This is a genomic window from Sphingomonas tabacisoli (assembly GCF_042678385.1).
GTDB lineage: Bacteria > Pseudomonadota > Alphaproteobacteria > Sphingomonadales > Sphingomonadaceae > Sphingomonas_B > Sphingomonas_B tabacisoli.
On sequence record NZ_JBHUDY010000001.1, the window covers coordinates 215,453 to 271,020 of the forward strand.

Sequence of the window (55,568 nt, forward strand, 5' to 3'; positions counted from 1 at the left end):
CGCGCACGGTGCGCGTTACCGCCTGAGCTTTTGCTCCGAGCGAAAATCGGGCCGGCTGTCGCAAGACCGCCGGCCCTTTTTCATACGCGCTCGGCGTTCGCGACGACGTCGGCCGCGCGCAGGGCGGCGAGGATGCGCATCAGGTGGTGGAGGTCGTGCACTTCGATATCGACCTCGAAGGTGTGGAAGGCGCCGTCGCGATTGCCGAGCTTCAGGTTCAGGATGTTCGCCTTGTGGGCGCCGAAGATGCCGCTCATCACCGCGAGCGAGCCGGGCTCGTTGCGGACCACCACGCGAAGCCGCGCGGTGCCGCCATCGGACCTGTCGCCCCAGGCGAGGTCGATCCAGTCGGCATCGACGCCGTCGGCGAGATTGGGGCAATCGATCGTGTGGACCTGAATTGCTTCGTCCGGCCGGCGGAGGCCGACGATGCGGTCGCCGGGGACCGGGTGGCAGCATGAGGCGAGGTCGAAAGCGACGCCGGGGGTCAGGCCCTTGATCGAGATCGCCTCGCGCTGACCGGGCGCTTTGGCGTCGACGTCGCCGCCGGCAGAGCCCGGCATCAGCGCTTCCATCAGCGCCGCGTCGCTGACCGAGCCGCGGGCGACCGCGGCCATCAGGCTCGGCTCATCCGCGATCTTTAGCCGCTGGAGCGCGTTCTTCAGCGCGTCGGGCGCCAGCTGGGCGGGCAGGCGCTGGACGATCTCGTCATAGAGCTTCTTGCCGAGCGCGACCATTTCGTCGCGTTCCTTGTGGCGGACATAACGGCGGATAGCGGCGCGCGCCTTGCCGGTCGTCACGAAATTCAGCCACCCGGGTTGCGGCTCCTGCGCTTTCGACTTCAGGATCTGGACCTGATCGCCATTCTCGATCGGGGTGCGCAAGGGAACGACCCGGCCGTTGACCTTGGCGCCGACGGTCTGGTCGCCAAGGTCGGTATGGACCGCATAGGCGAAGTCGACCGGCGTCGCGCCCTTGGGGAGCTGGATGAGTTCGCCCTTGGGCGTGAAGGCGAAGATGCGGTCCTGGTACATCGCCATCCGCGTATGCTCGAGCAGCTCTTCCGGGCTCTCGGCGGTGTCGAGGATTTCGATCAGGTCCCTGATCCAGCGCACCTGGGTGTCGGGCGAGCCGGCCGCCTGCTTGTAGGCCCAGTGCGCGGCAAGGCCGAACTCGGCCTGGGCGTGCATGTCCTTGGAACGGATCTGGATTTCGATCCGCATGTTCTCGGCATGGATCACCGAGGTGTGGAGCGAGCGATAGCCGTTGCGCTTGGGCGTCGAGATGTAATCCTTGAACCGCCCCGGCACCATCGGCCAGCGGGCGTGGATCACGCCCAGCGCCTTGTAGCAATCCTGCGTCGACGGGACGATCGCTCGGAACGCCATCACGTCGGACAATTGCTCGAAGCTGATGTGGCGCTCCGCCATCTTGCGCCAGATCGAATAGGGGTGCTTTTCGCGCCCCAGCACTTCGCTCTCGATGCCGTTGCGCGAGAGGAGAAGCTTCAGCCCTGAGGCGATGCGCGCGATGCGGTCGCCGCCGCCTTCGTGAAGCTGTTCGAGGCGCTTGGTGATCGACTCGTACGCTTCCGGCTCGAGCTGCCGAAAGGCGAGCGTCTGCATCTCGGTCATGAACTCGTACATGCCGATGCGCTCGGCGAGCGGGGCGTAGATATCCATCGTTTCGCGGGCGATCCGCCTTCGCTTCGCTTCGTCCTTGATGAAATGGAGCGTGCGCATGTTGTGCAGCCGGTCGGCGAGCTTCACCAGCAGCACGCGGATGTCGTCCGACATCGCCAGCAGGAATTTGCGCAGATTCTCCGCGGCGCGCTGGCTTTCGGTGTGCGCTTCGATCTTCGAAAGCTTGGTGACGCCGTCGACCAGCCGTGCGACGTTCGCCCCGAACTTCGCCTCGATCTCCTCGTGCGTCGCGACCGTGTCCTCGATCGTGTCATGGAGAATGGCCGTCGCGATCGTCTCGTCGTCGAGATGGAGATCGGTCAGGATGCCGGCGACCTCGATCGGGTGGCTGTAATAGGGATCGCCCGATGCGCGCTTCTGGGTGCCATGCGCCTGCATCGAAAATACGTAGGCGCGGTTGATCAGCGCCTCATCCGCGTCCGGATCGTAACTCTTGACCCGCTCGACCAGTTCATACTGCCTCAGCACCGGAACAAGATCGGGGAGCGGGTGCGGCAACGCAACATTTTTCGGGCAAAAAACAACCGCCGGAGCCTTTCGGCCCCGGCGGAGGTGTGCGGACTGAGAGGGGAGGTGTCCGCGGGTCTGGTTAGCGGCGGGCAAGCTTGGTCGTGTCGGCCTTGGCGTTGCACTTGGCGAGCGCTTCGCCGTCCAGCGCCTGGTCGCCGGCGCGGAAGGCGGTGACCGGACCCAGTTCACGCGCGATGCTGGCGCAGACGATCGCCGGGCGGCTGTTGCCCTTGGGCGCCGCGCAGACCGCGCCGTCGCAGCTCACCGGAATTTCGTGGACGACAGTCTTGGTCGCCGCCGGCTGCGCGAGCGTCAGGCTGTAGAAGCTGTTACTGGGTTGGGCGACGGCCGCGGAGCCAAGCAGCGCCAGCGAGCCGACCAGCGAAAGCAGAAAAGCAGCAATCCGTACCATGTTCCGTCCCTTTTCGATTTCAGTTGCGAATCGCTACCTACTCGATTAGGTTTTAGGTTGCAACTGAAAACTGAATTTATTTTTGCCGCTTTATGAACGTCGCTGCTTGCGGTAGGTTTTTCAGGGTCGGGAAGAGGAACTGATGGGCATTAGAGAACCGCTCGCGGAGATCGCGGCAGAGTGCAGCCTGCCCAAGGCGCTGGAAGCGATGGGCGAACGCTGGTCCTTCCTGATCTTGCGGGCGGCGTTCAACGGCCTCAAGCATTTCGAGGAAATCCAGTCGAACCTGGGCATTGCGCGCAACATCCTGGCGAACCGGCTTGGCCGGCTGGTCGATACCGGCGTTCTGTCGCGCGAGCCCTGTCCCGAAGATCGGCGCAAGATCGAATATCGGCTGACCGAAAAGGGCCTCGACCTGCTGCCGACGATGATCGCGCTCAGGCAATGGGGCGAGAAGTGGGAGACGGGGTGCCCCTCGAACCCGGTCCTCGTCGATCAGCGCGACCTGCTACCGATCGGGCCTATCCGCGTCTATTCGCATGACGGCCGGCCGCTCGCGTGGGAAGACCTTGCCTTCCGGTATCGCGAGGAACTGGATCACAGCCGCGCCGCCGAATAGCTCAGGCGAGCGCCCACTCCTCGCGCACCGTTTCGTCGTCTTCGCCAGCCGCGCGCGCGGTGCGTTCCTTCTCCAGAACATCGCGATCGAGTTTGCCGAGCGCCCAGATCGCGGCGCCCCGGACGAGCGGGTTGGGATCGTCGAGATGCGGCCGCGCCGCCGCGATCAGCTTTGGCATGCCGCTGTTGCCGGCGGCGATCAGGCAGTTGCGGATCATGCGGTCGCGGCCGATCCGCTTGATCGGCGAGCCGGCGAAGAGCTGGCGGAAGCTTGGATCGTCCAGTGCGAGGAGATCGGCGAGCATCGGCGCGGTGAGCTCGGCGCGCGGCGCGAAGGCCAGATTCGCGGCGGCGGCGTTCGCGAACTTGTTCCAGGGGCAGACGGCGAGGCAATCGTCGCAGCCATAGATGCGATTGCCGATGCCGGCGCGTAGCTCGCGCGGGATCGCGCCTTTGTGCTCGATCGTCAGATAGGAAATGCAGCGTCGGGCATCGAGGCGGAACGGCGCCGGGAAGGCGTCGGTGGGGCAGGCGCGCTGGCAGGCGTCGCAGCTTCCGCAGCGTTCCCGGCCGGCGGGGTCGGGATCGAGATCGAGCGTGGTGAAGATCGCGCCGAGGAACAGCCAGCTTCCGTGCTCGCGGCTGACGAGATTGGTGTGCTTGCCTTGCCAGCCGAGGCCCGCGGCTTCGGCGAGCGGCTTTTCCATCACCGGTGCGGTGTCGACGAACACTTTCAAGTCCCCGCCGGTCCGCGCGACGATCCAGCGGGCGAGTTCCTTCAGCTTGCGTTTGACGAGGTCGTGATAGTCGGCGCCTTGCGCATAGACCGAGATGCGGCCGGCTTCCGGCTCGTCGGCCAGGCGCATCGGATCGCCGGCGGGCGCATAGCTGATGCCGAGCGCAATCACCGACCGCACATCCGGCCAGAGCCCGGAAGGCGATGCGCGCTGGTCGGCGCGCCCTTCCATCCAGATCATGTCGCCATGCGCGCCGTCCGCCAGCCAGGCGCGCAGCCGCTGGCCCGATCGCGGCGCCGCGTCGGCGCGCGCGATCCCGCAAGCGGCGAAGCCAATCGCTGCCGCCTGGGCTTTCAGGTCGGAAAGGAAGGTGTCGGGCGCCATTGTTGCGGCGCAATATAAGCGGTTTCCGGCGAACCGACATGCCGATCAGCGTGTCTTTTTTGCAACGCATCAACAGATTGTTACAATCGCGTCAGCGGACCCATTGAGAGTCACAGAGCCGCAACATATCGAGCCGACAGGGCGCGGGCGACGGCTGGATTCGGTCGAGAGCGGGCACCAGCCCACGATGGGGAAAGCAATGCGAAATCATCTATTTATCGGCGCGGCCATCGCCGCGCTCGTTGCTCCTGCTGCCGTTCAGGCGCAGGAGACCACTGCCACGATCCGCGGCACCGTGACCAACGGCGGCTCGCCGGTCGCGGGCGCGACCGTCACTGCGGTGCACGTGCCCTCGGGCACGCGCGCCTCAACCACGACCGATGCCACTGGCGCGTTCACGCTGCCGGGTCTGCGCGTCGGCGGTCCGTTCACCGTCAGCGTCAACGGCAATCAGGCGCAGATCACCGACATCAACACCGTGATCGGCACGCCGTTCGACTTGCCGATCGACATCGCCGAGCTGGGCGCCGCTTCCCAGGGCCAGGACATCGTCGTGACGGCGTCGTCCGTCGCCCGCGCGGGCAACGTGAGCCAAGGCCCGGCGACGGTGCTGACCGCGACCCAGATCCAGACGATCGCGACGATCAACCGCGACATCCGCGACTTGTCCGTCCGCGACCCGTTCGCGCGCCTCGACGACACCCCGTCGGGCGGCCGCGCGGTTTCGTTCGCCGGCCAGAACGCGCGCTATAACCGCTTCACCGTGGACGGCGTGCCGATCACCGACAATTTCGGCCTCAATCCGGACGCATTGCCGACCCGCCGCTCGCCGATTCCGCTGGACGCGATCGGTCAGTTCCAGGCCCGCGTCGCGCCGTATGACGTGCGCGAAGGCAATTTCCAGGGCGGCGTCATCAACGCCATCCTGAAGTCGGGCACCAACAGCTTCCACGGCACCGGCTTCTATTCGTACAACGACCAGAACCTGACCGGCGACCAGACCAAGTCGCTCCATGTCACGCTGCCGAAGTTCAAGAGCGAGAATTATGGCGCCGAGCTGTCCGGCCCGATCATCAAGGACAAGCTGTTCTTTATGATCGCCGGCGAGCGCGTTCGCGCGGGCACGCCGATCCCGGAAGGTCCGACCGACAACAATGCCGGCGCACCGATCCCGGGCCTGACGCAGGCAACCGTCGACCAGATCCGCGCGATCGCCAAGTCGAAGTTCAACTATGAAACCGGCGGCGTGCTCAACAACTCGGACGACAAGGACGATCGCCTCGTCGCCCGTATCGACGCCAACCTGTCGGATACGCAGCGCCTGGCGCTGACCTATTCGTACACGAAGGACTCGATCAAGTTTAACCAGAACAGCTTCCAGACCCCGCCGCCGGGCCTGGGCCTCGAGTCGAACGGCTATATCTCGTCGAACCGTCTGCACTTCGGCGTGGTCACGCTGAACTCCGACTGGTCGGACGATTTCTCGACCGAAGCGCGCGTGTTCTACAAGGACTATAAGCGCGGTCAGGACCCGATCCTGGGTCGCGGCTTCGCGCAGGTCCGCGTCTGCACGGCGGCGACCTCGGATCGCCAGGCGGCCGGCGGCACCGGCACGACCGAATCGACGAGCTGCCCGTCGGGCGTTCCGATCGTCAGCTTCGGTCCTGATATTTCGCGTCAGACCAACGCGCTCAACAGCAACACGTTCGGCGCGCTGCTTCAGGGCCGGCTGAAGGCGGAGGACCACGACATCCGCTTCTTCACCGAATTCCAGACGACCAGCATCTTCAACGCGTTCCTGCAGCGCAGCGCCGGCGAATATTATTTCGACTCTATCGCCGACCTGATGGCCGGCAACGCCCAGCGCTTCCAGTACGGCAATGCCGTCCCGTCGCTGGACCCGAACCAGGCTGCGGCGAAGTTCAACTATCAGCTCTACACGTTCGGCATCCAGGACAACTGGCGCGTGACCGACACGTTCAACGTCGTGATGGGCTATCGTTACGACCTGTACGGCGGTTCGCCTAATCCGACGCTCAACCCGAACTTCGTCAACCGCTATGGCTTCGTGAACAACGCCTATGTGTCGGGCCGCGGTCTGTTGCAGCCGCGTTTGGGCTTCGACTGGAAGCCGACCAGCCGCATCGCGGTTCGCGGCGGCGCCGGCGTGTTCGGTGGCGGCACGCCCGACGTCTATGTGTCGAACAGCTTCTCGAACACCGGCATCCTGACCAACTCGATCGACGTGCGTCAGGCGAACAACGGCACCTTCACCGGTACCGGCGTGAATGCCACCAACGGTGCGGCGATCCTGCAGAACGTGAACCCGGCGGCGATCCCGACCGCCGCGAACACGCTGCTCGCGGCCGGCACGGTGTCGACGACCTCGACCACCAATGCGCTCGATCCGCACTTCAAGCTGCCGTCTCAGCTCCGTGCGACGCTCTCCGGCGACTATACGGCCGACCTCGGCCCGCTCGGCGACGAATGGCGGTTCGGCGTGGACTTCTTCTACTCGAAGGTCCGCAACCAGGTGTTCTTCACGGACATCCGTTCGGTGCGGAGCGGCCTGCTGACGCCGGACGGCCGTCCGCGCTACGTGCCGGTTACCCGCAACGCCAACGGTACGATCAACTTTGCCGACACCGGCACCGACATCCTGCTGACCAACACCAGCAAGGGCCGGAGCTATGTCGCGGTCGCCCGGTTCGACAAGAGCTGGGATTTCGGCCTGAACATCTATGGCAGCTTCACCTATCAGGACATCAAGGACCAGACGCCGGCGACTTCGTCGACGGCCGGTTCCAACTACCTGAACGGCGCGTTCTTCGACCCGAACCGGGCGCAGTATGCGACATCGAACGATCAGGTGAAGTACCAGTTCAAGTACGGCATCACCTTCGATCACGCGTTCTTCGGCGACTACAAGACCCGGATCGCGCTGTTCGGCCAGACCCGTATCGGTCACCCGTACAGCTACACTTTCCTCGATCCGTCGGGCGGGCGCAGCATCGTGTTCGGCACCACCGGCGCCGGCACCAGCGGCACCAGCGGCACGCGCTATCTGCTGTACGTGCCGACCGGGACGAACGATCCGCTGGTCAGCTATGACTCGGCGGCGACGCAAACCGCGCTCGACAACCTGATCAACTCGTCGGGTCTGAAGGGCTTCCGGGGCAAGGTGGCACCGCGCAATGCCTTCACCTCGAAGTGGTTCACGAAGATCGACCTGCACCTCGAGCAGGAAATCCCGACCTTCCTGGGCGGCTCGCGCATCTCGCTGTTCGCGGACATCGAGAACCTGGGCAACCTGATCAACCACAACTGGGGCCAGATCCAGGAGTTCGCCTTCCCGTACACCGTGCCGGTGGTGCGCGTGGCGTGTCTGAAGGCGCCGGTTGCAACGGGCACTGCTCCGGGGGCTGCGGCGGCTGCGAACGCCGGCGATGCCTGCGCTCAGTATCGCTACTCGAACTTCACCACCCCGACGGCGACCGTCTATTCGAAGCAGTCGCTCTACGCGATCCGCGTCGGCGCCCGGTTCACCTTCTAAGAGCCGGGTCCGCAGGGACCGAAGAAATGCCGCCGTCCGGAGTGATCCGGGCGGCGGTTTTCTTTTGGAACGGCAGCGGTTAGAGCGGCAGCAATGGCGACCCTGGGTTTCACCGCCAAGCCGTTCTTCGACGACAAGAACCGGGCTTTCTGGAACCTGCAGACTGCCGGCTGGGCAGCCTATTTCCTGCTGCGCACGCTGTCCGGATTCGCCAACGGGCTGACGCTCGCTTTCCTGGTGCCCGTCGCCGTTTCCACCGCCACCGGTTATTCGCTGACTTTGGTGCTGGGCGCGCTCTATCGCGAGTTGATCCGCAAGAAGCCGCTGGTGACCTGGCTCGGATCGATCGGCGGCATGTTCGTCGCGGCGGGCATCTACTCATTGATCGATGCCTGGATCTTCAACACGATCCAACGGCCGGGCGAATGGTTTCAGGTCAGCCTGTTCCTCGGCACGATCTTCCTGGACTTCGTGGTGATCGGGGCGTGGTCCGCGCTCTACTACGCGATCAACTATTTTCTGCTGGTCGACGAGCAGGCCGACCAGCTCCGGGCGCTGGAGAGCCAGGCGTCGTCCGCGCAGCTCGCGATGCTGCGCTACCAGCTCAACCCGCATTTCCTGTTCAACACGCTCAATTCGATCTCGACACTGGTGCTGCTGAAGCAGACCGAGCGCGCCAATGCGATGCTATCGCGCCTGTCGTCGTTTTTGCGCTACACGCTGGTCAACGAGCCGCTCGGCCAGGTGACGATCGAGCAGGAGATCGAGACGCTGAAACTGTATCTCGACATCGAGAAGATGCGCTTCGAGGAACGGCTGCGGCCGATCTTCGAAGTCGATCCGATCGTGCTGAAGGCGCGGCTGCCGTCGCTGCTGCTGCAGCCGCTGGTCGAGAACGCAATCAAATACGCCGTGACGCCGCAGGAAGAGGGGGCCGACATCATCATCAGCGCACGGCTGGCGGTGGATCGGCTGCGGATACTTGTCGCGGACACCGGGCCGGGGTTGAACGAGAAGCGTCCCGGTCCCATTCAATCCACAGGCGTCGGTCTGGCGAACATTCGGGACAGGCTGGCGCAGGCCTATGGCCAGGACCATGAGTTCGACGCGAGAGCGCGTGCGGGGGGCGGGTTCGAGGTTCTCATCGAAATTCCGTACCAAACCGAGGAACAACCAAGGGAAGCCGCATGACCATCAGAACGATCCTCGTCGACGACGAGCCGCTGGCGATTCAAGGTCTCCAGCTCCGGCTCGAACCGCATGAGGATGTCGAGATCGTCGACACCTGCTCGAACGGGCGCGAAGCGATCCGCTCGATCAAGACCAACAAGCCCGATCTCGTCTTTCTCGACATCCAGATGCCGGGCTTCGACGGCTTTTCCGTCGTCCAGGGGCTGATGGAAGTCGAGCCGCCTTTGTTCGTGTTCGTGACCGCCTATTCGGATCACGCGATCCGCGCGTTCGAGGCGCAGGCGGTCGATTACCTGATGAAGCCGGTCGAGGAAGACCGGCTGGCGGCGACGCTCGATCGGGTCCGCCAGCGGCTTGCGGAGAAACGCGGCGCGGAGGAGACCGACCGCCTGCGCGAAGTGCTCGCCGAAGTGGCGCCCGAGGCGGCGGCCGAAATCAGCGATGGCGGCGAGGCGCCCTCGGCCAGCCGCTTCGAGAAGATGATCAACATCAAGGATCGGGGCCAGATCTTCCGTGTCGATGTCGACACGATCGAGCGGATCGACGCGGCCGGCGATTACATGTGCATCTATACCGCCGACAACACGCTGATCCTGCGCGAGACGATGAAGGACCTGGAAAAGCGGCTCGATCCGCGCCGTTTCCAGCGCGTCCACCGCTCGACGATCGTCAACCTCGACCTGGTCAAGCAAGTGAAGCCGCACACTAACGGCGAATGCTTCCTGGTGCTCGATTCAGGCGCGCAGGTGAAAGTCAGCCGCAGCTACCGCGACGTGGTCGCGCGCTTCGTGCACTGATCGGGCAAAAGGGGGGAGGCATGAACCAGGCGGAGAAAGCAAAGGCCTTCGGGGCGCTGCACGTGCCGGGCAGGCCGGTGATCCTGTTCAACGCCTGGGACGCGGGCTCCGCCAAGGCGGTCGCCGACGCGGGCGCTAAGGCGATCGCCACCGGAAGCTGGTCGGTCGCGGCGGCGCATGGGTTCTTCGATGCGGAAGGGTTGCCGCTCGATCTCGCGCTCGCCAACGCGGCGCGCATCGCGCGGGCAGTGGACCTGCCGGTGACGCTGGATTTTGAGGGCGGCTATGCGGTCGAGACGGCGCAGGTGGCGGCCAATTTTCGTGCCGTGCTGGCAACGGGCGTGATCGGCTGCAACTTCGAGGACCAGATCGTCGGCGGCGAGGGGCTTCACCCGATCAAGGTGCAGGCCGGGCGGATCGAGGCGCTGCGGCGCGAAGCCGAACGCGCGGACGTGCCCGCCTTCATCAATGCGCGCACCGACATTTTCCTGAAGGCCAAGCCCGAGGCGCATGACCGCGCCGCCGTGGACGCCGCGATCGAACGCGCCCGCGCCTATGCCGATGCGGGGGCAAGCGGGTTCTTCGTGCCGGGCCTGATGAACGAAAGCCTGATCGCGCGCGTCTGCGAAGCCTCCCCGTTGCCGGTCAACGCGATGATGTTCGCGGGCATGCCGTCGATCAAGCGGCTGGCGGAGCTCGGCATCGGGCGCATCAGCTATGGTCCCGGGCCGTACCGCCAGGCGATGGCGGCGGTGACCGAGGCCGCGCGGGCGGCGTTTTCTTAAGTCCCCCTCCCTTCCAAGGGAGGGGTTAGGGGTGGGTAGCGAGCAAAGCGAGCGCTAAACTCCGAGTTTTGATCGGCCTTCGCCGACACCCACCCCCAGCCCCTCCCTTGGAAGGGAGGGGGAGTTCCTAAGCCGCCTTCCCCGGCACGAATTTCAGCGCGACGCCGTTCATGCAGTGGCGCTTGCCGGTCGGCTTGGGGCCGTCGTCGAAGATGTGGCCGAGATGGCCGCCGCAGCGCTTGCAATGCTCTTCGACGCGCTCGAAGCCGAGCTTGGTGTCCCTGGACGTCGCCGTCGCGCCGGGGAGAGCGACCCAGAAGCTCGGCCAGCCGGTGCCGCTGTCGTATTTTGCCTTGGACGAAAAGACGGGCAGGTCGCAGCCCGCACAGGCAAAAATGCCGGCACGATGCTCCTTGAGCAGCGGGCTGGTGCCGGGCGTTTCGGTCGCTTCCTCGCGGAGCACCGCGAATTGGTCGGCGCTCAACCGCTTCTTCCACTGTGCGGTGGTCAGCCGCCACTTCGGGTCGCCCGCCGGGGCGGCAGCGCCGGCGGGAAAGCCGAGCCAAGCCGTGCCCACCACCGCGGCGGCACCGGAAAACAGCAGCATGCGACGATCGATCATTGTCCTAGGCCCTCGCTATTCGCACCAAGATACGGACGCGCGACCCGACCGGTTTCAGTATTTTACGATCCGCACCGGCATTTTGCGATAGCCGTGAACGAAGCAGGCGCGCACGCGCACCGGCTCTTCCATCACCTCGACGCGCATCCTGCGCTTCGCCATTTCCTCGAGCAACACCTGGATCTGCAGCTCGGCGAGACGCGCGCCGACGCAGCGGTGGATGCCGTAACCGAAGGCGAGGTGCCGACGCGCATTCTCGCGATCGACGATCAGCTTGTCGGCGTTCGGGAACACGCTCTCGTCGCGGTTGGCGGAGATGTACCAGAGCGCGAGCTTGTCGCCAGCCTTGATCTGCTGGCCTTCCAGCTCGGTATCCTGCGTGGCGGTGCGGCGCATATGCGCGAGCGGGGTCTGCCAGCGGATGATTTCCTGCACCGCGTTCGGGATCAGGCCGGGATTCTGTTCGAGCTTGGTCCGCTCATCGGCGAACTGGTTGAGGCCGTAGATCGCGCCGGACATCGAGTTACGGGTGGTGTCGTTGCCGCCGACGATCAGCAGGATCAGGTTCCCGATGAATTCGTGATCGTCCATGTTCGACATGGCTTCGGAATGGATCATCATCGAGATGAGGTCGGGCGTCGGCTCCTTGTCCACCTTCGCGTCCCAGAGCTTCCTGAAGTAGGTCATGCACTCGAACATGTGGCCGAGCCGTTCCTGCCGGCTGGCCTCGTCATGGACGAGCTCGATATCGCCGGCCCAATCGGACCAGAAGGTCAGCTTCCGCCGGTCTTCCCACGGGAAGTCGAACAGGATCGCCAGCATCTGGGTGGTGAGTTCGATCGACACGCGGTCGACCCAGTCGAACGTCTCGCCCCAGGGCAGCTCATCTAGAATCTCGACCGTGCGGCGGCGGACGTCCTCGCCCATGCGCGCGATTTCGCTGGGGCCGAAGGCCGGCGCGACCGTGCGGCGCTGGCCGGTGTGCACCGGCCGGTCGCGGGCGATGAACATCGGCATTTTGTAATCGTCTTCGAACCGGTCGGCCAAAGTGATGCCGCCTGCTTCGGACGAGAAAATCTCCGGCAGCGCCTCGACATGGACGATCGGCTTGTAGGATGAGACCGACCAATAGGGGCCGAACGCTGAGTCCTTGCAGTAATGGACCGGCGCTTCTGCGCGGAGCCGGCGGAACGGCTCCTGCCACTTGTCCTCGACATAGAGGTCGGCGCGGCTGACATCCAACGGGTCGGTGAACTCCTCCGGCCGGGGCTGCGCGAGAGTCGCCATCATCCGTCTCCTGAATCGGCTCTGTTTGATGCGGAGAGTGCCATTGGCCGGCCCCGAGGGAAAGAGGGTTTTCACATGCAACTGATTGCCCGGGAACAGGGGGCGAGCACCGGTGTTGTCGCAAGAGAGAAACGAAAGGTCGCGCAAATGAAACGCCTTACCTTTGCCGCGCTCGCCACCGCCGCCTTGTTGGCGGGTTGCGCGACGCCGACGCCCTATCAACCGCTCGGCGCACCGACGGGCGTGCGCGGCGGCTTCTCCGAGCAACGGATCGAGCAGAACCGGTTCCGCGTCATGTTCTCGGGCAACCAGTTCACGTCGCGCCAGCGGGTGGAGAACTATCTGCTCTACCGCGCCGCCGAGCTGACCGTGCAGCAGGGCTATGACGGTTTTACGATGGTCGACCGGAATACCGACCGCGAGACCAGCGTGCAGACGACGCCGCGGCCGTTCGGGGCCGGCCCCTGGGGCTATTGGGGGCCGAGCTGGCGCTACTATGGGGGCCGCTTCGGCTGGCGGTCCTGGGATCCGTGGGGCTACGACCCGTTCTGGGCGGACAGTCTCGACGTGACCACGATCGACCGGTTCGAAGCCTCGGCCGAGATCGTCATGTTCAAGGGGACCCCGCGCAACGCACGCGATTTCGACGCGCGCGAAGTGATGCGGAATTTGGGGCCCACGATCGAGCCGCCACCGCCGCCGCGTTAATCGGTATCCCGCTCCTTCACCGCTTCCAGGAGGCGTTTGACCTCCTGGCTGCGGCCGCGGGGAAGGACGAGGACGTGCCTGCCGGTCGCGACCACGATGAGGTCGGAGACGCCTAAGGTCGCGATGGTCGGGCCGTCGCTGCGGACCAGGCAATTGGAGGTGTCGAGCGCGACCACATCGCCGAGCGCGACCGTGCCGTCTTCGTCGTGCGGGCCGAGCGCGTGCACGGCGTCCCAACTGCCCACATCCGACCAGTCCATCGAGACTGGAACAATGGCGACGCGGTCCGCCTTTTCCATCACGGCATAGTCGATCGAGTCCGAAGGGCTGTCGGCGAAACGCCGGGCGTCGGGAAGAATGCGGGCGCCGTCGCGACGAGCGGTCTGAACTGCTTCTTTGACCGGACTGAGGATCTCAGGCGCGTGCTTCGCCAATGCGTCGAGATAAGCGCCGGCGCGGAACATGAAGATGCCGCCGTTCCAGGCATAGCCGCCGTCGCGGAGCATCCGCTGAGCCTCGACCAGCGGCGGCTTTTCCACGAAACGCTCGACCTGGTGCACGCCGTCGGAAAGCGGCTCGCCGAGCTTGATATAGCCGAAGCCGGTCTCGGGATGTTCGGGCTCGATCCCGAAGGTGACCAGCCAGCCGTCGCGGGCGAGCGGCGCCGCCCGAAGCACGGCGTCGAGGAAAGCGTTCACGCGCCAGATGGTGTGATCGCTGGGCATGACAAGCAGCAGCGCGTCGGGCGCGGCCGCGAGCGCCGCGAGCGCGATCGCAGGCGCGGTATTGCGGCCGGCCGGCTCCAAGACCAGCGCGCCGGGCGCACAATCGACATCGGCAAGCTGCGCCTCGATGGCTTCGGCATGGGCGAGGTTGGCGACCACGATCGGCGGCGCGAAGCGGGTGTGGTCGCGGGTGCGGAGCGCCGTTTCCTGTAGCATGGAGCGGTCGCTGCCGATGCTGAGTAATTGCTTCGGCCTTTCGGGGAGCGACAGCGGCCACAAACGCGTGCCGGAGCCGCCGGAGAGAATGACTGGTGTGATCAGATCGGACATGGCGCGGTTTCTAGCGCGTCGGGAGCGATTGGAAAGGCGCGCAGTTCGCCGCTATGCGCAGCGGAATGAGCGACGACATCGCCCGCATCGCCGCCGCGTTGGAGCGGATCGCGCCGCCGCCGCCGAAATCCGCCGATCCGCGCACGGCGCCTGCCTATCTGTGGCGCGGCGCCGGGCTGGTCGAGGCGCATCACTTTGCGCCGCTGCCGCTCGACTTGCTGACCGGGATCGACGCGCAGAAGGCCGTGCTGCTCGACAATGCCAGACGGCTGGCGCGCGGGCATGCGGCGCACGACGTGCTGCTGTGGGGCGCCAAGGGCACGGGCAAGTCGGCTTCGGTCAAATCCGTGGTTGGCACGGTGCGCGGCGAGGGACTGGACCTGGCGCTGGTCGATGTCGCGGCCGACCGCCTGGAAACGCTGCCGGCGCTGTTCGCGCAGGTGGAGGGCGCAGGCCGCGCCTTCATCCTGTTCATCGACGATATCGGCTTCGAGGCGGGCGGACCCGAGACGCGGGCGCTGCGCTCGCTGCTGGAAGGCGGCGCGGAGGCACGGCCGGCCAATGCGCGGCTGCACGTCACGTCCAATCGCCGCCACATCGTTGCGCGCGACATCGCCGAGCAGGACAGTGCGATCAATCCGCGCGACGTGGTCGACGACCGGCTAGCGCTCGCGGATCGCTTTGGCCTGACGCTCGGTTTCCATGCGATGGATCAGGACACGTACCTGGCGATCGTCCAGCGCTATGCCGATGTGCATGGGCTGGCTTTCGATCCAGCGGACGCGGTGCAATGGGCGACCCAACGCGGCGCGCGCTCCGGCCGGGTCGCCTGGCATTATGTGACGGAGCTGGCGGGGAGGGCGGGGCGGAGGCTCTAATTCCCCTTCCGCTTGCGGGAGGGGTTAGGGGAGGGAATGTCATCGCCCTCCGATTTGTCAGGACAAGCCCTCCCCCAGCCCCTCCCGCGAGCGGGAGGGGAGAGGCTTACGCCTTCACCATTTCCTTCTGCGCTTCGAAGGCGTCGCCCATTTCCTTGCGTTCGGAGGTGTCGAAATCTTCCTTCACTTGGGCAAAGATCTCGTCCTCTTCCTCCTTGATGTGGTGTTCCAGGATTTCCATCATCACTTTGGCTTCGGCCGACCATTCGGGCGACATCGGGTCGGCGCCGGCCTTCAGCTTGGCTAGCAAAGTGTCGGCGAGCATGTGCTCGGTATAGCCTTCGTGCCCGGCTTCCTCCTCTTCCTCTTCGCCGGTCGCGATCAGGGCGTCATAGACCACTTTTTCCTCGGCCTTTGAGTGCTTGGTGAGCAGCTCGGCGAACTGGGTGAACAACCGCCTCCGCTCCTCGCCATCCTCGCTCTTGTTCACCGCCTTGATCAGCTTTTTCAGCTCCATGTGATCGGTGTGCAGCGCCTTCGTGATTTCCATGCCTGTCCTCCTCGTTCTTGGAGCAGAACGACCGACACCGGGCGCGGTTGCCTGTCGTTCGTCGAACGGGGCTGGTGAGGCGCGGGCGCGGCGCTAAACGGGCGGCCAAACACATCAAAGGGATGACGATGGATCGCCGCACTTTTCTCACCACTTCGGGCATTGCCGCAGCCGGCATCGCCTTGGTTCCGGCCGAGTTGTTCGCGCAAGCCGGCGACGCCGCGCTGAACGCGCTGTTCGAGCGCATCTTCCAGGAAGCGGTGGCGGACTCGCCGGAGCTCGCCACGTCGCTGGGTCTCGACAAGGGGCCGCTTGCAGCGTTGAAAGGCAAGCTCTCGCCTGCCACGGCCGCGGAGCGCGACCGGCAGGCGCGGCGTATCCAGGGCGCGCTGGCCCAGCTCGACAAGATCGACCGCGCGACCCTGTCGCCGAGCGCGCAGCTCAATCTCGACGTGGTGCGCTATTCGTTGAACACGCAGCTTGTCGCGCCTGTGAAGTTCGGCATCGATTCGACGCAGCGGCCCTATCCGATCTTTCAGCAGGGTGGCGCCTATTTCAGCACGCCCGATTTCCTGAACACCGCGCACACGATCCGCACGGTCGAGGATTGCGAAGCCTATCTATCGCGCCTCGAAGCGTTCGCGCGCGTGCTCGACGAGGAAAGCGAGGACCAGCGGGCGCAGGCTGCGCGCGGCTTCCTGGCCCCGGGCTGGTCGCTCGATCTGACGCTCGTCCAGATGATGAAGCTGCGCGGGCAGCCCGCCGAGCAGTCGACGATGGTGCAGTCGCTGGTGACCCGCGCCAAGGCGGCGAACATCGCCGGCGACTGGCAGCGCCGTGCGGCTGCGATCGTCTCGGGCAAGGTCTATCCGGCGCTCGACCGGCAGATCACGCTGATCAAACAGCTCCGCCCGACCACCAAGCCTGGCGACGGCGCATGGCGGCTGCCGCAAGGCGATGCGATCTATGCCGCCGCGCTCCGTCAGGCGACGACCACCGACATGCCGCCCGAGCAGGTGCACCAGATGGGGCTCGATCAGGTCGCTGACATCAGCGCGCAGCTCGACAAGATCCTACAGGCGCAGGGCTATACCAAGGGCAGCGTCGGCGCGCGGCTGGCGCAGCTCAACGTCGCACCGGACCAGCTCTACCCGAACACGGACGAAGGCCGCGCGGCGCTGATCGCCAGCCTGAACGCGGGCGTGAAGGACATGTACACGCGGCTGCCGCGCGCGTTCGCGACGCTGCCCGGCCAGCCGCTCGAGATCCGGCGCGTGCCACCGGAGATTCAGGACGGCGCGTCAAACGGCTATTACAACCGCGCGGCATTGGACGGCTCGCGGCCGGCGATCTACTTCATCAACCTGAAGGACGTCGGCGACTGGCCGAAATACTCGCTGCCCGCGCTCACCTATCACGAAGGCGTGCCGGGCCATCACCTGCAGATCAGCATCGCGCAGGAATCCAAGGATATCCCGACGCTTCGCAAGCTCGGCTTCTTCTCGGCCTATTCGGAAGGCTGGGCGTTGTATGCCGAGCAGCTCGCCAATGAGCTCGACGCCTACAAGACGCCGCTGGAGCGCGCTGGTTATCTCCAGTCCTTCCTGTTCCGCGCGGCGCGGCTGGTGGTCGACACCGGCATCCATACGAAGCGCTGGAGCCGCGAGCAGGCGACCGACTATATGGTCCAGACCACCGGCTTCGCGCGGCCGCGATCGCAGCGCGAAGTGGAGCGCTATTGCACCCAGATGGGCCAGGCGTGCAGTTACAAGGTCGGCCACATGGCGTGGACCCGCGCGCGCGAGGAAGCGCAGAAAACGCTGGGGCCGAAGTTCGACATCAAGCACTTCCACGAAGTGCTGAAGGAAGGCGCGATGCCGCTGACGATCTTGGAACAGCGCATTCGGGAGCGGACGAAGGGGATGGTTTGAGTTGTTCTCCCCTCCCGCTTGCGGGAGGGGCCGGGGGAGGGCTTGTCCTAAAGCAATGGCGCAGGTGGGAACATTCCCTCCCCTAACCCCTCCCGCAAGCGGGAGGGGGACTAGGATGCCAGTGCTTCCACCATTTCCGCCAGTTCCAGCCAGCGGTGTTCGGCGGCGTCCTTTTCGGCGCGGGCCTTTTCGATCTGCGCGGTGAGTGTGGCGAAGCGGTTCGGGTCGCTTGTGTAGAGATCGGGATCGGCGAGCGCCGCTTCGTCGCGGGCGATCGCGGCTTCGATTTCCTCGATGCGCTTCGGCAGCAGGTCGTAGTCGCGCTGATCCTTGTAGGAGAGTTTCCTGTTCCCCTCCCGCTCGCGGGAGGGGTTTGGGGTGGGGACGGCTTGTTTGGCTCCGCGTTTTTCACCTTTCCCACCCCCAGCCCCTCCCGCACGCGGGAGGGGGGAGCGCTTGCGCTCCCAATCCGCATAGCCGCCGGCGATGATGTCGACCTTGCCGCTGCCGTCGAGGCCGAGCGTGACGGTCACCGTGCGGTCGAGGAAGTCGCGGTCGTGGCTGACGATCAGCACCGTGCCTTCGTAATCGGCGATGACTTCCTGCAGCAGGTCGAGCGTCTCGAGGTCGAGATCGTTGGTCGGCTCGTCGAGCACCAGCAGGTTGGAGCGTCGCGCGAATTCGCGGGCGAGCAGCAGGCGCGACCGCTCGCCGCCGGACAGCGTGCCGACCCGTGCGTCGGCCAGGCCCGGATCGAACAGGAATTCCTTGAGGTAACCCTGGATGTGCTTCTTGGCGCCGCGCACCTCGATCCAGTCGCCGCCGTCCGCGAGCACGTCGCGGACGCGCTTTTCGGGCGCGAGGAGGCTCCGCTGCTGGTCGATGATGACGCCGTCGAGCGTCTTGGCGAGCGTGACGCTGCCCTCGTCGGGCGCCAGCTCGCCGGTCAGCAGTTTCAGCAGCGTCGTCTTGCCGGCGCCGTTCGCGCCGACGATGCCGATCCGGTCGCCGCGCTGAATGCGCAGGCTGAAGTCCTTGATGATCGTGCGGTCGCCATAGCGCTTGGTGACGTGCTCGGCGGTGATGACCGACTTGGTGCGGACGTCGTCCGCCTGGATGCCGAGCTTGGCCGCGCCGGCGGGACCCAGCATCGCCGCGCGCTGGGCGCGCATCTGGTTGAGCTTTTCTAGCCGGCCCTGGTTGCGTCGCCGCCGGGCCGTCACGCCGCGCTGCAGCCAGTGCAGTTCCAGCTTCAGCTTCGCGTCGAGCTTTTCCGCTGCGCGCGCTTCCTCGGCATAGATTTTCTCCTGCCACGCCTCGAAGCCGCCGAAGCCGACCTCCGCACGGCGGAGGCTGCCGCGGTCGAGCCAAAGCGTCGAACGGGTCAGGCGCGTCAGGAACGTGCGGTCGTGGCTGATGACCACGAACGCGCCGGTGTAGCGGTTGAGCCAATTCTCCAGCCATTCGATCGCGGCAAGGTCGAGGTGGTTGGTCGGCTCGTCGAGCAGCAGCACGTCGGGGTTCTGCGCGAGGGCGCGTGCAATCGCCGCGCGGCGTCGTTCGCCGCCGGACGCGGTGGTGGCGGGACGCGACAGATCGAGCCCGATCTGGTCGGCGATCGCTTCCACCTCGTGCACCGCCGGCGCGTCGGCGCCGGAGACCGCGAAATCCCTGAGCGTCGCGAATCCTTCGAGCTTCGGCTCCTGCTCCAGCAGCACGACGTTGGTGCCGGGCACGATCGTCCGCCGCCCTTCGTCCGCCTCGATGCGATCGGCGAGCAGCTTCAACAGCGTGGTCTTGCCAGCCCCGTTGCGGCCGATCAGCGCGAGCCGATCGCGCTCGCCGATATAGATGTCGAGATTGCGGAACAGCCAGCCCGAGCCTTGCACGAGGCCCAGGTCTTCATAAGCGAGAACGGGTGCGGACATGGCGGCCAGATAGGGGGCTTCGTTCGCGGCGTCACCCTGAACGGTCCTTAACCTGAACATTCATGGGCTATTCAAAGCGCCTCCCCTAGGCGCTATGCCCATGATCTTGATGACGCGTATCGTTTCTGTCGCCCTGATGGCGCTTGCGTTGGCCGCGCCGGCTTCGGCGCAGCGGCGCGGCGATCAGTATCAGGCGTACCAGGCGCGCCAGTCGGGCCGCGTGCTTTCGTTGCGTGAGATCGAGGACCGTGTCCTCCCGCAGATGCGCGGCTCTACCTATCTGGGGCCGGAATATGATGGCGGCGTTTACCGGCTGAAGTTCATGCGCGGCGGCGCGGTCACGTGGGTCGATGTCGATGCAAGGACCGGTTCCGTTATCGGCCGTTCGGGCTTTTGAGGGGATTTGAATGCGCGTTTTGATCGTCGAAGACGAACCCAATCTTGGCGCCCAGCTTCGCAAGACGCTGGAAGGGGCCGGCTATGCCGTCGATCTCGCGACCGATGGCGAGGACGGCCACTTCCTGGGTGCGAGCGAGACTTATGACGCGGTCGTGCTCGATCTGGGGCTTCCCGAGATCGACGGCCTGACCGTGCTCGATCGCTGGCGGAAGGAAGGGCGGGTGATGCCCGTGCTGGTGCTGACCGCGCGGGATAGCTGGTCGGACAAGGTCGCGGGCCTCGACGCCGGCGCTGACGATTATCTCGCCAAGCCGTTCCAGTCCGAAGAGCTGATCGCGCGGTTGCGCGCGCTGATCCGCCGCGCCTCGGGCAATGCCAGTTCCGAGCTGATCGCGGGCGACGTTCGCCTCGACACGCGCTCGGGCAAGGTCACGCTCGCCGGCGAGCCGGTGAAGCTGACCGCGCAGGAGTACAAGCTGCTCAGCTACCTGATGCACCACAAGGGCAAGGTGGTGAGCCGGACCGAGCTGATCGAACATATTTACGATCAGGATTTCGACCGCGATTCGAACACGATCGAAGTGTTCGTGACGCGCATCCGCAAGAAGCTCGGCCAGGACGTGATCACCACCATTCGCGGCCTCGGCTACAGCCTCGAAGATCCTAACGCGGCTTGAGCCCTATGAGTCCGGTTTGGGCTGAGCTTGTCGAAGCCCTCCCTTTCTTTCGTTCGACGGGCAAAGAGAAGGGAGGCCTTCGACAAGCTCAGGCCGAACGGGGAGGGCGGACAATTTGAGCGAAGCCGACACCGCCAAACCCAAGAAACGCTCCACCGGCTCGCTCAGCCGGCGGATGATCCTGATTGCCGGGGCGTGGATCACGCTGCTGCTGCTGGGCGGCGGGCTGGCGCTCGACCGCGTGCTGTCGAATGCCGTCACGCGCAATTTCGACGATTCGCTGAACTATGTGCTGACCGCGATGGTCGCCTCGGCCGAAATCGGCCCGGGCGGCGAAGTGCTTCTCAACCGCCCGCTTGGGGACCAGCGGTTCCTCGAGCCGAACTCCGGCCTTTATTACCAGATCAGCGGGCCCGATTTCGAACCGTTCCGCTCGCGCTCGCTCTGGGACCGCTCGCTGCAGGTCAAGCAGAAGCACAAGGACGTCGAGGTCCACACCTACGACAGCAAGGAATTCGGGGACGAGCCGCTGCGCGTCCTGGAGCGCGACGTCATCCTGCCCGGCTCGCCGGTGCGCTGGCGTTTCCAGGTGGCGCAGAGCCGCGAGGCGCTGGACAGCCAGATCACCATTCTGCGCCGGACGCTGGTCCGCAGCTTCGCGTTGCTCGGGATTGGCCTGATCGCGCTTGCCGCGCTGCAGACCTATTACGGGCTGCTTCCCTTGCGGAAAGTGCGCAAGGCGATCGCGCGCATGCGTTCCGGGGTCGCCACGCGCGTCGACGAGCCGCTGCCGAACGAGCTCGCGCCGATGGTCGACGAGCTGAACGCGCTGATCGAGCATAACGAGACCCAGGCCGAGGAAGCGCGGCGGCACGCGGGCAACCTCGCCCACGCGCTGAAGACGCCGCTGACCGTCATCATGAATGCGGCGACGGCCAATGCCGAAGACTTGCCCGACACCGTCTGCCGCGAGGCGACGACGATGCGGCGGCAGGTCGATCACCATCTTGCCCGCGCCCGCGCCGTCGGCCGGCGTGGACATGCGCACAGCCGTGCGGAAGTGTGGCCGAGCCTGGAAGCGGTGGAGCGGGCAGTCGGCCGGCTCTATCCCGACGTGCGCATCGACATTGCCGGGCCGAAGGACCTGTCCGTGCGCGTCGAACGGCAGGACCTGGACGAATTGCTCGGCAACCTTATCGAGAATGCGGCCAAATATGGCGGCGGCAGCGTGTTCGTGACCGTGATGGGAGAGGCAGGCGCGGTCGAGTTCCTGATCGAGGACGACGGTACCGGCATTCCCGAAGAGCAGCGCCAGCACATATTTGACCGTGGTGCGCGGCTCGACACGTCGAAGCCCGGCACCGGGCTCGGCCTCGCGATCGTGCGCGACGTCGCCGAAATCTATGGCGGCACGGTCTCGCTGGAAGAGAGCGAAGACCTGGGCGGACTGCTCGTCCGGCTGCGTTTGCCGGCGGCGGTGGACTGACCGGTCCAGCGCTGATCGACAAACGGCAGACACGCGCCGACGAGTGTCGGCCCTTCGCATTGCGGTGCGGCTCTAAACCGTTAACCTCTCACATCTTTTTTGCGAGTCGGGGACTGTACACATGAAATCACGCATTCTGCTCGGCGCAGCAGCGCTGGCGCTGTCCGCTAGCGCGGCGTTCGCGGCGGGCAAGCCGCAGCTCGGCGACTTCGGCTATGACGCGACCGGCATGAACAAGGCGGTCGCGCCGGGCGACGACTTCTACAAATTCGCCAACGGCAAATGGGACGAAGCGACCGCCATCCCGTCGGACCGCTCGAGCTGGGGCGGCTTCGCGATCCTGCGCAACCTGTCCGACGAGCGCACCCGCGCAGTGATCGAACAGGCCGCGGCGAGCAAGGGCGCGCCGGGCAGCAACGGCCAGAAGGTCGGCGACATGTACGCGAGCTTCATGGACGAAGCGACGATCGAGGCGAAGGGCCTGGCGCCGGTCAAACCGCAACTCGACGCAATCGCGGCCTTGAAATCGCCCGCGGAGCTGGCCGCCTGGATGGGCGATGCCAACCGCAGCGGCGTCACCGTTCCGATCGGCGTGCAGGTCGAGCAGGATCTGAAGGACAACACGCAATACGCGATCTATGTCGGCCAGGGCGGGCTCGGGCTGCCGGACCGCGACTATTATCTCGACGACAGCAACCCGAAATTCGTCGAGGCGCGCGCCAAGTACAAGGCGCATGTCGCGGCGATGCTGAGGCTTGCCGGGATCGCCGATGCCGACGCCAGGGCACAGCGCATCTTCGATCTCGAGACCAAGATCGCGAAGACGCATTGGACCCGCGCCCAATCGCGGCAGATCGAGAAGCTGTACAATCCTGTCGCCACGGCCGAGCTGGCCACCAAAATGCCGGGCCTGGACTGGGCGCCGTACCTGAAGGCGGCGGGCGTGACCCAGGCGCAGGTCATCGTCGCGCAGCCGAGCGCGGTGACGGGCACGGCGGCGCTGATCGCGTCCGAGCCGCTCGCGGTGTGGAAGGATTATCTGACCTATCACGCGCTTTCGAACGCGGCGCCGGTGCTGCCCAAGGCGTTCGTCGCCGAGGACTTCGCGTTCAAGGGCACGGCGCTTGCCGGCACGCCCGAGCTGAAGGCGCGCTGGAAGCGCGGCGTCGACATGGTCAACGGCGGCATGGGCGAGGCCGTCGGCCAGCTCTACGTCGCCAAATATTTCCCGCCCGAGGCGAAGGCCAAAGCCGACCAGCTCGTCAAGAACCTGATCGCGGCAATGGACCTGCGCCTGCAGAAGCTCGAATGGATGGCGCCCGAGACCAAGGCGCAGGCGCGGCTGAAGCTCGCCGCGTTCACGCCGAAGATCGGCTATCCGGACAAGTGGCGCGATTATTCGAAGCTGGAGATCCGCGCCGGCGACGCGTTCGGCAATGCCGACCGGGCCACGCGTTTCGAATACCAGCGCAACCTCGACAAGATCGGCAAGGCGGTCGATCGCGGCGAGTGGGGCATGACGCCGATGACGGTCAACGCCTACGCCAACCCGCTGATGAACGAAGTGGTGTTCCCGGCCGCGATTCTGCAGCCGCCCTTCTTCGATCCCAACGCCGACGACGCGGTGAATTATGGCGGCATCGGCGCCGTGATCGGGCACGAGCTCAGCCACCATTTCGACGATCAGGGCCGCAAGTTCGACAAGACCGGCAAGCTCGCCGACTGGTGGACCGCCGAGGACGCGACGCGCTTCAAGGCCTATACCGACCGCGTCGTCGCCCAATATGGTGGCTATGAGCCGCTGCCGGGCAAGCATGTGAACGGCGAGCTGACGCTTGGCGAGAACATGGCCGATCTGGCCGGCCTCAACGTCGCCTATGACGCCTACAAGATCTCGCTGGCGGGCAAGCCGGCGCCGGTGATCGACGGCTTCACCGGCGACCAGCGCTTCTTCCTCGGCTACGCGCAAATCTATCGCGCAAAGTATCGCGAGCCGATCCTGCTCCAGCTTCTGACCACCGACCCGCACACGCCGGGCAATTGGCGGCCTTATGTCGTCCGCAATCTCGACGCCTGGTACGCGGCGTTCGATGTAAAGCCGGGGAGCAAATATTATCTGGCGCCGGATCAGCGCATCAAGGTTTGGTGAGCCGGGATGCAAGCCCCTCTCGTTCAGGGGAGGGGAAAGGGGGTGGGGCGAGCGTCTGCTCGCCCAAAAGACTCTTGTGAGGATGGACAGCCCCACCCCAACCCCTCCCCGGAAGGGGAGGGGCGGGTAGTTCACGCCGCCATCGCCTTGTCGTCGATCTCGCGGGCGCGGAGTGCTGCGGGGCGGCTCATGATGCGGGCGAGATAGGCGTCGAAGCCGGCGCGTTTCTCGATCGTGCCGAACTGCGTGCCCCAGCCGATCTGAGAGCCGAGATAGACATCCACCGCGCTGAACCGGTTGCCAAGCACATAGTCATTTTGCGTGACCAGCTTTTCCAGCACGTCGGCCACGGTCGCATGCGTACCATAGCCGGCCATGGCCTGGCGATCGGCGGGAACCTCCGCATTCACCGCCTTGACCAGCGCCGCCGTCTCGACCGGTCCGGCGGCGAAGAACATCCATCGATAAAAGGCGCCGCGTTCCGGGCTTCCGGGCAGGGGCGACAATCCCTTGTCCGGAAACGCATCGGCCAGATAAGTGCAGATCGCCGCGCATTCGGTGACCACGACATCGCCATGCTTGATCGCGGGCACCTTGCCCATCGGGTTGATCGCCAGATAGTCGGACGCCTTCATTGACGAAGCATAGTCGAGCAACACCGTCTCATAGGGCTGGCCGACTTCCTCCAGCATCCAGCGCACGATCCGGCCCCGCGACATGGGGTGCGTGTAGAAGGTCAGTTGGTCCGCCATTCGATCCTCCCTGAGTCGATTCGCCAGCGGAACATAGCAGGAACGAAGGGGCGGGCCAACTCGCCTCCTATTTGGCGCGATACCGGTCGAACCAGGCCAGGATCGCCGACGCCTTGGCCGCCGATTGCGAGGGCCGCGCCGCGATCGTGCCGTGGCCCGCGCCCGGCACTTTCACGAACGCGGTGGGCACGCCGCGCAGCTGCAGCGCCGCATAATATTGCTCGGCCTCGCTGTCGGGCGTGCGGTAATCCTCCGAGCCGACCACGACGAGCGTCGGCGTTTTCACATTGCCGACCAGCGAGAGAGGCGAGCGCGCCCAGAAGGACTGGTAGTCCTCCCACGGGTAGGAGCCGAACCAGTAGCGCGAGAAATAGGCCGGATTGTCGGCGGTGAGCGCGAAGCTCGCCCAGTCGATCACCGGCTTCTGCGTCGCGGCCGCCTTGAATCGGTCGGTCTTGCCGACGATCCATGCCGTCAGCACGCCGCCGCCCGAGCCGCCGGTCACGAACAGATTGTTCGGATCGACCGTGCCGCCGGCGATGGCGGCATCGACCGCGGCCATCAGGTCGCCATAGTCGTCGCCCGGATATTTGTGGTGGATAAGGTTCGCGAACTCCTCGCCATAGGAGGTCGAGCCGCGCGGGTTGACGTAGAGCACAGCATAGCCGGCGGTGGCGTAGAGCTGATCGTCGGTCGAAAAATGCGGGCCATAGGCGGAGAACGGGCCGCCATGGATTTCGAGGATCATCGGATATTTGCCGCCGGGCGCGGGGTTGGGCGGCGTCATCAGCCAGGCGTCGACCTTGCGGCCGTCCGGCGCGGTCACCGAGAGCGGCGCGACGCCGGCGAGGGTCTTGGCGCCGAGCCAATCCTCGTTGAGCCGCGTCAGCTTGCGCTCGCCGCCGCGCCAGAGGGCGACATCGGGCGGGCGCTGCGCGGTGCCGGCGGTATAGGCCACCGTGCCGTCGTTCGACACGCTGAACGCGCCGCCGGTATAGGGCCGGTCGATCTCGGAGCCGGCAAGGTCGCTGGCGAGCGGGGTCACGCGGCCGTCGAGTCCGACGCGCGCCAGCTTGGTGAGGCCGACATCGTCATACTGGACGATCAGCGCATTGTTGCCGGCCCAGCGCGCGCTCCCGATGCTGCGGTCGAGGGCGCCGGTCAGGATGCGCGCGTTGCGGCCGTCGGCGTCCATCACCGAGAGGCGGGCATTCTGGTAGCCGAGCCGTTTGTCCTCGAAGCCGATATAGGCGATGTGGCGTCCATCGGGCGACACGACCGCGCCGCGATCCGGCCCGCGCCTATCGGTGAGCGCCGTCACCGCGCCGGTGTCGACGTTCAACGCATAGACTTCGCTGTCGAGCGGCTCGCGCTCCCAATCGGCGCGGCGGTTGGTGCTGAAATAGAGCGTCCTGCCGTCCGGCGACCAGCTCAGCGGGCCGCCATCGTCGATCTGGCCGAATGTGAGCTGGCGCGGCGCGCCGCCGTCCGACGAGACGACGAAGATGTGGTCGAAGCCGGTCTTGTTATAGCCGCCTTCGTCGGTCCGGTACTGGACCGAGGTGATGACTTCGAGCGGCGGCGCCCATTGCGCGCCTTCGGGCTTCTGGCCCGGCGCTTGCCCAAGCTTCGGCGCTTCGCCGGGCACGCGCATCAGATAGGCGATGCGGCGGCCGTCCGGCGACCAGGCGAGCGCGCTCGGGCTGTCGGGCAGTCCGGTAATCCGCGCGGTCTGGCCCGTCGCCATCCAGCGCACGAAGAGCTGCGGCGCGCCGCCTTCACCGCTCGACACATAGGCCAGGCGCTTGCCGTCCGGCGACCAGCGCGGGCTGGAGTGCGAGCCGGCGCCCGCGACCAGCGGCGACTGCGCGCCGGTGCGCGTGTCGACCAGCCAGATGGTCGAGCGGGCGCGGTCGATCATGATGTCGTTGGCGCGCCGCGCATAGGCGATCTGCGTGCCGTCGGGGCTGATCTGCGGATCGCTCGCCCATTCGAGCCCGAACAGGTCGCGCCCGGTGAAGGCGCGGTTGGGTCCTTCGGCCGGAGTGGTTTGGGCGAGGGCGGGAAGGGAAAGCGCGAGCAACGGCAGGAAAGCCAGACGACGGAGCATTGGCAGCCTCTTTTCGATCTTGAAGGCCGGCACTCTGCCGCTTTTCGGCGGTCAGGCAAGCGGCCGGGCGCTTAAGTTCACAATGTTCCCGGGGTGAAGCGCCTTTTTCGTGAACTTATCCGGGATTTGGATGCCGAACCAAAGGCTTGGGCGGATTTTCCTATTGGTCGAGCCGTGGAGATCGGGCGACGAATGGTGAAAGCGGCATGAGGATTCCTGCGGCGCTGGCGAGTGTGCGGGAGTGTGGCACAGGCGGGAGCGTGTAGGACAGGCCTGGGCGTCATGTCGGACTTGCCCCGGCGTCGCGCTAGGAAAGAAGTAGCGGGACCGCGGCTTAAGTCCGGGGTGACGGTTATTCTTCGTCTACGCTCAAGTCGCGCGCCACTTCCGGGCGGCGGAGCAGGGCGTCGATGTGACTGGCTTCGTCGAAGCTTTCGTCGGGCAGAAATTTGAGCTGGGCGGAGAATTTGAGGTTCACGCGCTTGGCGACCTCGCCGCGCAGATATTTGACGTTGCGCTTCAGCGCGTCGATCACCTCGCGCTCGTCGGCGCCGAGCAGCGGCTTCACGAACACCGTGGCGTGGCGCAGGTCCGGCGACATCCGCACTTCGGTCACCGACACGCTGTGCGAGGCCAGCACCGGATCGTGCACGTCGCCGCGCATCAGGACGTCCGACAGCACATGCCGCACCTGTTCACCGACGCGGAGCAGGCGGACGGACCGGGTTTCGGGAGTGGCGTTGTGGCGCATTCTTCTCCCCTCCCGCGCGCGGGAGGGGCCGGGGGTGGGCCTGGCCTGAATTAATCCTACGCCGGGGCCCACCCCCCGACCCCCTCCCGCAAGCGGGAGGGGGAGGTGATCAAAGCGTCCGTTCGCGGAGTTCGACTTCGAACGTCTCGAGATAGTCGCCCGGCTTGATGTCGGTATGGCCCTCAAAGGTCACGCCGCATTCCAGGCCCGCGCGCACTTCGGGGACATCGTCCTTGAAGCGGCGGAGCGAGGCGATCGAGCCGTTGTAGATAATGACGTCGGCACGCGTGATGCGCGCGCGGAGCGCCTTGCGGATAAAGCCTTCGGTGACGAGCAGGCCGGCTGCCTTGCCGTGCTTGCCCGCGCTGAACACTTCGCGCACTTCCGCCCGGCCCACGACATGCTCGATCGATTCCGGACCGAGCTGGCCGGCCATGCCGGCGCGGATCTCGTCGGTCAGGTGATAGATCACGTCGTAATATTTCAGCGCCACGCCGTCCCGATTCGCGATCTCGCGCGCCTTGGCGTTCGCGCGGACGTTGAAGCCGATGATCGGCGCCTTGGAGGCCGAGGCCAGGATCACGTCGCTTTCGGTGATGCCGCCGACCCCCGAATGCAGGATGCGGACGCGGATGTCTTCCGTGCCGATCTTGTTGAGGGCGCCGACAATGGCTTCGACCGAGCCTTGCGTGTCGGCCTTGACCACGACCGGATATTCGATCGCCTGCTTGTCGCGGAGCGCCGAGAACATCGATTCCAACGAAGCCGGAGCCGAGGTCGTGCGCTTTTGCTGGATCACGCCGGCGCGATAGGCGGCGACCTCGCGGGCGCGCGCTTCGTTCTCGACCACGGTGAGCTGGTCGCCGGCGCCCGGAACGCCCGAGATGCCGAGCACTTCGACCGGAGTGGACGGGCCCGCTTCCTTGACGTTGCGGCCCTTGTCATCGACCAGCGCGCGCACCTTGCCGCTCTCGGCGCCGACCACGAAGATGTCGCCGACGCGCAGCGTGCCGCGGCCGACCAGGATCGTCGCGACCGGGCCACGGCCCTTGTCGAGTTGCGCCTCGACCACCGTGCCTTCGGCCGGACGGTCAGGATTGGCTTTGAGCTCGAGCAACTCGGCCTGGAGCTGGATCTTCTCGATCAGCTCGTCGAGGTTCTGGCGCTTGAGTGCGGAGACTTCGACGTCCTGCACGTCGCCGCCCATCTGTTCGACGACGACTTCGTGCTGCAGCAGCTCCTCGCGGACCTTTTGCGGATTGGCTTCGTGCTTGTCGATCTTGTTGATCGCCACGATCATCGGCACGCCGGCCGCCTTGGTGTGGTTGATCGCCTCGATCGTTTGCGGGCGCAGGCCGTCATCGGCCGCCACCACCAGCACTACGATGTCGGTGACGTTGGCGCCGCGGGCGCGCATTTCGCTAAACGCTTCGTGGCCTGGCGTGTCGAGGAACGTGATCTTGTCGCCCGACTTCATCGTCACCTGATAGGCGCCGATATGCTGGGTGATGCCGCCGGCCTCGCCCTTGACCACGTCGGTTCCGCGCAGGGCGTCGAGCAGCGACGTCTTGCCGTGATCGACGTGACCCATGATCGTGACGACGGGCGGACGGGGCTTCAGGGACTCAGGTGCATCGACGTCCTCGGTCGACTGGATATCGACGTCCGATTCCGACACGCGCTTGATGCGGTGCCCGAACTCGGTGACCAGCAGCTCAGCCGTGTCCTGGTCGATGGTCTGGGTCATCGTGACGGGCATGCCCATCTTGAACAGCGCCTTCACGAGGTCGGCGCCGCGCTCGGCCATGCGGTTGGCAAGCTCGCCGACGGTGATCGCTTCGGGCACCACGACGTCGCGAACCTGCTTCGCCTGGGGCTGGCCGAAGCCCGACATATGGGCGCGCTTTTCCTTCTCGCGCGCACGCTTCAGCGCGGCGAGCGAACGGGCGCGGGCGCCTTCGTCGTCCGACAGGGCGCGGGTGACGGTCAGCTTGCCCGACTGGCGGCGGTCGTCGCCGCTGCGCGGGCCGGGACGCGCCGGACGGGCCGGCGGCTCGGGACGGCGCGGAGCCTGGACCGGCGTGAACCGGCGCGGCGCAGGACCGGTCGAGGCGGGACGCTCCTCAGCCGTTTGTTCGACCGGCTCGGGAGCGGCGGCTGGCGTCGGCGCTTCGGCGGCCTTGCGGGCCTCTTCGGCTGCGCGCTGCGCGGCTTCCTCGGCCTGACGGCGGGCTTCTTCCTCGGCCTTGCGATTGTCTTCGGCGCGGCGGCGCTCTTCCTCGGTCGCCTGCGAACGAGCCTGCTCCTCACGGCGGCGCGTTTCTTCCAGCGCGGCCATGCGCGCTTCCTCGGCCTCGCGCAACAGGCGGGCCTGCTGTTCGCGGCGCTCGAGCGGCGTCATCGGGCGGCTGGATTCCGGCGCCGGCGCAGGGCGCGCGGGAGCGGCCGGCGCGGCGACCGGCTCCGGAGCCTTCGCGACTTCCGGTTCGGGCGTCGGCGTCGGTTCCCCTTCGCCGGGGCGGCCGAGCACCCGGCGGCGCTTGACCTCGACGACGACGGTGTTCGAGCGGCCGTGGCTGAAGCTCTGCTTGACCTTGCCGGTCTCGACCGTGCGCTTCAGGCCCAGAGGAGCCCGTGCGCCCAGCTTCGGCTTTTCCTTGTTGTCGATATCACTCATGAACCGTCGTCAGCCCTTCATTCGCAGCTTTTGCCGCACCGTCCGCAGACGCAGCAGCGGCGATTGAACCTTGCGACTGCGTTTCGCAAGGCTGTTCGCCTGAACCAAATCCGATAAACCCGTGCCAGCGGGCAAGCGCATCGCCCACTCGCCGGGCTGCCCCTGGGTCGGTCACCGCGACATGTACCACATTCTCGCGGCCCAGGGCAGACGACAATATGGTGCGCGGAGCCGCAATTACGAGACCCTTGAGGCCCGTTCCTTCGGCATCCTTGCCGACGCGGAGCGCCTGATCGAGCTTGCGGTTGCCGTCGTCGCCGGCATCGGCGGCGTGGAGCAGCAGCAGCACCTTGCCGGCGCGCGCCGCGGCCTCGATCCGCTCGCCGCCGGTGACGATCGTGCTTGCCCGCGCCTCGAGGCCCAGCCGGTCGAGAGCGGCGCGTTCGAGGCCGCGTTCGATCTGCTCGGGAAGGTCGGCAGCGAGCGTCAGGTCGCGACGGCGGAAAGCGCGGAACAGCGCCGACTTCAGCTTGCCGCTATCCAGCGCGCGCTGCAGCTCGGCGCGATCGACGCCGATCCAGGCGCCGCGGCCGGGAGCCTTGGCGCGTACATCGGGAAGCACCTCGCCTTCCGGCGACAACGCCAGCCGGATCAGCGAAGCGCGATCGGCCTTGCCGCCGGTCAGCACGCATTTGCGCTCAGGACCGTCCTTGTCGGCTTTGGCGGGCTTGGGCGGCAGGACCGCCTTCACCCGCTCCTCGGCCGCGGCCGGGTGCTTCAGCTTGAGCTTCGGCCGTTCATTGGGAGGATTCCGCAACCGCGTCCTCCTCGAACCAGTGGGCGCGCGCGGCCATGATGATCTCGTTTCCTTGTTCTTCGCTGAGGCCATAGTCGGCGAGAATGCCGCCCTTGTCCTGCTCGCGCTTCGGCGCCTGATCCTCGCCGCGGCGACGCGGCTCGGCCTTCTTCTTAGCGACCAGCTCGTCGGTGGCGAGGTCGGCCAGATCGTCGAGCGTCTTGATGCCCGCCTTGCCGAGCGTGACCAGCATCGCTTCGGTCATGTGCGGCATGGTCGCGAGATCGTCCTCGACGCCGAGCGCACGGCGCTCCTCGCGATTGGCTTCCTCGCGACGTTCGAGCGCTTCCTGGGCGCGGCTCTGCAGCTCGGCGGCGAGCTCCTCGTCGAAGCCTTCGATCGAGGCGATCTCGTCCTGCTCGATATAGGCGACTTCCTCGAGGCTGGTGAAGCCTTCCGCGACCAGCAACTGGGCGAGCGTTTCGTCCACGTCCAGCTCGGTCTGGAACATCTCCGAACGCTCGGAGAATTCGCGCTGGCGCTTCTCGGACGCGTCGGTCTCGGTCAGGATGTCGATCGCCTTGCCGGTGAGCTGGCTGGCGAGGCGGACGTTCTGGCCGCGGCGGCCGATCGCCAGCGAAAGCTGGTCGTCGGGGACGACGACTTCGATCCGGTCCTCTTCCTCGTCGATCACGACGCGGCTGACGTTCGCCGGCTGCAGCGCGTTCACGACAAACGTCGCGGTGTCCGGCGACCAGGGAATGATGTCGATCTTCTCGCCCTGCATTTCCTGGACGACCGCCTGCACGCGGCTGCCCTTCATGCCGACGCAGGCGCCGACCGGGTCGATCGAGCTGTCGCGGCTGATGACGCCGATCTTGGCGCGGCTGCCCGGATCGCGGGCGGCGGCCTGGATGGTGATGATGCCGTCGTAGATTTCCGGCACTTCCTGCGCGAACAGCTTCTTCATGAAGTCCGGATGCGCGCGGCTGAGGAAGATCTGCGGGCCGCGGTTTTCGCGGATCACGCGGAGGATCAGCGCGCGGATGCGATCGCCGACGCGGACGACTTCGCGCGGGATCTGCTGATCGCGGCGAATGACGCCTTCGGCGCGGCCCAAGTCGACGACGATGTGGCCGAACTCGACCCGCTTGACGACGCCGGTGATGATCTCGCCGACGCGGTCCTTGAACTCTTCGAACTGGCGCTCGCGCTCGGCTTCGCGGACCTTCTGAAAGATGATCTGCTTGGAGGCCTGAGCCTGGATGCGGCCGAATTCGATCGGCGGCAGCGGATCGACGATATAGTCGCCGACCTTGGCGCCCTTCTGCAGGCGCTGCGCGTCGGCGACCGAGACCTGCTTGTAGAGATCGTCGACCTGCTCCACGACTTCGACCACGCGCCACAGGCGAAGGTCGCCGTTCGACGGATCGAGCTTGGCGCGGATGTCCATCTCGGCGCCGTAGCGATTCTTCGCCGCGCGCTGGATGGCGTCTTCCATCGCCTCGATGACGATCGCCTTGTCGATCAGCTTCTCGCGCGCGACCGAGTCCGCGATCGCGAGCAGTTCGGCCTTGTTGGCGGAAACGGCAGCAGTGGCCATTCGTTTATCCTTCTACCTTCACTTGGTCTGCGCCTTTGGTGGAAAGCGGCGCGGTTGCGGCAATGAGCCGGTCGGTGAGCGTCAGCTTGGCGCTCTCGATTTTGTCGAACGGCACCGCGTGGCGGTTGCCGTCCTGAGTGATGATGGCGACGTTCTGTCCGTCGACGCCGTACAGATCGCCCTTGAACTGCTTGCGGCCGTCCAGCTTCTCGGCGAGGGTGACCCGCGCCTCATGTCCTTTCCAGTCGTCGAAATCCTTCAGGCGCGTCAGCGGCCGGTCGATGCCGGGCGAGCTGACTTCGAGCCGATAGGCGTCCTCGATCGGGTCCTTCTCATCGAGCATGTCGGAGAGGCGGCGCGACAGGTCGGCGCAATCGTCGATCGTAAGCTGGCGGGTGTCCGGCCGCTCGGCCATCACCTGCAGGGTCGGATCGGACGTGCCGCCGATCATCGCCACGCGCACAAGGTCGAAGCCGAGCGCTTTCGCCTCGGGCTCGATCAGTCGCGTCAGGGCAGCGATGTCTGCCAATCTTCCTCCAGAAATGCACAGGCGTTCCGCGCCGGCGCCGCAGGGCACCAGCCTCAACTCCGTTACCGATGTCGAGGGAACGGTTTGGATATAGGCCGATTGAGCCAGCGGCGCAAGCGGTGCAACAAGCGCGCAGCCGTAGAAGATCAAGGAGAATAGGATGCGTTCGGTTGCTTTAGTCCTCGCGTTGATCGGAACGGGATGTTCGGCGCAGACGGCGCCCGCCGGCGGCGCGCCGGCCGCCAGGTCGAGCCGCGCCAATATGGCGACGACGCCCCTGCCGTTCACCAAGACGGACCTGGGCGTTTTCGAGTCGCCGTTCGCCATCGCCATCCTGCCCGACGGCAGCGCGCTGGTGACCGAAAAGGCAGGCGCGCTGAAACTGCGCACGACGGATGGCGGCATCGCGACCGTCTCGGGCGTGCCGGCGGTCGCCAAAGGCGGCCAGGGTGGGTTGCTCGACGTGGCGCTAGCCCCCGATTTCACCAGGAGCCGCACCATTTATCTGACCTATGCGGAGCCGCGTCCGGACGGATCGAGCCTGGCGCTTGCACGAGCGACATTGCAGCTTCACCAGGTTCAGTGCGTGCGCGCGCCTTGTCCGCCCCAGGCCTCGCTTTCCGATGTGAGCGTCATCTGGCGCGCCGGTTCGGACGGCAAGGGCGGCCAGTTCGGCGCGGTCATCGCCTTTGCGCCCGACGGCAAATCGCTGTTCCTTTCGTCCGGCGAACGCCAGCGCTTCACGCCGGCGCAGGATTCGAGTCAGGCGCTCGGCAAGATCCTGCACCTGACGCTGGACGGAAAGCCCGCGCCCGGCAACCCGATGGCTGGCCGCACCGGCGCGGCGACGGTCCAGGTCTTCGATCCGCCGAAGAACAGCAGCCTTGCCGCCTCCGCGCCCGCGCGCACGGTTCAGGCGCGGCAGCCGAATACGACGCCGGCGGAAACCTGGTCGACCGGGCACCGCAATCCCTATGGCCTTGTCTTTGCGGGCGACGGCAGGCTGTGGGAAGTCGAGATGGGGCCGAAGGGGGGCGACGAGCTCAACCTGATCCAGCCGGGCAAGAATTACGGCTGGCCGCGCGTTTCCAACGGCGACAATTATGACGGCACGCCGATCCCGGATCATGCGCCGGGCGACGGTTTCTATCCGCCGAAGCTGTGGTGGAACCCGTCGATCTCGCCGGGTGGCATGATCTACTACACCGGGGCGATGTTCCCGCAGTATCGCGGCTCTCTGTTTATCGCGGCCTTGTCCGGCACGGCGCTGCTTCGCGTCAGCGTGAAGGGCGATACGGCAAAGGCCGAAAACGCCTGGGACACCGGCGCCCGCATCCGCGACGTCGCGCAGGCACCCGATGGTGCGATCTGGATGCTGGAAGACGGTTCCGGCGCGCATCTCTGGCGCTTGACGCCGGCGCGCTGATTGGGAACCTTATCCGAAACGAATTCGTAGGAGACTGAGGAGGTAAGGCCAAGTTGAGTGCTTCGAACGCGACGTTTGCGATCGCAGAAATGCGTGAGTTTGCTTCGTTTTCATCCGCCACTCAGCGCTATATCCGGCGGTCGCTCGGGATCGTGCGCGAACCGGACGCGGTGGAGCGCTACTCGCGCGATCCGGTCGAGCGCGTCACGCTTTCCGCGCAGGCGCGCTGCTACGAACGCATTCCGGAAATCAGGGAGCGCGTTCCCGAACATAGCGGGTTGGACGCGGTGGAGCCGTTTATGGCGCCGCTGGTCGGGATCAGCGCGTTCGATCTGGCGCAGGACCGGCTGACCAGCTTTTCGGCCTATCGTTTCCTGTACGAGCGCTTGATCGGCGCGGCGGCGCGGCCCTGGCTGCTGGGCGCCTTTTGCGCGGCGTCGTCGATGCCGCACATTCTGCCGGCCCGCCGGCGCGACCTGTTCTTGACCATCACCGAGAGCACGGCGACGGCGCCGGGCTGGTCGCGCCGGGAGCCGAGCTTCTATCCCGAATGGATCGACCTCGGCGCGGACGATGCCGAGGCCGATCCAAGCTCTTAGGCGCGTGCGAGAAGCGTACCTTTGCGCCGGGCGGCTGCACCGGCCATGCCGAAGCCGCCGATCAGCAGCGCCCAGGTCGCCGGTTCCGGCACGCCCTGCGCCGGCACGGCGTCGAAGCGCAGATTGTCGGCAGTGCCGAGGCGGTTCAGGCCGAAGCCGACGAGGCCGCTGCCCGGCGCAAAGCCATAGTTATAGCTGTAGCTGAGCGTGCTGCCGTTGTTGGCGAGGATGTTCAGCGTCGCGACGGTGCCGGTCACGCTGACGTCGATCGACGCGCTCTGGAAACCGAAGCCGAGCGACTGGAACGGCCCGTTAAGATCGTTGTTGCCGGTGTCGAAGCCATAGCGGTCGAAAAAGCCGTCGCCGTCATTGTCCTGGATCTTGATGAAATAGCTGTTCGCGGTGTCGTAGCCGAGCGTCAGCGCGACATAGCTGCCGGAATCGAACCCGCGCAGCGCCGCGTCGACCCCGACCGTGCTGGACGAAGAGCCGTTATAGGTGGCGAGCGACACGAAGTTGGTCGTGATCGCCTTGTTGCCGCTGATCCGGATATTGCCGTTCTGGATCGTGTAGGCCGGTCCCGGATTGAGCGCGTCGGCGCGGTTGAAATCGTCCACGATTGCGGCGTGGGCGCTCGTCGTCAGCAGCGCGCCGGCGAAGGCGCCCAATAGGATACGCATGTCTTTCACCCTGTTTTCTGGTTGGCGAGCAGCCGGTTAGCGGCCCGTTCGCCATCCGGAATGATGGGGCGACCAGAAAGACGGATCGTGCGACGAAGACTCAGCGCCGCAAGTAACGGAAATACCAAACTTCATGGCCCTTGCGCCGGGCCTTCGCCTCGTAGCGCGTTTGCGGCCAATCGGCAGGGCGCTGCAGGAAATCGGCGGCGGTCTGGGCCTGCCAGTCGAAGTCGCGGCGTTGGTTCATGACCATCATCGACCAGCGGCAATAGGTCGGGTCGTCGGTGCCGAGCCGGAACTCGGCGCCCAGCTTCAGCTTGGCGGCGATCAGGTCGAGCGGGCCGTGATTGACCATGCGCCTTTTGGCGTGGCGCGCCTTGGGCCAGGGATCGGGGTGGAGCAGGTACAGCCGGTCCAACGAGGCATCGGGCAGCCGCTCCAGCGCATCGAGCGCATCGCCCATGTGCACGCGGACATTGGCAAGCTCGCGGTCGTCGATCTTGGCGAGTGCGCCGACGACGCCGTTCAGGAACGGCTCGCAGCCGATAAAGCCGTGGTCCGGCCGCGCCTCGGCCTGCGCCGCGAGGTGCTCGCCCGCGCCAAAGCCGATCTCGAACTCCAGCGGCCGATCATCGCCGAACAGCGCCCGCGCATCGAGCGGCCCGTCCGGCACGGAGACACGCGGCAGCAGCTCGGCCAGCAACTCCTCCTGACCGGCGCGCAGCTTGTGCCCCTTAGCGCGGCCGTAGAGGCGTCGGATCGTCAGCGGGTCGCTCATGCGCGTGCCCGCGTCAGGCGAGCTCCGCCTTCAGCGCGTCGACCAGGTCGGTGCGTTCCCAGGTGAACAGGTCGCCCTCCGCCTTGCGGCCGAAATGGCCATAGGCGGCGGTGGGCGAGTAGATCGGCTTGTTGAGGTTCAGATGGGTGCGGATGCCCTTGGGGGTCAGGCGCACGAGCGTCGGCAGCACCTGCTCCAGCTTCTCGGCAGTGACGCCGTTCTTTTCGGTGCCGTGCAGATCGACATAGACCGAGAGCGGCTCGGCGATGCCGATCGCGTAGGAAAGCTGGATCGTGCAGCGCTTGGCGAGGCCCGCCGCGACGACGTTCTTGGCGAGGTAGCGCGCGACATAGGCGGCCGAGCGGTCGACCTTGGTCGGGTCCTTGCCCGAGAACGCGCCGCCGCCGTGCGGGGCCGCGCCGCCATAGGTGTCGACGATGATCTTGCGGCCGGTCAGGCCGGCGTCGCCGTCCGGCCCGCCGATCTCGAAGCGGCCGGTCGGGTTCACGTAGATCTTGGTCTCGTCGGTGATGAAGCCGGCCGGCAGCACGTCCTTGAACACGCCGATCACATAGTCGCGAAGCTGGCCGTATTTGCCGGCGTCGGAGCCTTCGCGGCCGTCGTCGCAATAGCCGGGCGCGTGCTGGGTCGAGACGACCAGGGCGGTCGCCGCCACCGGCTCGCCATTTTCGTAGCGGAGCGTCACCTGGCTCTTGGCGTCGGGCTCAAGGAAAGCCGCGGCGCCGCTGTGCCGGTCCTTCGCGAGCCGCTCGAGGATGCGGTGCGAGTAGTAGAGCGTGGCGGGGAGCAGGTCGGGCGTCTCATCGGTCGCATAGCCGAACATGATGCCCTGGTCGCCGGCGCCTTCGTCCTTGTTGCCGCTTTCGTCGACGCCCTGCGCGATGTGCGCGGACTGGCCGTGCAGATGGTTCTCGAAGCTGGCGGTCTGCCAGTGAAAGCCGTCCTGCTCATAGCCGATCTTCTGGACGGTGTGGCGCACGACCTGCTCGATCTCGTCGCGCACGCCCGGCGCCCAGCCGTGGGTGTCGGCGAACTGCTCCTCGTCATAGGCGCCCTTGCAGCGGATTTCGCCGCCGATGACGATGCGCTGCGTGGTCACCAGCGTCTCGCAGGCGACGCGCGCTTCCGGGTCCTTGCCGATGAACAGATCGACGATGGCGTCGGAAATCTGGTCGGCGACCTTGTCCGGATGGCCTTCGGACACCGATTCGGACGTGAAGAGATAGTTGGAGCGCATCGTCGGTCCTGTGCTGCACGCGGGCGGAAGCCGCATATAAAGATATGTTTATGTGTGCAGGCCTCTAGCGGCGGCGAAGGCGAAAGACAACGCCGAAAGCGGCGAGCGCGAGCGCCAGCAGCGCCGGAAGAAGATTGCCGAAGCGGGCGAACAACGTCGGCGGCAGGGGCGCGGGAAGGCGCGCGTCCATCACGGCCGCCTTGTGCGGGCCGATGCTGCCCAGTAACCGCCCGTCGGGAGCGATCAGGGCGGAAATGCCGGTCGGCGTCGCGCGGACGATCGTCATGCCTTCCTCCGCCGCGCGCAGCCGCGCCTGGGCGAGATGCTGCGGCGGGCCCCAGCTTCCGAACCAGGCGTCGTTGGACGGGTTGAACACGAACAAGGGGCGGTGCGCCGGATCAACGACATGGCCCGAAAAGATGATCTCGTAGCAGATCTGAAAGCCGACCGGGCCGATGCCGGGGATGTCAAACGTCTTGGGGCCCGGGCCGGGCCAGAAATCGAGGTCGCCCGGCACGAGCCGCGACAGGCCGAGCGGTGTCAGGATCGTCCGCATCGGCAGATATTCGCCATAGGGGACGAGGTGCGCCTTGTCGTAGCGGGCGTGGATTTGCGTGTCCGGCCCGAGCGCGAACACGCTGTTGCGCCCGCCGATCGCGCGGCCGGCCTTGTCGTATTCTAGCGCAATGCCGCCGGTCAGCAGCATGTCGGCCCGCCCGACCGCCTTCATCAGGAAGCGGCGCAGGCCGGGTTCCTCCTCCAGCAAATAGCCATTGTCGATCGCTGCTTCTGGCCAGAGCAGGATGCGGGGAGCGGTGTCGCTCGGCGGCCCCGACATGCGGACGAGTTGGCGAATGTGCGCGGCTTGCGCTGCGACGTCCTGCTTCTCGTCCTGGCTGACGTTCGGCTGGACAACGCGGATATGGGGGCCGGTCGCGGGGCTGTGCGGGACGGGGATGAGGGCGAGCAGGGCGATCGGCGCGACCAGAGCCGCTGCCGTCCATTGCCGCCGGAGCAACAGGCTCAGCCCGCCCGCGGCGAGGATCGTCAGGCCGGATAGGCCGTAGGTGCCGATCCACGCTGCTTCCCGCGCGACCGGCTCGATCGGCACCCAGATAGCGGCGAGCGGGTTCCAGGCGAAGCCGGTGAACATCGTCGCGCGGAGATATTCGGTCGCGATCCAGGCGGCGGCGGAGAGGAAAACGAAGGAAATTCCGTTCGTATCGAGCGAAGTCGAGATACGCGTGTTCGCCCGCTCCGAGCTGCGCTTCTCGACTGCGCTCGAAGCGAACGGGTATTTGTTGGTCGCCAGCGAAACGACCGCCGCTCCCACCGCCGGAAACACTGCCAGGTACAGCGACAGCGCGACCACCGCGCCGTAGCCGAACCAATGCGGCATGCTGTCCTGGTAAGTGAACGCATGCGCGATCCAGTTCAGGCCGACGGTGAAATGGCTGAGCGCGAACAGCCACATGCGGGAGAACGCGCCGCGAGCGTTCGGCGCGCTCCGCAGCAGTTCGATCAGCAGCGCGAAGCACAAGAGCGTCACCGGCCACAGCTCCAGCGGCGCGAAGCCGGTCGCCGACAGCGCGCCTGCCGTCAGCGCGAGAAGCTTGGGATAACGGAGCACTGCGCCGCCTATTGCCCGGCTTTGCGACAGTTTCAATCGCGCGTAAGGATCGGGCGATGTTCAGCGTTCTCCTCGCCTTGGCCGCCGCGCCGCTCTCCGCTCAGCAACAGCAGCAGATCCGCTGCGTCGCCGTGCTCGCGATCCTGGCGGGGGAGCAGGAACGGCACACCGCCGCGGCGCTCGACCTGCCTCCGCTCGGACGCCAGGGCGCTCGTTTTGCGCAGGTGGTCGGCGACGCAGTGGTGAAAGAAACCGGGCGAACGCAAGAACAGGTGCGCGACCTGATCCTGGCCCAGGTGAAAGCGACGCAGCAGGCCGCCGGCAAGGATGCGAAGCTGCCGCTCGCCGAAGCGACGGGTTGCATCGAGGTGATGAACGCGGTCGCTCCGCCGCTGCCGCCCCCGGACACGCTGCAATGCGCCGGGCTGCTGAAGCTTGCCGCCGACGATGTGAAGCGCCGCGAGGGCATGTCCAAAACGGCGATGGACCTGATCTCGATCGCCGCCCTGCTCGAAGACCGCGCGCGGACCGAGCTCGGCAGCGCGGGCAAGACCGGGGCGGAGAGCGACCAGGCGCTGACGCTCGCGCGCGAAGCCATCGCCGCCAACCCCAAAAGCGCGCCCGACATGGAAGCGTGCGTGGAGCTTGCCCAGCCATGAGGCCGTTTCACCTCGCCTTTCCGGTTCACGACCTCGATGCGGCGCGGCATTTCTATGGCGAACTGCTTGGCTGCGCGGAGGGGCGGAGCTCGGACCGCTGGATCGATTTCGACCTCTACGGCCATCAGATCGTCGCCCATCTGGACGAGGCGGCGCGGCCGGCGGGCGTCACCAATCCGGTCGACGGCCATGACGTGCCGGTGCCGCATTTCGGCGTGGTGCTGACGATGGCCGACTGGCAGGCGCTCGCCGACCGGCTGACCGAAGCGGGTGTGGCGTTCGGCATCGCGCCCCACATCCGCTTCAAGGGCCAGGCGGGCGAACAAGCGACGATGTTCTTTCGCGATCCCAGCGGCAACGCACTGGAGTTCAAGGCGTTTGCCGATGACGCCATGCTGTTCGCAAAGGACGCGAAATGACCACGCCGATCGAACTCGACCTGCCGCACAAGCTGGGCAAGGCGGCTGCGCGGGCGCGGATCGAGAACGGCTTCGGCAAGCTCGCCAGCTTCATCCCCGGCGGGTCGGTCTCCGAACACCATTGGGACGGCGACACGCTGAGCTTCACCGTCGAAGCGATGGGCCAGCGGATCGCCAGTCGCCTGACCGTGCTGGAAGACAAGGTCCACGCCAGCTTCGACCTGCCGCCGTTCCTCGCTCTGTTCGCGGAGAAGATCAGGGCCAAGCTCACCGAGGAAGCGCCCAAGCTGTTGAGGTGAGGGAGCCTCTAAGTTCACAAACTTCCAGGGGTGAGGCGACTTTTTCGTGAACTTATGCGGGATTATCGTTTGGCTGCAGAGGTTTGGTAGAAAATAGGAAATGCCGAACGGTGGAGAATCCGCGACGGATAGTGATCGCCGGGCGAGAGCAGAGGCCCTGAGAAAGATCGGGTGAAAGAGGCGCTCGGTCATCCACGATCATATGCCTGAGCGGGTGGGGTGTAGGACAGAGTTTTGGCTGCATTGGGTTGGGAAGTGAAAGCTCGCGGTGCGTGGCTCCATCGTCGATGTTCGGCTATCCGATTGGATGCTTAGGAAACGTGAGTTGGCGATGGACGAAAATACTGACACAAAAAGGCCAGCCCGGAAGCGAGCGGACGCGATCAAGGCGTTTCGCTGCAAGAACCTTATCGTTGTGATTGAGGAGCCGGAGAACCCGCGCAACATCGGCACGGTCATCCGCAATGTGAACGCCTTGGGCGCTGAGAAGGTCTACGTAGTCGACCCTCGCCGAGTTTTGCCCGATGACTGGCAGGACCTGCGCAGCGAGCCCAAGCTGTCTAAGCTTTCCGTGTCAGCAGTGAAGTGGACGTTCGTGAAGCGGTTTGACAGCACCGAGGAGTGTCTCGCCCATCTGGCAAAGAACCACTTCGTGTCAGTCGCCACCTCCCCCCACGTGAAGGGCAAAACAAACAAGTTCCTTCACGAGGTGGACTTTACCGAACACGCGAAGCTGGCTGTGTGGTTCGGTAACGAAGCGAGAGGACTATCCGATTTGGCAGTGGACGGTAGCGAGATGTGCATCAGCGTGCCGATGTTCGGCATGATCGAGAGTCTCAACCTCGCAACGAGTTCTGGCATCGTTCTCTACGAAGTGACCAAGCAGCGGCGGGAATACGCAAGCCGATATCGATTGCGAGACCATAGAGGCGAACGAGCATCGCCCCTGCCAACGGTGATGGCGACCGATTGATATACACCTGAACGTCAACAATGGGTCGAAAGCGGACGGTCCTCTTCATCTTTAGAATGGCAATCGCCTTAGATGTTGAGCGTCGCGAGTTCCTGCCGGCTGGTTCCCGCTTTCGCGGGAATGACGGAGTAAAAGCTGGCCGCGGGCTTGATGCCCGCAGCCAAGGCTCAACGCCGACGCCTAATCCCGCCGCCGTCCCGGCAGCGAGCGGAAGCCGATGGCGATGCGGTTCCAGCCGTTGATCGCGACGATGGCCAGCGTGATGGCGACGCGCTCCTTTTCGTCGAAGGCGGCGGCGAAGGCTTCATAGGCGTCGTCGGGGGCGTGGGTGTCGGCGATGCAGGTGAGGGCTTCGGTCCAGCCCAACGCCGCGCGCTCGCGGTCGTCGAAGAAATTGGTCTCGCGCCAGGCGGGGAGGACGTCGAGCCGCTGCTGCGCCTCGCCGTCGGCGCGGGCTTCGTGCGCGTGCATGTCGAGGCAGAAGGCGCAGCCATTGATCTGCGACGCCCGCATCTTGATCAGGTGCATCAGCCTGGGCTCGATGCCGAGGCCTTGCACCGCGGTTTCGAGATCGAGCATCGGTTTGATCGCGTCGGGCGCGGCTGCGTAGGGATTGAGGCGTGGTTTCATGGGTCTGTCTCCTTCGAGACCTAGACGCCACGCAACATCCGTTTGTGACAGCTCGTCTGCATTGAACTGCACTAGATCGTCCATGTCGAGCGAAGTCGAGACACGCACTTTCGGCTCAGTGCGTCCCTCGACTTCGCTCGGGATGGACGGTTAGGGTGTCGTCCCGAGCCTTACCGCGCCGCGCTGACGCGCCAGATGCGGTTGCCGACATCGTCCGCCACCAGCAGTGCGCCGGTCCTGTCGAGCGCGAGGCCGGCCGGGCGGCCGCGGGCGTGGCCGTTCGCATCGAGGAATGCCCCCAGCACGTCGATCGGCTTGGCGCCTTTCGCCGGCGCGCCCTTGTCGTCGAAGGGAACGTAGATGACCTTGTAGCCGGAAAGCGGCTTGCGGTTCCACGATCCGTGCAGCGCGATGAAAGCGCCGTTGTCGAACGGCGCGCCGAGCTTGGCGCCGTCGGCGAACACCAGCCCGAGCGGCGCGACATGGGGTCCGAGCGCATAATCGGGGCGGCGGGTATATTCGAGCAGGTCGGGCCGCTCGTCGACGCGCTTGTCGACGTACCCGCCCCAATAGCTGTAGGGCCAGCCATAGAAGGCGCCGAAATCGACGAAGGTCAGGTAATCGGGCGGGCCGTCGCCGCCGAGCATGTCGCGCTCGTTGACCACCGTCCACAGGTCCTTGCGGTGCGGTTCCCAGGCGAGGCCGTTGGGGTTGCGCAGGCCGGCGGCGTAGATGCGGAAGCTCTTGTTTGGCGGATAGACTTCCCAGATCGCGGCGCGGCGCTCTTCCTTGTCCATGCCGCGCTCGCCGATGTTGCTCGACGAGCCGACCGTCACATAGAGCAGCCGCCCGTCGGGGCTGGCGAGAAGGTTTCGCGCCCAGTGATTGCCGCCGCCGGGCAGGCTGACGATTTTTTCGGGCTTGGCGGTGATCTTCGTGTCGCCTTCATGATATGGGAAAGCGATTACCGCGTCGGTGTTGGCGACGTAGAGCGTGTTCCCGATCAGGGCCATGCCGGTCGGCGAGTTGAGGCCGGAGATCAGCACGGAGCGCGTTTCCGCCACGCCGTCGCCATTCGCGTCGCGCAGCAGGGTGATGCGGTTGGCGGAAGGGACGCCGGCGCCGGCGCGGTTCAGCAGCCAGCCCATCACGCGATCGGCAATGCCTTCGACCTTGCGCGGCGGCGAGTTCGCTTCGGCGACCAGCACGTCGCCATTGGGCAAGGTGTAGAGCCAGCGCGGATGGTCGAGGCCCTGGGCGAAAGCCTGCACTTTCAGGCCCGCCGGCGCTGTCGGCGTCGCATTGCCCCAGGCGACCGGCGTCGCGATCGCAATGGTCGGGATCTGCTCGATCTCGGGCTTGGCGATCTGCGGCTTCTGGCCGGTGATCGCGAGCACGTCGGCACTCGCATTCTTCTGGCGCGTGACGAAGAACAGACCGGCCAGGATGACCAGCAGGACGACGATCAGGAAAGCAAGCGGGCGGGCGATTCTGCCGAGCATCGGGGTTCCGGGACCTAAAGGCGACCGGACCGGTCTAGCCGCAATGGTCAGGACAAAAAAGTGCCGCCGGCCAGGGGGTGAAAGAACCGGCGGCACAAAGGAAGCAGAATAAGCGCTTCCGATCGACCCGAAGGGCTGACGCTTCCTTGTGGTTGCCCCGAAAGCGTCCCTTCGTGAAACACTATCGAGCTTGGGCCTGAATCAATTTCGGGGGCGGCACAATCTCTCTGGGGTGAGCCGACTCGAAATTGCGACGGAATGAAGACTCGCAGCTCTTATCCACAAGCTTGTCCGCAGGCGCGCGGCTATTCGGTCTCCAGCACCGGCTCCGGCGCATGCAGGCGAACGCGGTTGATGTGCCGCGCATCGGCGTCCGTGACCTCGATTCGCCAGCCGCTCGGGTGCGGCACGATCTCGCCCGGCTGCGGAATCCGCCCGGCCAGCACGAAGGCGAGGCCGCCCAGCGTCTCGACATCCTCCTCAACCTCGGCCAGCCGCGGGTCGAGCTCGGCGGCGACGTCTTCCAGTTCCGCACGGCCGTCGGCGTCCCACATGCCGCCGCCCAGATCGACCAGGGTCGCCTGCGGCGCATCGTCATGCTCGTCCTCGATTTCGCCGACGATCTCCTCGACCAGGTCCTCGATCGTGACCAGGCCTTCGGTGCCCGAATATTCGTCCACCACGATCGCGAGATGCGTGCGGGTCGCGCGCATCTCGGCGAGCAGATCGAGCACGCCCATAGAGGTCGGAACGTAGCGCGGCTCGCGGACAAGGCCGGCGATGCTGGCGGGCTTCTCGGCGCCGGTCGCGAGGATCGCGAACACGTCCTTGATGTGGATCATGCCCGTCACATGATCGAGACTGTCGCGATAGACGGGCAGGCGGCTGTGCCCGGCCTCGGCGAAATGCGTCACCAGCTCGTCGAAGCTGATCGATTCGGGCACCGCGATGATGTCGGCGCGGGGCACGGCGACGTCGCCGACCGTATCCTCGCCGAAATGCAGCAGGTTGCGGACCATCTGCCGCTCGACCTGGGAAAGGTCGCCGGCCTCTGCCGGCTCGCCCTCATGCTCCTCGATCGCTTCCTCGATCTGGTCGCGCAGGGTGGGTTCGCTGTCGCTTCCGAACAGCATGTCGCGCAATCCGCGCCATAGTCGGCCACTCCCGTCCGAGGCGTGGCCGCTTCTACTCGAATCCTCTGGCATCTAACTCCGGTTCGTCCCTGTTGTAGGGGTCGTGCAGCTCCAGCCGCGCCATGACGTCGCGTTCCAGCGACTCCATATGCTCGGCCTCGTCGGACCCCTGATGGTCATAGCCTAGCAAATGCAGCAGGCCGTGGACAATCAAATGGGTGGCGTGTGCCTCCAGCGCGACTTCTTTCTCTGCCGCTTCGGCCGCACAGACGCCGTGGGCAAGCACGATATCGCCCAGCAGCAACTCGCCATCGTCGCTGTTCTGGCTGACGGTTTCGAGCAGGTCCGGCTGCACCATCGGGAAGGACAGCACGTTGGTCGGCTTGTCCTTGCCGCGATATTGGAGGTTGAGCTGATGCACTTCCTCGTCGGAGGTGAGACGGATCGACACTTCGACCAGCGCGTCCGAGGCGCCGAGCTCGGCATGCGGCGTCGCGTTCAGCGCCGCAGTCACGGCCCGGGTCGCAAGGTCTTCCCAGTCTCCGGCTGGCCAGGGCTGCTCGACCTGAACGGCGACGTCGATCATGCGAGGTCCGTCCGTGCGAAATCGTCGCCCTTGTACAGCAGCTTCGCGCCGTGCGCCTTGGCGCAGGCATAGGCGAAGCAGTCGCCCATATTTAGATTGGCTTTATGGCGGCCTTTTCCAAACCTCGAAAAGGCAGCCATCGCCAGGCTGGCTTCCGGGCCGCCAATGCTTACAACTTTGATGGGACACCCATCTATCAAGCCATCGACCATGTCGGCTGCGATCCGGAGATCATAGCGGTACGAGCGATGAAGCGCCGTGACGGCCTCCCACATCGCTACGGCTGATGTGATCGGACTCTCCGCGTCGCCCAGTCGCGCTGCCAAATCGTCCGCACCGTTCTCCTGCGCGAGCATCGCCACGATGGCCGAGGCATCAACGAACAAGCTCACAAATCTTCTTCGTCCGACATCCAGTCATACAGAGAACGATCATGCCTGATGCCGGCAGGGGACGGATCAGGAAAACGACGCCGATATTCACGAAGCCAATTCACGAAATCTGGCTTCGGCTCTTCCGGGCCAAGTTTGGCTTCGGCCTCCTGAAACAACTCACGCACGGCCTGAGTTTTTGTCTTGTGCTGGCGGCGAGCGACGCGGGCGACGAGCGCCGCTGTTTCGGCATCCTTGATGTAAAGCGAAGCCACAAGCAATCTCCAAGGATATCCGAAGTGGATATCAGGATATCCTGATCAGGTCAATCAGGGGACCCCTCATACGCGTCGACGATCGCGCCGACGAGCGGATGGCGGACGACGTCCTTGCTGCCGAAGCGGACCATCGAAATGCCTTTCACGCCTTCCAGTCGGGCGACGGCGTCGGCGAGGCCCGAGCGGCCGATGTCTGGCAAGTCGACCTGGCGCGGATCGCCGCAGACCACCATGCGGCTGTTCTCGCCGAAGCGCGTCAGGAACATCTTCATCTGCATCGGCGTGGTGTTCTGCGCCTCGTCGAGGATGATGAAGGCGTTGGCGAGGGTGCGGCCGCGCATGAAGGCGATCGGCGCGATCTCGATCTCGCCCGACGCCATCCGCCGCTCGACCTGCTCGGTCGGCAGCATGTCGTAAAGCGCGTCGTAGAGCGGGCGCAGATAGGGATCGACCTTCTCGCGCATGTCGCCGGGCAGGAAGCCGAGCTTCTCGCCCGCCTCGACCGCCGGGCGCGACAGGATCAGCCGGTCGACCGAGCCTGCGATGAGCTGCTGCACGGCCTGGGCGACGGCGACATAGGTCTTGCCGGTGCCTGCCGGGCCCAGCGCGAAGATGATTTCGTCGCGGGCCAGCGCTTCCATGTAGCGGATCTGCGTGGCCGAGCGCGGGACGATCGTCTTCTTGCGGGTGCGGATCATTACCGGCGGGGGCTGCGAGACGTCGGTGCGGATGATGCCTTCCAGCGTCGGTTCGTTCGACATTGCGATCACCGCCTCGACCGTGCCGGCGTCGATTTCCTGGCCCTGCACGATGCGGTTGTAGAGGCCGGTCAGCACGTCGCGGGCGCGGGCGGCGGCTTCGGCCTCGCCCTCGATCTGCAATTTGTTGCCGCGCGCGGCGATATAGACGCCGAGCCTGTTTTCGATCGCGACCAGGTTCTGGTCGTAATGGCCGAACACCTGGCCGAGAAGCTGGGGCCGGTCGAACAGGACCTCGATCCGGCTACGGTCGCCCGGCTGGGCGGGAACAGGCTTACGCGACATGCACCTCCTTGGGCGTCAGGCGGCTTGCTTGCGAGTCACAACGCCGGTGAGACTATTCGGTCCCGCGGCGGCGATGTCCACCTCGATCAGGTCTCCGATCGCCCCTTCATCCACAACTATCGATTGCAGCCAGGGCGACTTGCCGATGAGCTGGCCAGGATGGCGGCCGGGTCGTTCCAGCAATGCGGTGGTGCGCGTGCCGACCGTCGCCTTGTTGAACGCAGTCTGTTGCTCGACGATCAGCGCCTGCAGCCGCTTCAGCCGCTCGTCCATCACGTCCGGCGCGATCTGGTCCGGCATCGTCGCGGCCGGGGTGCCGGGGCGTGGCGAATATTTGAAGCTGAATGCCTGGGCGTGGCCGATCTTCCACACGATATCGAGCGTCGCCTCGAAATCCTCGTCGGTCTCACCGGGGAAGCCGACGATATAGTCGCCCGAAATGGCGATGTCCGGCCGCACCGCGCGCGCGCGGTCGAGGATTCGCAGATAGCTCTCGGTCGAGTGGCTGCGATTCATCGCCTTCAGGATGCGGTCGCTGCCCGACTGCACGGGAAGGTGGAGGAACGGCATCAGCTTGTCGACGTCGCGGTGCGCGGCGATCAGCCCGTCGCGCATGTCGTTCGGGTGGCTGGTCGTGTAGCGGATGCGCGCCAGATCCGGCATGGCGGCGAGCGCTTCGATCAGGTCGTGCAGATAGCGCCCGTCATGTTCCCAGGCGTTGACGTTCTGGCCGAGCAACGTGATCTCGCGCGCGCCGGCATCGACCAGCGCCTTCGCCTCGTCGACGATCGCGTTCCACGGCCGGGAGACTTCCGCGCCGCGCGTATAGGGCACCACGCAATAGGTGCAGAATTTGTCGCAGCCTTCCTGAACGGTGAGGAAAGCGCTCGGCCGAACCTGCCGCGCGCGGCCGGGCAATACTTCAAACTTCGATGCCGCCGGCATATCGGTGTCGAGCGCGCGCTTGCCTTGCGCGGCCTTCGCGACCAGTTCGGGCAGCCGGTGATAGGCTTGCGGGCCGACGACGATATCCACATCCTTGGTGCGGCGATGGATTTCCGCGCCTTCGGCCTGGGCGACGCAACCGGCAACCGCGACCAGCGGCCGGGTGCCGTCTTCGCGGCGCAGCCGGCCGACTTCGGAATAGACCTTCTCTGCCGCTTTTTCGCGGATGTGGCAGGTGTTGAGCACGACCAGATCAGCGTCCTCGGCGTCCGTCGCCTCAAGACCCTGGCTGGTGAGCAATTCGGCCATGCGTTCGCCGTCATAGACATTCATCTGACAGCCGAACGATTTGACGCGGTAGGTTTTGGGGGAGCGATTCACGCGGGCGCTATACGCCGCCGCTCTCCCAAGCGGAACCCGTGAGGATGCGGTTCCGCGCTTCGGCGGCAATGGCCTTGCGGTCGCCGACGGCGCCCGGCTCGAACGGCTCAAGGCAGTCGATCCGTACCGTGAACGTCCCCCGTCGCGTCAGCACGCGCCAGGCATTGTCGAGCGCCGGTTCGTCGTCGATCCAAGCGAGGTCGATCGCCGCGCCATAATCGAGCCGCAGCGGCTGAACGCGGATCGCGCGCGGCGGCGGCGAGACCACTTCCAGCAGCGACGGCTTGAAGGGTAGAAGCTCGATCGCAGTGGTGCCTTCGGGGAAAATCGCAACCGGCTGGTGATGGGCAAGCGCGTCGCGCACGAGCTCTACCTGTTCATGGACGCCGGCGCGATCGGCGCGATCGACATAGATCGTGTTGTTGAGGCCGGCCAGCCAGCCGACCAGCGGCCAGTCCCTGACGCCCGAGTTGGCGACGAAGGCCGTTCCCGTCGCACCCGCAATGATCGGAATGTCCAGCCAGCTCTGGTGGTTCGATACGAACAGCACATCGCGGGCAAGAGGCGTGCCGCGCACTTCGACCACGGCGCCGCAAATGCGCGCGACTTTCGCCAGAAACCTCTGCGGCCAATGCGACGGCAGCCGCACCGCGCGGGTCAGCAGGTGCAGGACGACGTAAGCGAGGCAGCCGAGCGCCAGCAGCAGCAGCCGCGACCAACCCCGGACCGGGGCGAGCGAGTCAGCTCTTGCGATCGATTGCGACGCCATAGAGCTCCATGCGGTGATCGACGAGGCGGAAGCCCAGTTTCTCCGCGATCTGGCGCTGCAGCAGCTCGAGCTCGGGATCGACGAACTCGATCACGCGGCCGGTCTCGACATCGATCAGGTGATCGTGATGCGCTTCGGGCGCCGCTTCGTAGCGGGCGCGGCCGTCGCCAAAATCATGGCGCTCGAGAATGCCCGCCTCTTCGAACAGACGAACGGTGCGATAGACGGTCGCAATGGAAATGCCCGGATCAATCGCCGAGGCGCGGGCGTGCACTCTTTCGACGTCGGGATGATCTTCGGATTCGGAGATGACCTGCGCGATCACCTTGCGCTGGTCCGTGATCCGGAGCCCTTTTTCATGACAAAGCGCTTCGACGTCGATCTTGCGGTGCATGAGGGCGATGTAGTGAGTTTGGGGCCCGCCCGCCACAGCAAAGCGGCAGGCGGGCTAAGGCCTTACCGCCCCCGGCGGCGCTTGGTGCCGAGGCCGATTTTCTTCGCAAGCGAGCGGCGCTGCTCGGCGTAATTCGGCGCGACCATCGGATAGTCGGCGGGAAGGTTCCACTTTGCCCGATACTGATCCGGGGTCATGTTATAGTGCGTCATCAGGTGACGCTTGAGCATCTTCAGCTTTTTGCCGTCTTCCAGGCAGACGATATAGTCGGGTTTCACCGATGCGCGGACCGAAACCTTCGGCTCCTGCTTGACCTCAGGCTGCGGAGCGGGGCCGCCGAGCGCAGTCAACGCATTGTGCACGTTCGAAATCAGGGTCGGCAGGTCGTTAACCGCGACGCTGTTGTTGCTGACATGCGCAGCGACAATGTCGGCGGTCAGCGTGATCAGCGTTTCCTTCATCTCGGATTGTTCGGCCATTGTTTCGAAAGCTTTCGTGTTTGGTTGCGACCATCATGTTGATGACCGAATAGTGCCATGTCTTTAAGATGACCTGAGTTCAAGCCGAAAATGACCGCGCGCCCTTAGATGACGCCAAGACGCCTTTTGAAAGTGAGCGCATCGAACACTTTGCCCGACCGGCCCCGATAATAGCCGCGACGGGTTCCGACCTGCACGAAACCCGCCTCGCGATAGAGCTCGATCGCCGGATTGCCGGAGCGGACCTCCAGATGGAGCTGACCCACGCTTTCCGCCTGCGCGTCTTCCATCGCCTGGCTAAGCAGGGCGCGGCCCACGCCTTGCCGGCGATAGCGATTGCGCACGGCGATGAGCAGCAACTCGGCCTCGTCGGCGATCGTTCGGAGCAGAGCAAAGCCGGCGGGGTCCTCGTCGGCACGCGCGATCAGCAGCCAGGTTCCGGGCAGGCCGAGGATGCCGGCGCACTGTGCCTCGGTCCAGGCCTCGCCATATTCGGGGTCGAACGCGTCGCCCATCGCGACCATCACGTCCGGCAGATCGGCCATGCCGCCCGATTCGATGCGGAAGGCGAGATCGGCTGCCAAGGTCATGCAGGCAGGCGCGCGTCCGGCGCGCGGCCATAGATCGGGCTGGGAGAAAGAGCTGTGAGAGCCGGCGGCAGCAAGGCGGTGTTTCGCGCGTCGGGATGAACGGCGATCGCCCGCCCGGGCGCCCCTGCCGCGCGCATCGCTTCGGCGCCCGATCCGGCAATCGGGTCCTGGCCGCAAAAGGCAGCCGCATCCTCCGGCTTCAGGGACGCCAGCGGCGTGATCGCAACCACTCCCTCTCCAAATCGCTGGACGAAATACTCGCCATGTCCGCCGACGATTGCAACGGTAAGCGTTGGGGGGGCGTCGGGTTCCGCAAAAGCAGTCGCAGCGATCAGCGCCAGTGACGAATAACCGGATACTCGCGCGCCCCAGGCAAGGCCGAAGGCGCGGGCAGCGGCGAGCCCGACTCGAACGCCGGTGAAGCTGCCGGGGCCGCAATCGACGAGAATAAGCTCCGCCCGTCCGCGTTCTGGCATCTCCGCGATCATCGGGATCAGCCGCTCCGCATGGCCGCGGCCGACCAGCTCATGACGGTGGGCGACGAGGTTTCCGTCCTCGAACAGCGCAACCGAGCAGGCTTCGGCCGCCGTTTCGATCGCGAGCGTTCTCAAAGGCCAGGAAACCTACAGAACCTTGTTAAACCGCTCGAAAGCGGGCCGCGGTAAACGACCGAAGATGGTCGACGGGTCGCCATAACCGAGCGTCGAGATAAAGTTCGACTTCACGTTGGTGCCGGCGAAGAACAGCGCATCCACTTTGGCGTTGTCGAAGCCCGACATCGGCCCGGTATCGAGCCCCAGCGCGCGCGCCGCAAAGATGAAATAGGCGCCCTGCAGCGAGCTGTTGCGAAGCGCATGGGTCTTACGGACTTCGGCGTCGGGAAACCAGTTTTTGGCGGTCTGGTCGTGGGGGAACAGCTCTGGCAGATGTTCGTGGAAATCCACGTCCATGCCGATGATCACCGTCGCCGGGGCCTTCACGATCTTGGCGGCGTTCTTCTCCGACGCGCAGGAGGCGATCTTCGCCTTGGCGTCCTCGCTCACGCACCACACCAGCCGCGCGGGAAGCATGTTGGCCGAGGTCGGCCCCATCTTCATCAGGTCCCAGATCTGGCGGAGCTGGTCTTCGGTGACGGGCTTGTCGAGATAGCCGTTATAAGTGCGGGCCGTGCGGAAAAGCTGATCCAGCGCGGTATCCGGCAGTGAGTCGGCCACGAAACATCCCCTTGATTGCGGTGCGGTCAGACGGCCTGAACGTTCGTCACTTCGGGCACATAATATTTAAGCAACTGCTCGATGCCCTGCTTGAGCGTCGCGGTCGAAGAGGGGCAGCCGGAACAGGCGCCCTGCATCTTCAGATAGACCGTGCCGCGCTGAAAGCCGCGATAGACGATGTCGCCGCCATCATTCGCGACTGCGGGCCGCACGCGGGTGTCGATCAGTTCCTTGATCTGGCTGACGATGTCGGCGTCCTCGGGATCGTCGGTCGCGATCTCATCGTCGATCTGGATGCCCGCGGCGGAACCCGCGCGGAACAGCGGCATGTCGCCCGAGAAATGGTCGAGCAGCACGCTCAATACGTCAGGTTTCAGGTCGCGCCATTCCGAGCCGGGTGCGGCAGTGACCGATACGAAGTCGGAGCCGAAGAACACGCCTTCGACATCGCCCAGGTTGAACAGGGCTTCCGCGAGCGGCGAGGCTTCCGCCTCCTCGGGCGTCGCGAAGTCGCGCGTGCCGCCGGTCATCACCGGGCGGCCGGGCAGGAATTTGAGCGTCGCCGGATTGGGCGTCGTTTCGGTCTCGATCAGCATGGGCGCTCATGTGGGCCGAACGCCCATGCCGATCAAGGCCGCAACTCAGAACAGCGATCCGCCGCCGAGCAGTGACGGCAGCAGCGTCGAGGCGAGATCGCCCATGCCGCCGAAGGAAGTGTCGGACGAATAGGGCGCGTAGCTCGCCAGTTGCAGCGGATAGACGTCGGGCGCGCCATAGCCGCCATAGTAGCTGTCATATCCGCCAAGCCCCGCCAAGCCGAGGCTGCCCAAGCCGCTGCCCAGCCCCAGATTGCTGCCGGTCAGGCTCTGCATCAGCACCGGGAGCAACAGGCCCAGCATGCTGTTGCCGCTGCCGCCACCGAACAGGCCCGCATAGTCGCTGCGGTAGGCCGGATCGATCGGGCTGTAGCTGTAGGAGTCGTAGCTCGCAGGCCAGTAGCTCGAGGGCTGATAATAATAGTCGTCGTCGGGCTGATGATAGCTCGCCTGCGAGTAATAGCTCTGGCTATAGCCGTAGTCGTCATAGGCCTGCGGCCGATAGGCAGAGCTCCACTGCGGCGCGCTGTAATAGGCAGGCGCGTAATAGCGGCCCGGCCGCGCATAGCGCTCCGCCGCGACATAGCGCGGTTCGGATCGGAAGCGCTCGCGATGTTCCCACTCGCGCGCATACCGGCGCTCTTCCTTCGCTTCGCGCTTCCAGGCCTTGCGAGCCCATTTGTCGTCATAGCGGACGACACGCGTCGGGGCGCCGTACCAGCCCTGACGCGCCCAGCCGCGGTCGCCGCGCGCTTCGCGCCAGCCGCGATTGCCTTCCCATCGACGTTCGCCGCCCCATTGGCGTTCGGCCTGTTTCCAACCGTGGCCGCGGCCGCCCTCGTCGCCGCCGCGTGCCCAGCCGCTCTGTTTCCAGCTGCCACCGTTGCCGCGGCCCTCATCTCCGCCGCCATGCTTCCAGCCGCCATTGCCATGGCCTTGGTCGCCACCGCCGCCTTCGTGTTTCCAGCCACCGCCGCCATGGCCACCGCCATCGCCGCCGCCATGACCGTGACCACCCTTGTCCGCAAAGGCCGGCGAAGCCGCAGTCGCGGCGAGCAGCAGGCCGATCAGAGCCTTACGCATGAGTCTCCTCCTGTCCGCGCCCCGTGCTCGAAACGCCGGAAGCTAGGAGAAGTGTCGTGAGTCGGTGCTGAACCGGCCGTTCAGCCGAGGTTTAGGGGCTCAGCTTTCCGGTTGGATGTTCGGCGGACCGAGATGCTGAAGGAAGTCGGGCTTGCCGAGCGCGACGCCCGCCGCGCGTAGGATCGCGTAGGCGGTCGTCACATGAAAGAAGAAGTTCGGCAGCGCAAAGCTGGTCAGATAATCCTGGCCGGTGAAGCGATAGCCCATGCCGTTCGGGAACTTCAGCTCGACCGTCCGGCCCGCGCTGTCGGTAAAGGCGGACGGATCGACGCTCTTCACGAACGCGATCGTCTTGTCGCACCGTTCCCGCAGCTCGGCGAAGCTGGTTTCCGTGTCGGGCATCGACGGCGCGTCGATGCCGACCAGCCGCGCGATGCCGTTCTTCGCGGAATCGGAGGCCATCTGATACTGCGCGGGCAGCGGGCGCATGTCGGGCGCCAGCCGCGCCTCCAGCAACTCCGCTTCCAGCTTCTCGGCTGCCGCCTTGTCGAGCCAGGCGCGCATGTCGGTGAGCGCGTTCGTGAACAGCGGGACCGACGCTTCATAGATACCGAACGACGTTCGACTCTCCCGTTTATCTTGCTTCTTTGCTCAGCCGCGTCATCAGGATCGCCGCCCGCTTGGCCTGGCGGCGGATGGAATCGAGGTTCACTGTCTCGCCCGGCGCATGATCGCCATCGCTGTCGGTGCCGAGCCCGACCAGCCCGCTCACGTCCTTGGCGACGAAAGCGATGTCGCCGGCGCCGCGCTTCAAGGGATCGAGCTCGGGCATGGCTTTCAAGCCCAGATCGGCGTTGACCGCGTTCAGCCGCTTCAGCAGCGCGCGGTTGCCTTCGGTGGGCGCCATCGCCGGATAGCCGGGATCGAAGCTGATCTCGGCCTTCGCGCCCGGATAGGCGCGCGCGACGATCGCCTGCATCTTGCTCTGCACGCGCGCGGTCTGCTCATCGGAGAGTGTCCGCATGTCGCCGCGCACCAATGTGATCGCGGGGATGATGTTGGTCTTGCCCGCTGCCGTGCCCCGGATTTGCCCCGCATCGAGCTCCGCCTGGGTGCCGCCGACGATCAGCCCGACATTGTAGGTCAGGTTGGGCTCGCGCAGCTCGTCGCGAAAGGCGGAGACGATGCGGCTGGCGGCGTAGATCGCGCCCTCGCCGGCATTGGCGGTGAAGATTCCGCTCGAATGGCCGCTCTTCGCCGTCACCTTCAGCGTCC

At 65.7% G+C, this 55,568-nt stretch carries 56 protein-coding genes (2 of these 56 running past the window's edge); 19 read left to right on the plus strand and 37 right to left on the minus strand.

From position 1 onward, the window contains the following. Positions 1-26 carry the 3' end of a PEPxxWA-CTERM sorting domain-containing protein gene (locus tag ACFSCW_RS01250; RefSeq protein WP_380886076.1) on the plus strand. The gene continues 580 nt to the left of window position 1, outside the view, so the window shows 26 of its 606 coding nt (coding positions 581-606); the start codon falls outside the window, past its left edge; the stop codon is at positions 24-26. Positions 27-80: 54 nt separating this feature from the next. On the opposite strand, the gene ACFSCW_RS01255 is transcribed toward ACFSCW_RS01250, so the two are convergent. Further along, complete coding sequence (locus ACFSCW_RS01255; RefSeq protein ID WP_380886078.1) at positions 81-2,171, minus strand: RelA/SpoT family protein; 2,091 nt, start codon at positions 2,169-2,171, stop codon at positions 81-83. A gap of 121 nt (positions 2,172-2,292) precedes the next feature. Continuing rightward, positions 2,293-2,625, minus strand: a complete 333-nt coding sequence (locus ACFSCW_RS01260; RefSeq protein WP_380886079.1) for a CC_3452 family protein — start codon at positions 2,623-2,625, stop codon at positions 2,293-2,295. A 142-nt stretch (positions 2,626-2,767) separates the two neighbouring features. Here ACFSCW_RS01260 and ACFSCW_RS01265 point away from each other — a divergent pair, with 142 nt between their 5' ends. After that, on the plus strand, positions 2,768-3,244 hold the full coding sequence (locus ACFSCW_RS01265) for a winged helix-turn-helix transcriptional regulator (RefSeq protein WP_380886081.1): 477 nt from the start codon (positions 2,768-2,770) through the stop codon (positions 3,242-3,244). A gap of 1 nt (position 3,245) precedes the next feature. Here the strand turns inward: ACFSCW_RS01265 and queG are convergent, their stop codons facing one another. Continuing rightward, a complete protein-coding gene (queG, locus tag ACFSCW_RS01270; RefSeq protein WP_380886083.1) occupies positions 3,246-4,364 on the minus strand; it encodes a tRNA epoxyqueuosine(34) reductase QueG in 1,119 nt (372 codons plus the stop codon). 199 nt (positions 4,365-4,563) lie between these two features. Between queG and ACFSCW_RS01275 the strand changes: the two genes are divergently transcribed. From ACFSCW_RS01275 to ACFSCW_RS01290, 4 genes are all read left to right on the plus strand, one after another. Then, positions 4,564-7,917, plus strand: a complete 3,354-nt coding sequence (locus tag ACFSCW_RS01275) for a TonB-dependent receptor (protein WP_380886085.1) — start codon at positions 4,564-4,566, stop codon at positions 7,915-7,917. Between the two features lie 93 nt (positions 7,918-8,010). Beyond that, on the plus strand, positions 8,011-9,108 hold the full coding sequence (locus ACFSCW_RS01280; protein WP_380886087.1) for a sensor histidine kinase: 1,098 nt from the start codon (positions 8,011-8,013) through the stop codon (positions 9,106-9,108). Next, positions 9,105-9,905: a LytR/AlgR family response regulator transcription factor gene (locus ACFSCW_RS01285; RefSeq protein WP_380886089.1), complete on the plus strand. Its 801-nt coding sequence runs from the start codon at positions 9,105-9,107 to the stop codon at positions 9,903-9,905. Before ACFSCW_RS01280 ends, ACFSCW_RS01285 begins: the two co-directional genes overlap by 4 nt. Before the next feature lie 20 nt (positions 9,906-9,925). After that, positions 9,926-10,690 (plus strand): isocitrate lyase/PEP mutase family protein, encoded by a 765-nt coding sequence (locus ACFSCW_RS01290; protein WP_380886091.1) that lies wholly within the window; start codon positions 9,926-9,928, stop codon positions 10,688-10,690. A gap of 127 nt (positions 10,691-10,817) precedes the next feature. On the opposite strand, the gene msrB is transcribed toward ACFSCW_RS01290, so the two are convergent. Together msrB and ACFSCW_RS01300 are read right to left on the minus strand one after the other, a co-directional pair. After that, positions 10,818-11,312: a peptide-methionine (R)-S-oxide reductase MsrB gene (msrB, locus tag ACFSCW_RS01295; RefSeq protein ID WP_380886093.1), complete on the minus strand. Its 495-nt coding sequence runs from the start codon at positions 11,310-11,312 to the stop codon at positions 10,818-10,820. 54 nt (positions 11,313-11,366) lie between these two features. After that, positions 11,367-12,599, minus strand: a complete 1,233-nt coding sequence (locus ACFSCW_RS01300) for a cytochrome P450 (RefSeq protein ID WP_380886095.1) — start codon at positions 12,597-12,599, stop codon at positions 11,367-11,369. A gap of 147 nt (positions 12,600-12,746) precedes the next feature. Here ACFSCW_RS01300 and ACFSCW_RS01305 point away from each other — a divergent pair, with 147 nt between their 5' ends. After that, positions 12,747-13,307 carry a CC0125/CC1285 family lipoprotein gene (locus ACFSCW_RS01305; protein ID WP_380886097.1) on the plus strand — a complete coding sequence of 187 codons (561 nt, stop codon included), beginning with the start codon at positions 12,747-12,749 and terminating at the stop codon, positions 13,305-13,307. Here the strand turns inward: ACFSCW_RS01305 and ACFSCW_RS01310 are convergent. Further along, positions 13,304-14,362 (minus strand): mannose-1-phosphate guanylyltransferase/mannose-6-phosphate isomerase, encoded by a 1,059-nt coding sequence (locus tag ACFSCW_RS01310; RefSeq protein WP_380886099.1) that lies wholly within the window; start codon positions 14,360-14,362, stop codon positions 13,304-13,306. The genes ACFSCW_RS01305 and ACFSCW_RS01310 overlap by 4 nt on opposite strands. Positions 14,363-14,427: 65 nt before the next feature. Between ACFSCW_RS01310 and ACFSCW_RS01315 the strand changes: the two genes are divergently transcribed. Beyond that, positions 14,428-15,240, plus strand: coding sequence for an ATP-binding protein (locus ACFSCW_RS01315; RefSeq protein WP_380886101.1), 813 nt, complete (start codon positions 14,428-14,430; stop codon positions 15,238-15,240). Positions 15,241-15,346: 106 nt separating this feature from the next. Here ACFSCW_RS01315 and ACFSCW_RS01320 read toward each other — a convergent pair whose 3' ends face one another. Next, a complete protein-coding gene (locus tag ACFSCW_RS01320; RefSeq protein ID WP_380886103.1) occupies positions 15,347-15,790 on the minus strand; it encodes a hemerythrin domain-containing protein in 444 nt (147 codons plus the stop codon). A gap of 128 nt (positions 15,791-15,918) precedes the next feature. On the opposite strand from ACFSCW_RS01320, the gene ACFSCW_RS01325 reads away from it, so the two are divergent. Continuing rightward, the gene (locus ACFSCW_RS01325; protein ID WP_380886105.1) at positions 15,919-17,721 is read left to right on the plus strand and encodes a DUF885 domain-containing protein; all 1,803 of its coding nucleotides are present in this window, start codon (positions 15,919-15,921) and stop codon (positions 17,719-17,721) included. 110 nt (positions 17,722-17,831) lie between these two features. Here the strand turns inward: ACFSCW_RS01325 and ACFSCW_RS01330 are convergent, their stop codons facing one another. After that, the gene (locus tag ACFSCW_RS01330) at positions 17,832-19,649 is read right to left on the minus strand and encodes an ABC-F family ATP-binding cassette domain-containing protein (protein ID WP_380889970.1); all 1,818 of its coding nucleotides are present in this window, start codon (positions 19,647-19,649) and stop codon (positions 17,832-17,834) included. A gap of 109 nt (positions 19,650-19,758) precedes the next feature. Here ACFSCW_RS01330 and ACFSCW_RS01335 point away from each other — a divergent pair, with 109 nt between their 5' ends. From ACFSCW_RS01335 to ACFSCW_RS01350, 4 genes are all read left to right on the plus strand, one after another. Then, positions 19,759-20,046, plus strand: coding sequence for a PepSY domain-containing protein (locus ACFSCW_RS01335; RefSeq protein WP_380886107.1), 288 nt, complete (start codon positions 19,759-19,761; stop codon positions 20,044-20,046). Positions 20,047-20,056: 10 nt separating this feature from the next. Continuing rightward, complete coding sequence (locus tag ACFSCW_RS01340) at positions 20,057-20,725, plus strand: response regulator transcription factor (RefSeq protein ID WP_380886109.1); 669 nt, start codon at positions 20,057-20,059, stop codon at positions 20,723-20,725. Positions 20,726-20,900: 175 nt separating this feature from the next. After that, the gene (locus ACFSCW_RS01345; protein WP_380889973.1) at positions 20,901-22,211 is read left to right on the plus strand and encodes a sensor histidine kinase; all 1,311 of its coding nucleotides are present in this window, start codon (positions 20,901-20,903) and stop codon (positions 22,209-22,211) included. 121 nt (positions 22,212-22,332) lie between these two features. After that, on the plus strand, positions 22,333-24,360 hold the full coding sequence (locus ACFSCW_RS01350) for a M13 family metallopeptidase (protein WP_380886111.1): 2,028 nt from the start codon (positions 22,333-22,335) through the stop codon (positions 24,358-24,360). Positions 24,361-24,491: 131 nt separating this feature from the next. On the opposite strand, the gene ACFSCW_RS01355 is transcribed toward ACFSCW_RS01350, so the two are convergent. From ACFSCW_RS01355 to rimP, 7 genes are all read right to left on the minus strand, one after another. Beyond that, positions 24,492-25,112, minus strand: a complete 621-nt coding sequence (locus ACFSCW_RS01355) for a glutathione S-transferase family protein (RefSeq protein WP_380886113.1) — start codon at positions 25,110-25,112, stop codon at positions 24,492-24,494. Between the two features lie 67 nt (positions 25,113-25,179). Next, on the minus strand, positions 25,180-27,222 hold the full coding sequence (locus tag ACFSCW_RS01360) for a prolyl oligopeptidase family serine peptidase (RefSeq protein ID WP_380886115.1): 2,043 nt from the start codon (positions 27,220-27,222) through the stop codon (positions 25,180-25,182). A gap of 352 nt (positions 27,223-27,574) precedes the next feature. Then, positions 27,575-27,973, minus strand: coding sequence for a 30S ribosome-binding factor RbfA (gene rbfA / locus ACFSCW_RS01365; protein WP_380886117.1), 399 nt, complete (start codon positions 27,971-27,973; stop codon positions 27,575-27,577). A gap of 109 nt (positions 27,974-28,082) precedes the next feature. Further along, positions 28,083-30,650 (minus strand): translation initiation factor IF-2, encoded by a 2,568-nt coding sequence (gene infB / locus ACFSCW_RS01370; RefSeq protein ID WP_380886119.1) that lies wholly within the window; start codon positions 30,648-30,650, stop codon positions 28,083-28,085. Further along, the gene (locus ACFSCW_RS01375; RefSeq protein ID WP_380889975.1) at positions 30,643-31,401 is read right to left on the minus strand and encodes a DUF448 domain-containing protein; all 759 of its coding nucleotides are present in this window, start codon (positions 31,399-31,401) and stop codon (positions 30,643-30,645) included. The genes infB and ACFSCW_RS01375 overlap by 8 nt, the downstream gene beginning before the upstream one ends. A 46-nt stretch (positions 31,402-31,447) precedes the next feature. After that, positions 31,448-33,049 (minus strand): transcription termination factor NusA, encoded by a 1,602-nt coding sequence (gene nusA, locus ACFSCW_RS01380; RefSeq protein WP_380886121.1) that lies wholly within the window; start codon positions 33,047-33,049, stop codon positions 31,448-31,450. A 4-nt stretch (positions 33,050-33,053) separates the two neighbouring features. After that, entirely contained in the window at positions 33,054-33,578 is a 525-nt protein-coding gene (rimP, locus tag ACFSCW_RS01385; RefSeq protein ID WP_380886123.1) for a ribosome maturation protein RimP, read from the minus strand. Between the two features lie 160 nt (positions 33,579-33,738). On the opposite strand from rimP, the gene ACFSCW_RS01390 reads away from it, so the two are divergent. Then, positions 33,739-35,004 (plus strand): PQQ-dependent sugar dehydrogenase, encoded by a 1,266-nt coding sequence (locus tag ACFSCW_RS01390; RefSeq protein ID WP_380886125.1) that lies wholly within the window; start codon positions 33,739-33,741, stop codon positions 35,002-35,004. A gap of 89 nt (positions 35,005-35,093) precedes the next feature. Further along, the gene (locus ACFSCW_RS01395) at positions 35,094-35,603 is read left to right on the plus strand and encodes a hypothetical protein (RefSeq protein WP_380886126.1); all 510 of its coding nucleotides are present in this window, start codon (positions 35,094-35,096) and stop codon (positions 35,601-35,603) included. Here ACFSCW_RS01395 and ACFSCW_RS01400 read toward each other — a convergent pair. The 4 genes from ACFSCW_RS01400 to lnt all read right to left on the minus strand — a co-directional run bounded on the left by ACFSCW_RS01400 (position 35,600) and on the right by lnt (position 39,949). After that, positions 35,600-36,283 carry a PEPxxWA-CTERM sorting domain-containing protein gene (locus ACFSCW_RS01400; protein WP_380886128.1) on the minus strand — a complete coding sequence of 228 codons (684 nt, stop codon included), beginning with the start codon at positions 36,281-36,283 and terminating at the stop codon, positions 35,600-35,602. The two genes, ACFSCW_RS01395 and ACFSCW_RS01400, sit on opposite strands and share 4 nt — an antisense overlap. A gap of 100 nt (positions 36,284-36,383) precedes the next feature. Next, positions 36,384-37,061, minus strand: coding sequence for a tRNA (guanosine(46)-N7)-methyltransferase TrmB (gene trmB / locus ACFSCW_RS01405; protein WP_380886130.1), 678 nt, complete (start codon positions 37,059-37,061; stop codon positions 36,384-36,386). 13 nt (positions 37,062-37,074) lie between these two features. Then, the gene (gene metK / locus ACFSCW_RS01410) at positions 37,075-38,319 is read right to left on the minus strand and encodes a methionine adenosyltransferase (protein WP_380886132.1); all 1,245 of its coding nucleotides are present in this window, start codon (positions 38,317-38,319) and stop codon (positions 37,075-37,077) included. A 64-nt stretch (positions 38,320-38,383) separates the two neighbouring features. Next, positions 38,384-39,949, minus strand: a complete 1,566-nt coding sequence (gene lnt / locus ACFSCW_RS01415) for an apolipoprotein N-acyltransferase (RefSeq protein WP_380886134.1) — start codon at positions 39,947-39,949, stop codon at positions 38,384-38,386. Positions 39,950-40,005: 56 nt separating this feature from the next. On the opposite strand from lnt, the gene ACFSCW_RS01420 reads away from it, so the two are divergent. The 4 genes from ACFSCW_RS01420 to ACFSCW_RS01435 all read left to right on the plus strand — a co-directional run bounded on the left by ACFSCW_RS01420 (position 40,006) and on the right by ACFSCW_RS01435 (position 42,299). Beyond that, a complete protein-coding gene (locus ACFSCW_RS01420; protein WP_380886136.1) occupies positions 40,006-40,608 on the plus strand; it encodes a hypothetical protein in 603 nt (200 codons plus the stop codon). Next, positions 40,605-41,027, plus strand: a complete 423-nt coding sequence (locus ACFSCW_RS01425; RefSeq protein ID WP_380886138.1) for a VOC family protein — start codon at positions 40,605-40,607, stop codon at positions 41,025-41,027. The genes ACFSCW_RS01420 and ACFSCW_RS01425 overlap by 4 nt, the downstream gene beginning before the upstream one ends. After that, positions 41,024-41,326, plus strand: coding sequence for a polyhydroxyalkanoic acid system family protein (locus tag ACFSCW_RS01430; protein ID WP_380886140.1), 303 nt, complete (start codon positions 41,024-41,026; stop codon positions 41,324-41,326). Before ACFSCW_RS01425 ends, ACFSCW_RS01430 begins: the two co-directional genes overlap by 4 nt. 331 nt (positions 41,327-41,657) lie before the next feature. Continuing rightward, complete coding sequence (locus ACFSCW_RS01435) at positions 41,658-42,299, plus strand: TrmH family RNA methyltransferase (RefSeq protein WP_380889976.1); 642 nt, start codon at positions 41,658-41,660, stop codon at positions 42,297-42,299. A gap of 180 nt (positions 42,300-42,479) precedes the next feature. Here ACFSCW_RS01435 and ACFSCW_RS01440 read toward each other — a convergent pair whose 3' ends face one another. The 18 genes from ACFSCW_RS01440 to ACFSCW_RS01525 form a co-directional block, all read right to left on the minus strand. Next, the gene (locus ACFSCW_RS01440; protein ID WP_380886142.1) at positions 42,480-42,929 is read right to left on the minus strand and encodes a carboxymuconolactone decarboxylase family protein; all 450 of its coding nucleotides are present in this window, start codon (positions 42,927-42,929) and stop codon (positions 42,480-42,482) included. Between the two features lie 170 nt (positions 42,930-43,099). Continuing rightward, positions 43,100-44,431, minus strand: coding sequence for a PQQ-dependent sugar dehydrogenase (locus ACFSCW_RS01445; RefSeq protein ID WP_380886144.1), 1,332 nt, complete (start codon positions 44,429-44,431; stop codon positions 43,100-43,102). A 305-nt stretch (positions 44,432-44,736) separates the two neighbouring features. Beyond that, a complete protein-coding gene (locus tag ACFSCW_RS01450) occupies positions 44,737-45,636 on the minus strand; it encodes a hemolysin family protein (RefSeq protein WP_380886146.1) in 900 nt (299 codons plus the stop codon). Continuing rightward, the gene (ybeY, locus tag ACFSCW_RS01455; protein WP_380886148.1) at positions 45,617-46,150 is read right to left on the minus strand and encodes an rRNA maturation RNase YbeY; all 534 of its coding nucleotides are present in this window, start codon (positions 46,148-46,150) and stop codon (positions 45,617-45,619) included. Before ybeY ends, ACFSCW_RS01450 begins: the two co-directional genes overlap by 20 nt. After that, the gene (locus ACFSCW_RS01460; RefSeq protein WP_380886150.1) at positions 46,147-46,542 is read right to left on the minus strand and encodes a type II toxin-antitoxin system VapC family toxin; all 396 of its coding nucleotides are present in this window, start codon (positions 46,540-46,542) and stop codon (positions 46,147-46,149) included. The genes ybeY and ACFSCW_RS01460 overlap by 4 nt, the downstream gene beginning before the upstream one ends. Then, on the minus strand, positions 46,539-46,796 hold the full coding sequence (locus ACFSCW_RS01465) for a type II toxin-antitoxin system VapB family antitoxin (protein WP_380886152.1): 258 nt from the start codon (positions 46,794-46,796) through the stop codon (positions 46,539-46,541). Before ACFSCW_RS01465 ends, ACFSCW_RS01460 begins: the two co-directional genes overlap by 4 nt. A 50-nt stretch (positions 46,797-46,846) precedes the next feature. Then, complete coding sequence (locus tag ACFSCW_RS01470; RefSeq protein WP_380886154.1) at positions 46,847-47,842, minus strand: PhoH family protein; 996 nt, start codon at positions 47,840-47,842, stop codon at positions 46,847-46,849. A 15-nt stretch (positions 47,843-47,857) separates the two neighbouring features. Next, positions 47,858-49,168 carry a tRNA (N6-isopentenyl adenosine(37)-C2)-methylthiotransferase MiaB gene (gene miaB, locus ACFSCW_RS01475; RefSeq protein WP_380886156.1) on the minus strand — a complete coding sequence of 437 codons (1,311 nt, stop codon included), beginning with the start codon at positions 49,166-49,168 and terminating at the stop codon, positions 47,858-47,860. A gap of 7 nt (positions 49,169-49,175) precedes the next feature. Beyond that, a complete protein-coding gene (locus ACFSCW_RS01480; protein WP_380886158.1) occupies positions 49,176-49,937 on the minus strand; it encodes a lysophospholipid acyltransferase family protein in 762 nt (253 codons plus the stop codon). Beyond that, the gene (locus tag ACFSCW_RS01485) at positions 49,909-50,331 is read right to left on the minus strand and encodes a Fur family transcriptional regulator (RefSeq protein ID WP_380886160.1); all 423 of its coding nucleotides are present in this window, start codon (positions 50,329-50,331) and stop codon (positions 49,909-49,911) included. Before ACFSCW_RS01485 ends, ACFSCW_RS01480 begins: the two co-directional genes overlap by 29 nt. A gap of 62 nt (positions 50,332-50,393) precedes the next feature. Beyond that, positions 50,394-50,810 carry a Ros/MucR family transcriptional regulator gene (locus ACFSCW_RS01490; protein ID WP_380886162.1) on the minus strand — a complete coding sequence of 139 codons (417 nt, stop codon included), beginning with the start codon at positions 50,808-50,810 and terminating at the stop codon, positions 50,394-50,396. A 104-nt stretch (positions 50,811-50,914) separates the two neighbouring features. Beyond that, entirely contained in the window at positions 50,915-51,400 is a 486-nt protein-coding gene (locus tag ACFSCW_RS01495; protein ID WP_380886164.1) for a GNAT family N-acetyltransferase, read from the minus strand. Beyond that, a complete protein-coding gene (tsaB, locus tag ACFSCW_RS01500) occupies positions 51,397-52,011 on the minus strand; it encodes a tRNA (adenosine(37)-N6)-threonylcarbamoyltransferase complex dimerization subunit type 1 TsaB (protein WP_380886166.1) in 615 nt (204 codons plus the stop codon). The genes ACFSCW_RS01495 and tsaB overlap by 4 nt, the downstream gene beginning before the upstream one ends. Positions 52,012-52,023: 12 nt before the next feature. Next, a complete protein-coding gene (locus ACFSCW_RS01505; RefSeq protein WP_380886168.1) occupies positions 52,024-52,614 on the minus strand; it encodes a malonic semialdehyde reductase in 591 nt (196 codons plus the stop codon). A 26-nt stretch (positions 52,615-52,640) separates the two neighbouring features. Beyond that, entirely contained in the window at positions 52,641-53,210 is a 570-nt protein-coding gene (locus tag ACFSCW_RS01510; protein WP_380886170.1) for a NifU family protein, read from the minus strand. Between the two features lie 45 nt (positions 53,211-53,255). Continuing rightward, a complete protein-coding gene (locus ACFSCW_RS01515; protein WP_380886172.1) occupies positions 53,256-54,293 on the minus strand; it encodes a hypothetical protein in 1,038 nt (345 codons plus the stop codon). Between the two features lie 99 nt (positions 54,294-54,392). Then, positions 54,393-54,902 (minus strand): DUF1993 domain-containing protein, encoded by a 510-nt coding sequence (locus tag ACFSCW_RS01520; protein WP_380889979.1) that lies wholly within the window; start codon positions 54,900-54,902, stop codon positions 54,393-54,395. A 25-nt stretch (positions 54,903-54,927) separates the two neighbouring features. Beyond that, positions 54,928-55,568: the end of a M20/M25/M40 family metallo-hydrolase gene (locus ACFSCW_RS01525; protein WP_380886174.1), read on the minus strand. 655 nt of this gene lie beyond the right edge of the window; the window shows 641 of its 1,296 coding nt (coding positions 656-1,296); its start codon lies off the right edge, out of view — the gene reads right to left on this strand; its stop codon occupies positions 54,928-54,930.

Coding starts and splice junctions, on each gene's coding strand:
- ACFSCW_RS01260 (WP_380886079.1), bottom strand. CDS start 2,625: ATGGTACGGATTGCTGCTTTTCTGCTTTCGCTGGTCGGCTCGCTGGCG.
- ACFSCW_RS01265 (WP_380886081.1), top strand. CDS start 2,768: ATGGGCATTAGAGAACCGCTCGCGGAGATCGCGGCAGAGTGCAGCCTG.
- queG (WP_380886083.1), bottom strand. CDS start 4,364: ATGGCGCCCGACACCTTCCTTTCCGACCTGAAAGCCCAGGCGGCAGCG.
- ACFSCW_RS01275 (WP_380886085.1), top strand. CDS start 4,564: ATGCGAAATCATCTATTTATCGGCGCGGCCATCGCCGCGCTCGTTGCT.
- ACFSCW_RS01280 (WP_380886087.1), top strand. CDS start 8,011: ATGGCGACCCTGGGTTTCACCGCCAAGCCGTTCTTCGACGACAAGAAC.
- ACFSCW_RS01285 (WP_380886089.1), top strand. CDS start 9,105: ATGACCATCAGAACGATCCTCGTCGACGACGAGCCGCTGGCGATTCAA.
- ACFSCW_RS01290 (WP_380886091.1), top strand. CDS start 9,926: ATGAACCAGGCGGAGAAAGCAAAGGCCTTCGGGGCGCTGCACGTGCCG.
- msrB (WP_380886093.1), bottom strand. CDS start 11,312: ATGATCGATCGTCGCATGCTGCTGTTTTCCGGTGCCGCCGCGGTGGTG.
- ACFSCW_RS01300 (WP_380886095.1), bottom strand. CDS start 12,599: ATGGCGACTCTCGCGCAGCCCCGGCCGGAGGAGTTCACCGACCCGTTG.
- ACFSCW_RS01305 (WP_380886097.1), top strand. CDS start 12,747: ATGAAACGCCTTACCTTTGCCGCGCTCGCCACCGCCGCCTTGTTGGCG.
- ACFSCW_RS01310 (WP_380886099.1), bottom strand. CDS start 14,362: ATGTCCGATCTGATCACACCAGTCATTCTCTCCGGCGGCTCCGGCACG.
- ACFSCW_RS01315 (WP_380886101.1), top strand. CDS start 14,428: ATGAGCGACGACATCGCCCGCATCGCCGCCGCGTTGGAGCGGATCGCG.
- ACFSCW_RS01320 (WP_380886103.1), bottom strand. CDS start 15,790: ATGGAAATCACGAAGGCGCTGCACACCGATCACATGGAGCTGAAAAAG.
- ACFSCW_RS01325 (WP_380886105.1), top strand. CDS start 15,919: ATGGATCGCCGCACTTTTCTCACCACTTCGGGCATTGCCGCAGCCGGC.
- ACFSCW_RS01330 (WP_380889970.1), bottom strand. CDS start 19,649: ATGTCCGCACCCGTTCTCGCTTATGAAGACCTGGGCCTCGTGCAAGGC.
- ACFSCW_RS01335 (WP_380886107.1), top strand. CDS start 19,759: ATGACGCGTATCGTTTCTGTCGCCCTGATGGCGCTTGCGTTGGCCGCG.
- ACFSCW_RS01340 (WP_380886109.1), top strand. CDS start 20,057: ATGCGCGTTTTGATCGTCGAAGACGAACCCAATCTTGGCGCCCAGCTT.
- ACFSCW_RS01345 (WP_380889973.1), top strand. CDS start 20,901: ATGATCCTGATTGCCGGGGCGTGGATCACGCTGCTGCTGCTGGGCGGC.
- ACFSCW_RS01350 (WP_380886111.1), top strand. CDS start 22,333: ATGAAATCACGCATTCTGCTCGGCGCAGCAGCGCTGGCGCTGTCCGCT.
- ACFSCW_RS01355 (WP_380886113.1), bottom strand. CDS start 25,112: ATGGCGGACCAACTGACCTTCTACACGCACCCCATGTCGCGGGGCCGG.
- ACFSCW_RS01360 (WP_380886115.1), bottom strand. CDS start 27,222: ATGCTCCGTCGTCTGGCTTTCCTGCCGTTGCTCGCGCTTTCCCTTCCC.
- rbfA (WP_380886117.1), bottom strand. CDS start 27,973: ATGCGCCACAACGCCACTCCCGAAACCCGGTCCGTCCGCCTGCTCCGC.
- infB (WP_380886119.1), bottom strand. CDS start 30,650: ATGAGTGATATCGACAACAAGGAAAAGCCGAAGCTGGGCGCACGGGCT.
- nusA (WP_380886121.1), bottom strand. CDS start 33,049: ATGGCCACTGCTGCCGTTTCCGCCAACAAGGCCGAACTGCTCGCGATC.
- ACFSCW_RS01390 (WP_380886125.1), top strand. CDS start 33,739: ATGCGTTCGGTTGCTTTAGTCCTCGCGTTGATCGGAACGGGATGTTCG.
- ACFSCW_RS01395 (WP_380886126.1), top strand. CDS start 35,094: ATGCGTGAGTTTGCTTCGTTTTCATCCGCCACTCAGCGCTATATCCGG.
- ACFSCW_RS01400 (WP_380886128.1), bottom strand. CDS start 36,283: ATGCGTATCCTATTGGGCGCCTTCGCCGGCGCGCTGCTGACGACGAGC.
- trmB (WP_380886130.1), bottom strand. CDS start 37,061: ATGAGCGACCCGCTGACGATCCGACGCCTCTACGGCCGCGCTAAGGGG.
- metK (WP_380886132.1), bottom strand. CDS start 38,319: ATGCGCTCCAACTATCTCTTCACGTCCGAATCGGTGTCCGAAGGCCAT.
- ACFSCW_RS01420 (WP_380886136.1), top strand. CDS start 40,006: ATGTTCAGCGTTCTCCTCGCCTTGGCCGCCGCGCCGCTCTCCGCTCAG.
- ACFSCW_RS01425 (WP_380886138.1), top strand. CDS start 40,605: ATGAGGCCGTTTCACCTCGCCTTTCCGGTTCACGACCTCGATGCGGCG.
- ACFSCW_RS01430 (WP_380886140.1), top strand. CDS start 41,024: ATGACCACGCCGATCGAACTCGACCTGCCGCACAAGCTGGGCAAGGCG.
- ACFSCW_RS01435 (WP_380889976.1), top strand. CDS start 41,658: ATGGACGAAAATACTGACACAAAAAGGCCAGCCCGGAAGCGAGCGGAC.
- ACFSCW_RS01440 (WP_380886142.1), bottom strand. CDS start 42,929: ATGAAACCACGCCTCAATCCCTACGCAGCCGCGCCCGACGCGATCAAA.
- ACFSCW_RS01445 (WP_380886144.1), bottom strand. CDS start 44,431: ATGCTCGGCAGAATCGCCCGCCCGCTTGCTTTCCTGATCGTCGTCCTG.
- ACFSCW_RS01450 (WP_380886146.1), bottom strand. CDS start 45,636: ATGCCAGAGGATTCGAGTAGAAGCGGCCACGCCTCGGACGGGAGTGGC.
- ybeY (WP_380886148.1), bottom strand. CDS start 46,150: ATGATCGACGTCGCCGTTCAGGTCGAGCAGCCCTGGCCAGCCGGAGAC.
- ACFSCW_RS01470 (WP_380886154.1), bottom strand. CDS start 47,842: ATGTCGCGTAAGCCTGTTCCCGCCCAGCCGGGCGACCGTAGCCGGATC.
- ACFSCW_RS01480 (WP_380886158.1), bottom strand. CDS start 49,937: ATGGCGTCGCAATCGATCGCAAGAGCTGACTCGCTCGCCCCGGTCCGG.
- ACFSCW_RS01485 (WP_380886160.1), bottom strand. CDS start 50,331: ATGCACCGCAAGATCGACGTCGAAGCGCTTTGTCATGAAAAAGGGCTC.
- ACFSCW_RS01490 (WP_380886162.1), bottom strand. CDS start 50,810: ATGGCCGAACAATCCGAGATGAAGGAAACGCTGATCACGCTGACCGCC.
- ACFSCW_RS01495 (WP_380886164.1), bottom strand. CDS start 51,400: ATGACCTTGGCAGCCGATCTCGCCTTCCGCATCGAATCGGGCGGCATG.
- ACFSCW_RS01510 (WP_380886170.1), bottom strand. CDS start 53,210: ATGCTGATCGAGACCGAAACGACGCCCAATCCGGCGACGCTCAAATTC.
- ACFSCW_RS01515 (WP_380886172.1), bottom strand. CDS start 54,293: ATGCGTAAGGCTCTGATCGGCCTGCTGCTCGCCGCGACTGCGGCTTCG.